General features: G+C 40.8%; 53 protein-coding genes and 1 other RNA gene (1 of these 54 running past the window's edge). 21 read left to right on the top strand and 33 right to left on the bottom strand.

All coding sequences use genetic code 11. The annotated features are described in order from the left end of the window. The 5 genes from FTV37_RS11495 to FTV37_RS11475 form a co-directional block, all read right to left on the bottom strand. A protein-coding gene (locus FTV37_RS11495; protein WP_180063898.1) for a YqaJ viral recombinase family protein crosses the window boundary here: on the bottom strand, positions 1-787 show its 5' portion. Its footprint begins 257 nt before the window's first position; only the first 787 of its 1,044 coding nucleotides appear in the window; the start codon lies at positions 785-787; the stop codon falls past the left edge of the window. 152 nt (positions 788-939) lie between these two features. Beyond that, positions 940-1,986 (bottom strand): DUF932 domain-containing protein, encoded by a 1,047-nt coding sequence (locus FTV37_RS11490; protein ID WP_180063897.1) that lies wholly within the window; start codon positions 1,984-1,986, stop codon positions 940-942. Positions 1,987-2,065: 79 nt separating this feature from the next. Continuing rightward, positions 2,066-2,413: a hypothetical protein gene (locus tag FTV37_RS11485; RefSeq protein ID WP_180063896.1), complete on the bottom strand. Its 348-nt coding sequence runs from the start codon at positions 2,411-2,413 to the stop codon at positions 2,066-2,068. Between the two features lie 97 nt (positions 2,414-2,510). Continuing rightward, positions 2,511-2,879 carry a hypothetical protein gene (locus FTV37_RS11480; RefSeq protein ID WP_180063895.1) on the bottom strand — a complete coding sequence of 123 codons (369 nt, stop codon included), beginning with the start codon at positions 2,877-2,879 and terminating at the stop codon, positions 2,511-2,513. 148 nt (positions 2,880-3,027) lie between these two features. Further along, positions 3,028-4,179: a hypothetical protein gene (locus FTV37_RS11475; RefSeq protein ID WP_180063894.1), complete on the bottom strand. Its 1,152-nt coding sequence runs from the start codon at positions 4,177-4,179 to the stop codon at positions 3,028-3,030. A gap of 742 nt (positions 4,180-4,921) precedes the next feature. On the opposite strand from FTV37_RS11475, the gene FTV37_RS11470 reads away from it, so the two are divergent. After that, positions 4,922-5,146 (top strand): hypothetical protein, encoded by a 225-nt coding sequence (locus tag FTV37_RS11470; protein ID WP_180063893.1) that lies wholly within the window; start codon positions 4,922-4,924, stop codon positions 5,144-5,146. A 255-nt stretch (positions 5,147-5,401) separates the two neighbouring features. Here FTV37_RS11470 and FTV37_RS11465 read toward each other — a convergent pair whose 3' ends face one another. The 3 genes from FTV37_RS11465 to FTV37_RS11455 all read right to left on the bottom strand — a co-directional run bounded on the left by FTV37_RS11465 (position 5,402) and on the right by FTV37_RS11455 (position 9,302). Next, positions 5,402-6,361 (bottom strand): hypothetical protein, encoded by a 960-nt coding sequence (locus FTV37_RS11465; RefSeq protein ID WP_180063892.1) that lies wholly within the window; start codon positions 6,359-6,361, stop codon positions 5,402-5,404. 58 nt (positions 6,362-6,419) lie between these two features. Further along, entirely contained in the window at positions 6,420-7,415 is a 996-nt protein-coding gene (locus FTV37_RS11460) for an inovirus Gp2 family protein (RefSeq protein ID WP_257224309.1), read from the bottom strand. A 264-nt stretch (positions 7,416-7,679) separates the two neighbouring features. Continuing rightward, on the bottom strand, positions 7,680-9,302 hold the full coding sequence (locus FTV37_RS11455) for a hypothetical protein (RefSeq protein WP_180063891.1): 1,623 nt from the start codon (positions 9,300-9,302) through the stop codon (positions 7,680-7,682). A gap of 210 nt (positions 9,303-9,512) precedes the next feature. Here FTV37_RS11455 and FTV37_RS11450 point away from each other — a divergent pair, with 210 nt between their 5' ends. Continuing rightward, positions 9,513-10,217 (top strand): hypothetical protein, encoded by a 705-nt coding sequence (locus FTV37_RS11450; RefSeq protein ID WP_180063890.1) that lies wholly within the window; start codon positions 9,513-9,515, stop codon positions 10,215-10,217. 165 nt (positions 10,218-10,382) lie between these two features. Here the strand turns inward: FTV37_RS11450 and FTV37_RS11445 are convergent, their stop codons facing one another. Further along, entirely contained in the window at positions 10,383-11,519 is a 1,137-nt protein-coding gene (locus FTV37_RS11445; protein WP_180063889.1) for a tyrosine-type recombinase/integrase, read from the bottom strand. 184 nt (positions 11,520-11,703) lie between these two features. Further along, positions 11,704-12,063, bottom strand: a transfer-messenger RNA (tmRNA) gene (ssrA, locus tag FTV37_RS11440). Positions 12,064-12,191: 128 nt separating this feature from the next. On the opposite strand from ssrA, the gene glpK reads away from it, so the two are divergent. Then, positions 12,192-13,676 carry a glycerol kinase GlpK gene (gene glpK / locus FTV37_RS11435; RefSeq protein WP_180063888.1) on the top strand — a complete coding sequence of 495 codons (1,485 nt, stop codon included), beginning with the start codon at positions 12,192-12,194 and terminating at the stop codon, positions 13,674-13,676. A 70-nt stretch (positions 13,677-13,746) separates the two neighbouring features. Here the strand turns inward: glpK and FTV37_RS11430 are convergent, their stop codons facing one another. From FTV37_RS11430 to FTV37_RS11420, 3 genes are all read right to left on the bottom strand, one after another. Beyond that, complete coding sequence (locus tag FTV37_RS11430) at positions 13,747-15,273, bottom strand: DHA2 family efflux MFS transporter permease subunit (RefSeq protein WP_180063887.1); 1,527 nt, start codon at positions 15,271-15,273, stop codon at positions 13,747-13,749. Between the two features lie 6 nt (positions 15,274-15,279). Next, complete coding sequence (locus FTV37_RS11425; RefSeq protein WP_180063886.1) at positions 15,280-16,431, bottom strand: efflux RND transporter periplasmic adaptor subunit; 1,152 nt, start codon at positions 16,429-16,431, stop codon at positions 15,280-15,282. Positions 16,432-16,693: 262 nt separating this feature from the next. Further along, on the bottom strand, positions 16,694-17,191 hold the full coding sequence (locus FTV37_RS11420) for a thioesterase family protein (protein ID WP_180026566.1): 498 nt from the start codon (positions 17,189-17,191) through the stop codon (positions 16,694-16,696). 107 nt (positions 17,192-17,298) lie between these two features. Here FTV37_RS11420 and hemB point away from each other — a divergent pair, with 107 nt between their 5' ends. Next, positions 17,299-18,312: a porphobilinogen synthase gene (hemB, locus tag FTV37_RS11415; RefSeq protein WP_180063885.1), complete on the top strand. Its 1,014-nt coding sequence runs from the start codon at positions 17,299-17,301 to the stop codon at positions 18,310-18,312. Positions 18,313-18,448: 136 nt separating this feature from the next. Continuing rightward, on the top strand, positions 18,449-19,573 hold the full coding sequence (thiO, locus tag FTV37_RS11410; protein ID WP_180063884.1) for a glycine oxidase ThiO: 1,125 nt from the start codon (positions 18,449-18,451) through the stop codon (positions 19,571-19,573). A gap of 21 nt (positions 19,574-19,594) precedes the next feature. Here thiO and FTV37_RS11405 read toward each other — a convergent pair whose 3' ends face one another. The 3 genes from FTV37_RS11405 to FTV37_RS11395 form a co-directional block, all read right to left on the bottom strand. Further along, positions 19,595-20,530 carry a TIGR01777 family oxidoreductase gene (locus FTV37_RS11405; protein WP_180063883.1) on the bottom strand — a complete coding sequence of 312 codons (936 nt, stop codon included), beginning with the start codon at positions 20,528-20,530 and terminating at the stop codon, positions 19,595-19,597. Between the two features lie 66 nt (positions 20,531-20,596). Next, positions 20,597-21,046, bottom strand: a complete 450-nt coding sequence (locus FTV37_RS11400) for an ABZJ_00895 family protein (protein ID WP_168379056.1) — start codon at positions 21,044-21,046, stop codon at positions 20,597-20,599. A gap of 394 nt (positions 21,047-21,440) precedes the next feature. Then, positions 21,441-22,385: a GGDEF domain-containing protein gene (locus FTV37_RS11395; protein ID WP_180004261.1), complete on the bottom strand. Its 945-nt coding sequence runs from the start codon at positions 22,383-22,385 to the stop codon at positions 21,441-21,443. Positions 22,386-22,554: 169 nt separating this feature from the next. On the opposite strand from FTV37_RS11395, the gene FTV37_RS11390 reads away from it, so the two are divergent. The 3 genes from FTV37_RS11390 to FTV37_RS11380 all read left to right on the top strand — a co-directional run bounded on the left by FTV37_RS11390 (position 22,555) and on the right by FTV37_RS11380 (position 27,922). Then, complete coding sequence (locus FTV37_RS11390; protein WP_180008234.1) at positions 22,555-22,932, top strand: VOC family protein; 378 nt, start codon at positions 22,555-22,557, stop codon at positions 22,930-22,932. 133 nt (positions 22,933-23,065) lie between these two features. Continuing rightward, positions 23,066-24,319, top strand: coding sequence for an exonuclease SbcCD subunit D C-terminal domain-containing protein (locus FTV37_RS11385; RefSeq protein ID WP_373683580.1), 1,254 nt, complete (start codon positions 23,066-23,068; stop codon positions 24,317-24,319). 9 nt (positions 24,320-24,328) lie between these two features. Further along, on the top strand, positions 24,329-27,922 hold the full coding sequence (locus FTV37_RS11380) for an AAA family ATPase (RefSeq protein ID WP_180063882.1): 3,594 nt from the start codon (positions 24,329-24,331) through the stop codon (positions 27,920-27,922). A gap of 48 nt (positions 27,923-27,970) precedes the next feature. On the opposite strand, the gene FTV37_RS11375 is transcribed toward FTV37_RS11380, so the two are convergent. Next, the gene (locus tag FTV37_RS11375; protein WP_078193098.1) at positions 27,971-28,771 is read right to left on the bottom strand and encodes a thioesterase family protein; all 801 of its coding nucleotides are present in this window, start codon (positions 28,769-28,771) and stop codon (positions 27,971-27,973) included. A gap of 193 nt (positions 28,772-28,964) precedes the next feature. Further along, positions 28,965-29,651, bottom strand: a complete 687-nt coding sequence (locus FTV37_RS11370) for a YggS family pyridoxal phosphate-dependent enzyme (RefSeq protein WP_180063881.1) — start codon at positions 29,649-29,651, stop codon at positions 28,965-28,967. Positions 29,652-29,776: 125 nt separating this feature from the next. Between FTV37_RS11370 and FTV37_RS11365 the strand changes: the two genes are divergently transcribed. Beyond that, positions 29,777-30,814, top strand: coding sequence for a type IV pilus twitching motility protein PilT (locus FTV37_RS11365; protein WP_078190026.1), 1,038 nt, complete (start codon positions 29,777-29,779; stop codon positions 30,812-30,814). Between the two features lie 27 nt (positions 30,815-30,841). Beyond that, positions 30,842-31,963 (top strand): PilT/PilU family type 4a pilus ATPase, encoded by a 1,122-nt coding sequence (locus tag FTV37_RS11360; RefSeq protein WP_168379063.1) that lies wholly within the window; start codon positions 30,842-30,844, stop codon positions 31,961-31,963. 78 nt (positions 31,964-32,041) lie between these two features. Here the strand turns inward: FTV37_RS11360 and fur are convergent, their stop codons facing one another. Continuing rightward, positions 32,042-32,479, bottom strand: coding sequence for a ferric iron uptake transcriptional regulator (gene fur / locus FTV37_RS11355; RefSeq protein WP_078193101.1), 438 nt, complete (start codon positions 32,477-32,479; stop codon positions 32,042-32,044). Between the two features lie 112 nt (positions 32,480-32,591). On the opposite strand from fur, the gene FTV37_RS11350 reads away from it, so the two are divergent. Beyond that, positions 32,592-32,990, top strand: a complete 399-nt coding sequence (locus FTV37_RS11350) for an outer membrane protein assembly factor BamE (RefSeq protein WP_078193102.1) — start codon at positions 32,592-32,594, stop codon at positions 32,988-32,990. 43 nt (positions 32,991-33,033) lie between these two features. Here the strand turns inward: FTV37_RS11350 and FTV37_RS11345 are convergent, their stop codons facing one another. The 9 genes from FTV37_RS11345 to FTV37_RS11305 all read right to left on the bottom strand — a co-directional run bounded on the left by FTV37_RS11345 (position 33,034) and on the right by FTV37_RS11305 (position 42,622). After that, a complete protein-coding gene (locus FTV37_RS11345) occupies positions 33,034-33,360 on the bottom strand; it encodes an RnfH family protein (protein WP_180063880.1) in 327 nt (108 codons plus the stop codon). Continuing rightward, a complete protein-coding gene (locus tag FTV37_RS11340) occupies positions 33,360-34,442 on the bottom strand; it encodes a hypothetical protein (RefSeq protein WP_180063879.1) in 1,083 nt (360 codons plus the stop codon). Before FTV37_RS11340 ends, FTV37_RS11345 begins: the two co-directional genes overlap by 1 nt. A gap of 142 nt (positions 34,443-34,584) precedes the next feature. Next, positions 34,585-35,040 carry a bacteriohemerythrin gene (locus FTV37_RS11335; protein WP_078190032.1) on the bottom strand — a complete coding sequence of 152 codons (456 nt, stop codon included), beginning with the start codon at positions 35,038-35,040 and terminating at the stop codon, positions 34,585-34,587. 263 nt (positions 35,041-35,303) lie between these two features. Beyond that, positions 35,304-36,152: a class II glutamine amidotransferase gene (locus FTV37_RS11330; protein ID WP_180063917.1), complete on the bottom strand. Its 849-nt coding sequence runs from the start codon at positions 36,150-36,152 to the stop codon at positions 35,304-35,306. A 209-nt stretch (positions 36,153-36,361) separates the two neighbouring features. Continuing rightward, complete coding sequence (gene argB, locus FTV37_RS11325) at positions 36,362-37,270, bottom strand: acetylglutamate kinase (protein ID WP_078190033.1); 909 nt, start codon at positions 37,268-37,270, stop codon at positions 36,362-36,364. A gap of 10 nt (positions 37,271-37,280) precedes the next feature. Then, on the bottom strand, positions 37,281-38,705 hold the full coding sequence (locus tag FTV37_RS11320; protein ID WP_180063878.1) for a phosphomannomutase/phosphoglucomutase: 1,425 nt from the start codon (positions 38,703-38,705) through the stop codon (positions 37,281-37,283). Between the two features lie 590 nt (positions 38,706-39,295). Beyond that, positions 39,296-39,748, bottom strand: a complete 453-nt coding sequence (gene dut / locus FTV37_RS11315) for a dUTP diphosphatase (protein ID WP_111885270.1) — start codon at positions 39,746-39,748, stop codon at positions 39,296-39,298. Between the two features lie 64 nt (positions 39,749-39,812). Continuing rightward, positions 39,813-41,852: a UvrD-helicase domain-containing protein gene (locus FTV37_RS11310; RefSeq protein ID WP_078193107.1), complete on the bottom strand. Its 2,040-nt coding sequence runs from the start codon at positions 41,850-41,852 to the stop codon at positions 39,813-39,815. A 137-nt stretch (positions 41,853-41,989) separates the two neighbouring features. Then, the gene (locus FTV37_RS11305; protein WP_078193108.1) at positions 41,990-42,622 is read right to left on the bottom strand and encodes an OmpA family protein; all 633 of its coding nucleotides are present in this window, start codon (positions 42,620-42,622) and stop codon (positions 41,990-41,992) included. Between the two features lie 247 nt (positions 42,623-42,869). On the opposite strand from FTV37_RS11305, the gene FTV37_RS11300 reads away from it, so the two are divergent. The 6 genes from FTV37_RS11300 (at position 42,870) to FTV37_RS11275 (ending at position 47,446) form a co-directional block, all read left to right on the top strand. Continuing rightward, positions 42,870-43,793: an acyltransferase gene (locus tag FTV37_RS11300; protein WP_180063877.1), complete on the top strand. Its 924-nt coding sequence runs from the start codon at positions 42,870-42,872 to the stop codon at positions 43,791-43,793. A gap of 15 nt (positions 43,794-43,808) precedes the next feature. Then, positions 43,809-44,873 carry a preprotein translocase subunit SecA gene (locus tag FTV37_RS11295; RefSeq protein WP_373683579.1) on the top strand — a complete coding sequence of 355 codons (1,065 nt, stop codon included), beginning with the start codon at positions 43,809-43,811 and terminating at the stop codon, positions 44,871-44,873. 125 nt (positions 44,874-44,998) lie between these two features. Further along, complete coding sequence (gene minC / locus FTV37_RS11290; RefSeq protein WP_180063876.1) at positions 44,999-45,718, top strand: septum site-determining protein MinC; 720 nt, start codon at positions 44,999-45,001, stop codon at positions 45,716-45,718. Positions 45,719-45,783: 65 nt separating this feature from the next. After that, a complete protein-coding gene (minD, locus tag FTV37_RS11285; protein WP_067670152.1) occupies positions 45,784-46,596 on the top strand; it encodes a septum site-determining protein MinD in 813 nt (270 codons plus the stop codon). A gap of 2 nt (positions 46,597-46,598) precedes the next feature. Further along, the gene (gene minE / locus FTV37_RS11280) at positions 46,599-46,871 is read left to right on the top strand and encodes a cell division topological specificity factor MinE (protein ID WP_078190039.1); all 273 of its coding nucleotides are present in this window, start codon (positions 46,599-46,601) and stop codon (positions 46,869-46,871) included. Positions 46,872-47,158: 287 nt separating this feature from the next. After that, entirely contained in the window at positions 47,159-47,446 is a 288-nt protein-coding gene (locus tag FTV37_RS11275) for a PA4642 family protein (protein ID WP_067766167.1), read from the top strand. 81 nt (positions 47,447-47,527) lie between these two features. Here the strand turns inward: FTV37_RS11275 and FTV37_RS11270 are convergent, their stop codons facing one another. Next, positions 47,528-48,430 (bottom strand): AEC family transporter, encoded by a 903-nt coding sequence (locus tag FTV37_RS11270; protein ID WP_180063875.1) that lies wholly within the window; start codon positions 48,428-48,430, stop codon positions 47,528-47,530. Between the two features lie 104 nt (positions 48,431-48,534). Between FTV37_RS11270 and FTV37_RS11265 the strand changes: the two genes are divergently transcribed. Then, positions 48,535-49,431, top strand: a complete 897-nt coding sequence (locus tag FTV37_RS11265) for a LysR family transcriptional regulator (RefSeq protein WP_180063915.1) — start codon at positions 48,535-48,537, stop codon at positions 49,429-49,431. A 43-nt stretch (positions 49,432-49,474) separates the two neighbouring features. Here FTV37_RS11265 and FTV37_RS11260 read toward each other — a convergent pair whose 3' ends face one another. Continuing rightward, positions 49,475-52,588 (bottom strand): DNA translocase FtsK, encoded by a 3,114-nt coding sequence (locus FTV37_RS11260; protein WP_180063874.1) that lies wholly within the window; start codon positions 52,586-52,588, stop codon positions 49,475-49,477. Positions 52,589-52,841: 253 nt separating this feature from the next. Between FTV37_RS11260 and trxB the strand changes: the two genes are divergently transcribed. From trxB to FTV37_RS11245, 3 genes are all read left to right on the top strand, one after another. Continuing rightward, positions 52,842-53,795 carry a thioredoxin-disulfide reductase gene (gene trxB, locus FTV37_RS11255; RefSeq protein ID WP_180026552.1) on the top strand — a complete coding sequence of 318 codons (954 nt, stop codon included), beginning with the start codon at positions 52,842-52,844 and terminating at the stop codon, positions 53,793-53,795. 110 nt (positions 53,796-53,905) lie between these two features. Continuing rightward, entirely contained in the window at positions 53,906-54,637 is a 732-nt protein-coding gene (gene aat, locus FTV37_RS11250) for a leucyl/phenylalanyl-tRNA--protein transferase (RefSeq protein WP_180063873.1), read from the top strand. A 21-nt stretch (positions 54,638-54,658) separates the two neighbouring features. After that, on the top strand, positions 54,659-55,474 hold the full coding sequence (locus tag FTV37_RS11245) for an arginyltransferase (RefSeq protein ID WP_168379088.1): 816 nt from the start codon (positions 54,659-54,661) through the stop codon (positions 55,472-55,474). 85 nt (positions 55,475-55,559) lie between these two features. Here FTV37_RS11245 and rimI read toward each other — a convergent pair whose 3' ends face one another. The 3 genes from rimI to FTV37_RS11230 all read right to left on the bottom strand — a co-directional run. Next, positions 55,560-56,018 carry a ribosomal protein S18-alanine N-acetyltransferase gene (rimI, locus tag FTV37_RS11240; protein ID WP_180063872.1) on the bottom strand — a complete coding sequence of 153 codons (459 nt, stop codon included), beginning with the start codon at positions 56,016-56,018 and terminating at the stop codon, positions 55,560-55,562. A gap of 117 nt (positions 56,019-56,135) precedes the next feature. Then, on the bottom strand, positions 56,136-57,017 hold the full coding sequence (locus FTV37_RS11235; protein WP_180063871.1) for a metal-dependent hydrolase: 882 nt from the start codon (positions 57,015-57,017) through the stop codon (positions 56,136-56,138). Between the two features lie 218 nt (positions 57,018-57,235). Continuing rightward, positions 57,236-57,671: EF-Tu/IF-2/RF-3 family GTPase (locus FTV37_RS11230; protein ID WP_257224283.1), on the bottom strand; the 436-nt coding region annotated here is incomplete at its 5' end.

Below are 57,671 nucleotides of genomic sequence, written 5' to 3'. Positions count from 1 at the left end.
CAAACTGTTGGTTGGCTTGATCGTCTAACGAGAGATCGGTCGTACTTAGCGGTACATGCTCTGGATACAGTAATTGCAAAGCTTTAGCGGCCGATTCACTATCATCTGCATCAGGCGGTGTATCCTTTTCCACGCACTCCCAGAAGTAACGCTCTGCATTCACGATATGCTGAATCACCGATTCTGAACGGGTCACTTTAAATATGCGGGTTTCATGTCCGCAGATCAGCACGCAGATATGGGCTGCCTTCTTTCCGGTCACAGCCAATTGATGCTGGACCTGACACAGTACATATAGAGGCACACCATCCCGCCAAAGCTTAGCGCCATATTCCCCTGCGGTTTTACATTCTAGAATCTGTACATCTGCGTCACCCACTACAGAATAATCTAAGTTGGCTAACATAAAGGACTTGTCTGGGTCAGGATGCTGCAGTACAGCATTGACGCGGCGGACTTTATAGTTGGTATGCATGCTGTAATACTCAGCCACCAAGGGCTCTAAACGCTTGCCCCAATACAGCGGAGCATGGCCTTCGCTTTCATCTTCAATCGATTGCTTGATTCGTCCAGTCTTGATCATCCACAGTTCCAGCATCGACATATAAGGGTTGAGCCCACAGGCTGCAGCACAGTCACTACTGCCTATGCCCTGCCTGCGCACTTCCAGCCATTCAGCCTGACTGAGTTTCTTAGTCTCCACAAAACGTTTCGCATTGAAAAGTTTAGGGGGACTGAATACTTTAGGCTGTACAGATGTTGCAGGTAGATTTGATAAATGATTCATTATGAATTCCTCTAATTTAAATTTTGGGTATAAAAAAGCCGTGCCCGAAGACACAGCTTTAATAGGTAGGTCTTTGATTCATAAGTGGTGAAAAATATTTGGCCTTGTGCTGTAATACTTAGGCTAATTTATAAAAAAGAGAATTATTGAGCTTAAGCAAGCATACGCAGCGCTTGTTCGAGTCCACGTTGCTTCAACCCAGCACCTGCGCCAAACCATGCTGAATCGAGTCGGTGATCTTGACTCATAGCCCGGCGTTCATGATCGGCAAACTCGGTGATACTGCAAAGTAAGCCATAAGCGGTATCTTTAGCTGAACTCAGTTCTGCCCCACGTCCATGCCCATTAAACATAGTCATGACTTTAGACATGGCACGGCCATTCGGCTCAGTCTTGTTTTCAGCTTTAGGGGCTGAATTAGCTTGGGTAGCGACATTGCGGTAGAACTGAATAATGCCTTCATCCTGTTCCATTGGACTCAAGCTGGTATTGTTAAACACAGCATCAAAATAAGCTGCTGCCTCACTTTGAGTGACTTTACGCTGGCTGAGCTGTTTCATTTCATACATATGTTCATCCCATGCTCGGACAGAAATTCCCAACTGCTGTTTAATCTTTTGGACATCAAAGCGAGTGCTGTGCGGGACTTTGACCACACCTGCACTGCTGTTCTGTCCTTTGAGAGCAATCGCTAAGGTGTTATTGCACACCACACGGATTGAAGTGAACTGTGCAGTTGTCGCTAATGTTCCATCACAGCCCGTAGCCAATAAGATATAGCCATTACTGACATCTTTACCTTTGAGTGCTGCTGTCTGCCCGGTTTTAGCCAAAGCCCAGAATTTTTTTCCGCCTTTGAGTACCCCAGCTGTTTCTAGCTCAAAACCTGATTGTTCAGTTAAATCACGGTAGAACTCTAATACCTCAGCAGGCTGGACTTCCTGATAGCGCTGACTGACCACAGAGAGAGGAGCATGGGTATCTGAACGGTAAAGTACACGCTGTTCTTCATATGGCATGATGATGCGTTGCCCACGTTCATTTTGTGCCATGTAGCTGACGTTTGATGATTCGATACGCCAATTCATGCCTGCCTGTTTCGCCCAGACTTCAATCGGCTGATTTTGCGCGAGCTGATTGCCAAGACCATGCCATGGGGTTTCACCGACATAAGCCATTTTTTCAATTAAATGTGCCATATACTTATTTCCTTTTAATTTTTGCTGACTATTCAAATTAGGGGGATTAAAAACAACTACTGTCTAAACTCCATCAAATCTAGTTAAAGTAGTGTCCGCACTCCAAACAATGGTGATGTACTTGCGGCTGAGATTCTTCTTTCATAAAAGGTGTGGACTGCTGCTCATGGATGTGTTTTAAGATGCAGGCTGCACAGCCAACTGCCCCACCGATTAAAGCCCCAAATACATAAATCATCGTACGCTGCCCCTTAATCAGTCGAGCGCTAGATGCGCCCATCGCTGCATAATTCACAACGTTCTGAATCAGATTTTGAAGAGGCGGTTTTAAAGACCTTGGCTGCTGTAATTCAATGGATGTAGAAAGTTGAGGGCCGACCATTTCAGTTTCGTCACCGCCACATGCAGGACAAATAATTAAATTCATCTTTATTTCCTTAAAGTTTAGACATAAAAAAAGCCGAGTCCATGAAGGACTCGGCTTTTTGATTCGTTGATTTTGCTGTCTTAACCAATGAGATCGGCTAGTTAAAGCTATAACTTACAGTTCCTTCAGTGGTTTCAATATCTACCTGTACCACATTGGCAAAACTGCATTTAGTGATTCTTAATCTAGCAAGTTGCCCCATCTGAAAATGCAATGGAAAGTTAATTCTTCGATCATGACCGATAAAGCTGCACTGTCCGTTATTGACTATGACATTCGTCACCTCTATCGGTTCAGCTGTATTAGAACGAATGGAAATCACTGGAGTACTCCACGAGTACAAACCTGCTTCATTTAACTCTACTGAAAACGTATCAGGATCAAGACTTGAACTGCAGCCTTGTAAAGTCAGTACAGATATAAATGCCAATACAGCAAAGCTCAGATTTTTAAATAAGTTATTCATTATAAATTTTTCCTAAATCGTGTATTCAAATGTAGATATATACTTTCCCAGTCAATTGGCATTGAGAAGAGAAAGCCATTACATCTGGGTAATATGTATTTGAAATTTCTTTATTTTTAAAAAGCACTAAAATACAAATTTTTCATTTTCACCCATGACCCAAATACTGAAGCTCATCAGGTTCTTTAGGAATTTCTGGCTTAACGTATTTTTGTAATAATGATTCTGGAGATAAATAGTTTTCTAGGCCAAACTTAAATTTCCATATCGGTGATGTCAGCACGTTTTTAAAAGGTATTGTGTCAATTTCCTCAACAGCATCATTGTTTTTCCAGAATACATTGACCGCACTTTTTTGCTTAAATGTATTCGGCTTAATGATTGGTGAGAGATACAATCTAGAGGTATAGTTCTGCTGATCAGGATTGCCATAGCGTACTAAATAAAAAAATATCCCATCCAAATTCAAGGTGTTATTTTTGGGTGTAAATACATAGCCGATGTTAAGTTGTCCAAAGTTTTCTGCGAGAGAATTTGCTAAATCAGGCGGAACCTTGATGATTAGTTCTGATTTAACCACAGAGGAAACATATCGGCTTTTCTGTTTAAAGTTAATTGTCATTAACTCTTTATCAGCATCATATTGGTAAGCGCTTTCGCTTCCGATTGAAGTAATATCAGGAGCAATATAATTCAACACTCTTTCCAATAATTCAACATCATAGTCGATTACATTATTTAGGGAGTTTTGCTGAGCTTGCTTAACTCGTTCCTCATAATGCTGTGTTTTTTCAAATTCCTGTTTGGGTTTAACCTTTGGTACTTGTAAGGCACGTATATAGTTTATGGCGAGATTGTTAGCATATTTGAAATATTCATCATTACTCAAATCGACTAACATATTGTTGTCTAAGTTATGCCCCGGCATTCCAATAACAATAAGCTGACTCTTATCTAAATGTAATTGTTTCTTGACAACTTCATGATTGTCGGGGAAGAATAAATCATTCTCAAGCTTGCTCGGTTCTTTGTAATGGAGCACATTCATTTTTTCAGGGTAAAAGTAAATCAAATTACTTCGCAGTACATCACTGTCTATTTTCTCCCAACTTTGATCAGGACTGATTTTAGCTTTCGGTACAATCACGACTGATGTTTCAGTAACACTCTGCAAAGCTTCTTTACTTTCTGTTGTTTGCTCTTCTACAGCAGGATCACTTTCAGGCTGATCTTTACTAGAGCAGGCGCCCAGTCCCATCAATAAAATACATAAAGACAGATACTTTAATTTTGTTGTCATCTTGCATCATTCTCTTTTATTGTCCATAAGTGCCTCTCAGAAATCGCAAAGCTGGACTTATGGCGGTTTGATGTTCTTCTTGGAGTTCTGCCTTTTCTTCTGATGTGACTGTTCCGTAGAATGAGTTGATCTACAAATCAGCGATAAAATGATTCAGATGTGCAGGCCAATAAAGGAACAAGCGCCTTTACTGAGCGTCCCCCAATTGCTAAATTTTTAAAATGCGGTTCTATCTTGCGAAGACAACGCCATCGAAAGTGCTGGGGTAAAAAAGAGAATGAATATTTAAGAATGTCGTACGCATGGCGGACTCCTTTGGGTATAAAGAAGTTTCACCACATTACTGCTAAATAATGGTGGCGAAACGAAAAGGGGTTAGCAGACTGATACCCAAAAAGATCAGCACATCCGAAGATGTCCCCCTCCCGTTCCGCCGCAGAGGGGGGCACGTAGGGATGCCCACAAAAAAGAAAGAGACTTTTTCGTGTGCTTTGGGTAAAGCGGTCTGCTAAAACCGACTGACCATGAGGGCCAGCAGGTTAAGGATAATTGGCAGGATTTAAAGTGTCAACGTTGTATTTTTACTAGAATAATCAATTGAGTGTTTTCGCTATACTTCTGATTCAGAATGACTATTGAATAATCAATATCATCTAAACTTCAACTGAGGCTTCAATATCAACATGAATGAGACAACATACTCAATTATAATGGTGTTTAGCTTTATTAAAGGAATCTGTATATGCAGAGTTTGACGTGTATTGGAGGTCCACTGTATGGGCTCGAATATTCACACTCGCAGGATTCATTTAGATACATTGATAAGCAAACAGGCAAAGAAACCCTTTACTGTAAGCTAATCTTAGACTTTACCCCACCTCAAGCATTCTTCATTGCAGAATCAATGTATCCTGATTTTGCTTATGCGCTGGCATTACAACTGATGGGGCAAAAATCTCATTCATAGCTTTGTGTTTTATCTCAATTTGTGATCATGCTACGTTCACTGATCTTGTGACTAATCCTACATACTTCCCACCCGATCACCGGTTAACTTAATCAGCTAAGGAAAACTGGCATTCCATTACGTTAAATTAGGAATTATGGGAATAAATAGTGGTAAATAAGCCTAAGTTCAATACTGTACGTATCGAAAGTCCCATCTATCCACTAGATTGAATACAGGGATCTATCTATTTTCATTGACTTGGATGAGCCCCAATCACCGTTTCTTGCCATTGAAGATTTTAAAACCACGTGTTGTGATACATATCTTATTCATCTGCTCATTTACGCTCGTCAGCGTATCAGGTAAGTCACTAAGATCATCCAATGGATTTTTAGGCTCAGGAAAGTTCAAAAGCCCATCTGGGTTATATCCAAAGGGATTACCCTGTGGTTTCTGTACTTCTTCATCTGGAATGTCAAATAAAATACCCATACCGTACGTAACATCTTGCCACAGTCTTAGAAGATCAATTGAATAGTCAATATCATCAGAATAAAAGACTGTTTGAAAGGTGAGGTAGAATCTAATCACGTAACAGTTTCGAGTTGTGTCGCGAATTAAGTGATAATAACTAAATATCACTTGTGAGCGAAACCATGGCAGGAATGTTAACTTCTTTTCAAATTCTCTAAATGATTGAATTACCTGATCGACTGATAGCAACAGTTCAGTACCTGCTGGATAACTCAGATAAAATTTTAAATCAGGCGCATCTACGCTCAATTTGCTGACTTCACAATAAAGGTCACGTAAATGATTAACTCTCTTCTCGTATTGCTCATTAGTTTGATTTAAAGTCTCATGGAAACCAGTAGTTACAAATAACAGTTTCAATTTACTTAAAATATGCTCAGCTAGCCATTTCGCAGTATGTTTGGCTGTTGGATTAAAATAATGCTGACGCGAATCGATTTGCTGTAAGACGGTAAAATAGGCGTTTCTGAATTGTGTCACCCAGAAACTGCAATCTGAATCTCGATGATGAAACATCAGCTCATTCCACTCTCGAAAGTACTCTAGTAATACTTGAGCCGTTTGTTCAATGATTTTCTGAATATGTTCATCATGAGTCATGGGCGGGATGGGTGAACCAAATCGCACTTGAGTAAAGAAGTTGTGTATATCTTGCTCTAAACGTGGTGCAGTCTGGTGTTCAATGTAGGTAATGTCCATGGAGAGTCCTATAAAGTGATATTTTTCATAGAACTGTCCACTCCATATTTTTTTACAGTTAAATGACGATTGGCTCATCCAATAAATCATCTACATCTTGTTCAGACCAAATTCCTACTTCTGCTGATATTGGATGATTGATCTTGTACTTACGACCATGCTCGCGGTAAATTCCTTTAAAGAAAGTTCTTTTATTCGATGGCTTAATCAACATCCTCTGCATGAACTTTTCAGGCTGAGTGAGATAACGGGCAACATTCAAAGCATTCCGCTCTTCTAAAGACTGATAGCGATGAATCATGCCTATCCCTAATAAGCCTCGATCAGCGTATTGTTTTTTCTTTTCAGGGGTATTGTTATTGAGTCCGTAACCTAAACCTTGAGTGATCTTTTGCCACTTTTGAATCACTTCATCAGCCAAGTACCAATCCTTACAACGCTCAGAACCGTTGTAGATCAGCATTAAATGTGCATGGTAGCCTTTTGTAACACCCTGCTCTAATGCCAGCCCATAACCCAAAAGATACTTAAAACAGCCATTCTTATCTTTCAATAAATTACGCACTGACTCAATATGGTTATAGAAATCCTGCACCGTAATATTTGACATAGATACTTTTAAATATCCCAAATCAACACGCACAATCAAGACTTTATAATGATCTTTAAGAATCCTCTGCACGTAAGCTAGAAAACTCTTTTGGTTATCAGTTTCCTGCCCTTCGAACATTCGAATTTCATCTAGGTATAGAGACCTATGACGTCTCAACTGATTTCGAAGATTAGATACTTCTCTATATCGTAACTGTGTCAGATATTCTTCAACCCCTAAATCACCTTGACCAGCTTCAACTAAGCGCACCATTTCTTTAAACGCGCTAACCAAAGTACAGTATTCAACACCCTCTTGATCAAAGACCTTAAATGCAGGAATCAATTTGCAAAGGTGATAAATGAACGATGTATCACATAGCTCAATATTCAATAAGTAATCAACAAAGTTAGTCACTGCATTCATTACAGCAGCTTGATGAGAGAGATCGTATTGCAACATCTGAAGATTCCTTAGTTATGTTTGATGCATAACTAAGGAGTTACAGTTATTTATTATGTATGTGTGATCTACACTGTTGATATCTATGATCTGTATAAGTAAATAGATTTATAATTAGTTCATAAATTAATAATATTATTTACCGACTTAGTCTACAAACCAACTGGAACAAAACTAATCTGTATATAAGGTAGTGTACTTTTCGCTCTCACAACATTCTTGCAATTTTACTCAAATATCTATTTACGAGAGTTAAGGCAGAAATTAGCTTTTATTTTTTTTAGGATTGAACAGTCCATACAGCTTCTGATCCGCTAAGCTTAGGTCCAACTCTTTGCTTTTAAGTGCATACTCAACAGGATCAACTGAAATTCGCTCTAACTCAAGCATAAGAAAAGCATCTTGTTCAGTATTTTGCTTTAACTCTTCATCACCATATCGACAAAAATAAACTCGGTCACAAAGGCTTGCTTTTTGTAATGGTAATCCCACAAGATCAAAATATACTTTTGAACTTACTAACTTGCGCACATCTTTGATGATAAGCATCATTTCGCTACGTAATAGGGTTTGGCTTATGGCGTATAAGATTTTTGCTCTTGATTCTTCAACTAGCTGCTTCAGTGGAATTTGTATAACCTGAGTGTTTTCTTCACAGGAAGTTAGCTGAGATTTAACTTCAGGTAATGTAATTTTAGTTAAATTCCTATCAAACCAATCTAGTAATGATCTTGGCATTGGTGAATTCCCCCACACTTGTGCTTGATCTAAATTTGAAATTTTTATCTGAAGTAAATAGTTAAGTAAGAAATCAATTCTAGTAACATTCGATTGATCAGTGTTCAATGATGATTTCCCCATGCGGAAGCTGGGTAACATAAGTTGTATATACTGACCAAAATTCTTTTCGAATTTACTCACAAAATTAAATTCTTCTCGAATCTCATAGCTCAGTTTGCTTTGAATAATTTGATAATTAGTTTCATCGGATACTTTGGCAAGCTCATTTACAACACTATCGCAAGGGTGTGATGCTTTGTTTGCTTGATCAAATGCAGCCAGATACTGTATAAAATTAAAAGCTTGCTCTACGACAGATGTATATTCATTGGGTAATTTCAAAAAGTAATAATGTCCAAATATCCTCTTTTTACTCCAAATGGAGGCTGAGAGATTTAAGCAATACACCGGAGCAACAGAATTAAGTAAATTATTATTCAATGTTCCATCTAGTTTGGAGCGAAGAATCCCCATGTCAAATAAATCAGCAATTGCTCTTTGCAATGCATTACGGCTCATTCCAGTCCATTTAGATAATTCATAAGTTCCGACATCAAAAATGATCCCATTAGAATCACTAGACAGCACCATGTTCACTAAAACAAGCCACTGCTTATAATTGAGTTCCAACAACTCATTAGCATTTTTTTGCTTATGGCTAATTTTGACATCAAACATTAAACCAAATAAAACTTCCAAAAAATCATGTCGTGGATGACTAGCTACAAGCTCAGAAGCAGTTTTTTTTAACCTCATTTTTTTTATACTTTGTTTACCCAATTTTTTCTCTTTTAACTCTAATGCAGATTGATCACTATCTTTTGCTTTATCTAAAGCAACAATCAACTGGTCAGATGGTTTTCCCCCCCATTGATAACCTACTTGTCTCGGTAGAAGTACTTTATTCAGTTTTATAACTTTTTCTTCTGCCCGTTCGCATAACCCTTTTTCAACCAATACATCCAATGTTTTTTTTAATGTTAACCAATTCACTTTCACGTCTTCAGCCAAAGCCTTCAGATCCGATATTAATATTTTACGACCTCCATAACAGACCAATAATCTTAGATAAATTATCCGATCTATTGGAGATAAAGTAGTTTCCATCTGCCTTAGCATAAGTATTGAAATTGATCTTAGTTCCCCCTGTCTATTTAGCTTATTCTTGGATTTTTTCATAAAAACAACTATTAAAAATTAAATAACAATTAGTTTAATTTAATATATAATGTTTATTAACATAATTAATTCAATATCGTTTTAATCATTTACTTAATGATTAAAAATCGATTTATCGGATATAAAAATGGAGCCAATATGGGTCGTCCTCAAATTTATTTAAAAGATTGGTGTTTAGAAGATGGTCTACTTAAAGCAGAATTCTTGAAAAACGAATCGGAAAATCCGATAGGTCTAGTTATCAAAGATCCCCAGCAAGGCTACTTTCCAAATTTCAATAACTACCCTCAATTTAAGACAGGAATTTTTAATCTTGGGATGCTGAGGAATGGCACACAAGTTCAAATCACGCAAAGCTGCTATGAAAAATTAAAAGCTAAATTCCGCACTTTTAAGAAAAAAGACAAAGACAAAGACAAAGTTAAGAAGCAATATTATCTAGACCGTAAAACTGCGAATTTTTTATCTAAATTTAAAGAAAAAAACCACTTTGATCGTGAAGAGATTGTCATTGAATATCTAGTCAGCAATAAACAGAACCAAGAACTACAAAATGAACACTTTAAAAAAATAGACCAATCAACTATTCGTGTTCAAAACTTAAAAAATGAATTGGAAAATAATAAAAACTTATGTGCACAAGCCCTAAAAGATACACAAAATTTACGTATTCGCATTGATGCATTAGACGACCTCTTAGCCAGAGCATATATTTTAAATGACTTCTTTAAAGAGACTTTACAAAAGAACGGAGTTAATTTTAACCGACCTATAATTGATGATGAGACTGTTGAAAAGTATAAATTTGAAATAAGAAATAATTTAAGAACCTACTTAGATTGAAAAGTAGTAGAAACTAGCGCTTTTATATATTCTTGTTAGTTACATTCTTATTTTAATGGGCACTAAATTACACTTAGCTGTATTAGCTCAAACCTAATCTGACAGTTACCCGTTTTTTATTGTGTCTGTCAGATTAAATTTGATCTAGATTTTTCTCCTTGTGATTTATTTTAACCAAGCACTCACTTTTGTCCCATACCACTCCATAATCTTTACACGCTCATCCCAATACTGTGCTCGGTTATATGCAGAACGAATACGGTTCTGTGGCACATGCGCAAGCTGACGCTCAATTGCATCTGAATTAAACAAATTTGACTCATTCAGTACTGTACTAAATAGCGATCTAAAACCATGGGTTGTCATTCTACCTGAATAGCCAGAACGCTTAATTACAGCTAAAATTGTTTCACTACGCATAGGTTCTTTATTGTTTAAACGATGTGGGAATAATAGATCTTGGTTGTGAGTCAAACGTAGTGCCTGAAGCTCATCAATCATCATATTTGTTAAGGGTACACGATGGGGTAAACCATTCTTCATACGCTCAGCAGGGATATCCCACTTACGTTCTTCAAGATCAAATTCTTCCCAACGTGCTTGCAACAACTCACTTACTCGAACGCCAGTCAACATAACCAGAATGATTGCATGGTGAGTCTGAGCATCTGCTGGATAGGCTTTAATCCTTCTAAGAAATTCAGGCATTTCACTTTCAGATAATGAAGCCAAATTTTTCACTTTCTTATTCTTAAGCGCATAAACCAAATCACTAGCTGGATTGTCATATCGATAGCCGTGGGCTATGGCATATTTCATCACCATACCGCATCGAGATAGCGTACGTTTAGCTACTTCAGTCGAACCTCTAGCTTCAATTTTTTTAATAACCTGCAAAATCTCAGGTGCCTGAATCTGATTGATTCGTTTATTTGCGAGAGCAATGTAAAGCTCATCTAAAGATGCGCGTACATTACTGATATGCTTTGCTGACCAAGTTTCTCTTTGATTCTCAAACCAATCTTCTGCCACCTCTTTAAAAAATGGCTTGATGTCTTCGTATAAGACTGATTTGGAATGCTTGTATTTCAGCTCAAGGGCAAGCTCTCTCGCTTTCTTTAAACTCATGTCTGGATATAGACCAAGTGATTCTGACTTACGCTCACCATGAACGGTATAGCGCACATTCCAATATTTTTGCCCTGCAGGTGTCACCAATAATGACAAACCATTTTCATCTGAAAGACGATAACGCTTATCTTGGGGCTGTGCTTTTCTGCATTCAGTATCCGTGAGTTTCATCTGTATATACCCTTTATCTAGACTAAAAATAATTGGGTAAATTTTCCCAATAATTACCCGAAGAAGGCAAAAATTGGGTCACACAGCTTAGGACAGGATCGGACAATATAGCCAATAAAAAAGCCCTTAAACATTGAATTTAAGGGCTTTTTCACATTCAGTCGAACATCTCTGAATTGAATTTTGGTGGAGATGGCGGGAGTTGAACCCGCGTCCGCCAGCACTACGCTCGAGAATACTACATGCTTAGATATCGTCTATTGATTTAGCTCTTTGTGACCCGACGAACAGGGTACAAATCGCGATCCTTTAAGATTTAGTATAAGACCCCAAGGCTTGATCTTATACGGACTTGTGTGCGTTCGCTTCAGTCGGGACCCCTAACCACAAGTATTCAGGGATGCGGACAAGCTGCCCTTAGGCAGCTAGAGCGTAAGTTTCGTCGTTTGCGACTAAAATATGCAAATTTGATTTACGAGAGAAAATGCGCTCTCGACATGCATCTATGAGTTTCATCACCAGCGTCGAAGCCAGAAACATCCCCAAAGTAGCGTCATCATAGCATAACTGCAAAAAATTGCGATGCAATTTCGAAACAATTACACATTGATCTGCGCTTAATTACATAATTGCGTTAATATTTTATTTTTCAAGACCGCAAAAGAAAAATATATGAGCTATTTATTGGCACTCGATCAAGGAACGACTTCAAGTCGTGCGATCATTTTTAACGAACATGGACAAGTTCAAGCTACAGCTCAACGGGAAACCCATATTCAAACCCCACATTCGGGTTGGGTGGAGCAAGATGCTCAGGAAATTTGGAGTACCCAAATTGCCGTCGTACAGCAAGCGCTCGCTTCTGCCCGTATCCTCGCCAAAGACATTAAAGCCATTGGCCTGACCAATCAGCGTGAAACCACTGTGGTTTGGGATAAACGCACAGGTCAACCGCTCGCTCCTGCAATTGTCTGGCAAGACCGCCGTGCAACCGAGTGGTGTGGGCAACTAACTCAACAAAACCTCAATGACCTCATTCACAAAAAGACCGGTTTACGTATCGACCCCTATTTTAGTGCTGGGAAATTGGTCTGGTTATTAGAACACACCCAAGGTCTACGTGAACTCGCAGAGCAAGGTCATGTGGCTTTCGGCACGATTGACAGTTGGTTGGTGTGGAACCTGACACAAGGTGCAGAGCATGTGATTGAAGCAAGCAATGCCTCACGAACCATGCTAATGAACTTGCAGCAACAAGCTTGGGATGAAGAACTCTTAGAATTATTCGATATTCCCCTGTCAGTGCTTCCTAAAATCATTAGTTCAGATGATTATATTGCAGATACCGCTACAGGTTTACTTGGCGCAAACATTCCCATTACCGGCATTTTAGGTGATCAGCAATCTGCGTTATTTGGACAGTCATGCTTTGACGCAGGAACAGCAAAAAACACCTATGGTACAGGCTGTTTCATGCTTTTTAACACTGGCACCGAAGTTCAATATAGCCACAATAAATTACTCTCGACCCTTGCATGGCAAGCTCAAGGTCAAACCCATTATGCACTTGAAGGCAGTGTATTTATGGCTGGCGCTATCGTGCAATGGCTGCGAGACGGTTTAGGGATTATTCAAAAAAGCAGTGATGTTGAAAAACTCGCGTGCCAAGTTGAACACACCGATGGCGTGGTTCTGGTTCCTGCCTTTACTGGGCTAGGCGCTCCGCATTGGGACAGTGATGCCCGTGCCCTCCTCTGTGGGATGTCACGAGGTACCAATAAATTCCACATAGCTCGTGCTGCCTTAGAGGCCATTGCCTTTCAAGTGTCGGATGTATTGACCGCCATGCAGTCAGATCTGTCTAGTCCACTTAAAGAACTCCGAGTCGATGGCGGTGCCAGTAGCAATGATATGCTGATGCAATTTCAGGCCGATATCTTAAATGTGCCTGTACTGCGTCCTAAACTTTTAGAATCAACTGCATGGGGCGCTGCCGCAATGGCCGGACTCAAAGCGGGTGTGTTTTCAAATCTTGATGAAATTGCCGCTTCATGGCAATTAGAACGTGCTTTTGAACCAAAAATGAATGCAGATCAACGTGAATTTCATTTGGCTCAGTGGCAATCTGCACTTAAACGGGCGCGCTCGGACCTTTAATTTTTTTCAATCTACACCGTGCGCAATAAAAAACCGCTCATTCGAGCGGTTTTTTTATACTTGATAATATTTAATGTGCATGAGCACCACCCACACCTGCTTTAGGTCGTGGACAGAGCCAAATGATGAGTGCAGCGAATATAAAGACACCCGCCAGTACTAAAAACACATGATTGGCTGAAAGCGTTAAGGCTTCTTTATCCACCAAACTGGAGATATATCCCAAAGCAGCTTCTGAACTCATTCCATGATTCACCAAGGTGTTTTGTACCTCAGTAACATGTAAATTACTGACCATTTCACTGCGTGCGACTTTGGTGTGATCATCCCAAATGGTTACTGCAATCGACGCTCCAATTGCCCCTGCCATGGTTCTTAAGAAGTTCATCAAACCTGCCGCAGATGCCATGTCTTGTGGCAATACAGATGCCAAGGCCATATTTGACAAGGGAATAAAGAAAAATGGCACGGCAAAACCTTGTAATATTTGCGGTAAAGCCAAAGCCATAAAGTCTGCATCCGTAGTCCAAAAGGCGCGCATAAGGGTTACACCACCCAAGATACTTAAACCAAAACTCGCCAAAGCACGTTGATCGTATTTGGTTGCAAGCTTCGCAACAATTGGCGACATGGTCAAACTACCGACGCCCATCGTTGCCGTGAGATAACCTGCCCACGTTGCGGTATAGCCCAAGTTGATTTGTAACCACTGCGGAATCAGGACAATACTGCCAAAGAAGGCACCAAAACCAAAGGCCAAAGCCAAGACCGAAATGGTAAAACTTCGGTACTTAAACAGCAGTATATTCACCACAGGATGCCGCTCAGTCAGCTCCCAAATCGTGAAAATAATCAACCCAACAAATGCCGTCAGTGCCAGCACCACGATAAATGGATGATTAAACCAATCTCGCTCATGACCCAAGTCCAACATCAATTGCAAGGCACCGATCCACAACACCAACAGCAGTAAGCCACCGCGGTCTATTTTCAATTTCTGCGTTGGAGTTTCAGCCGTTTTCAGTAAGCGCATCGCTGCGATAGCACAACCGATCCCGACAGGAATATTGATAAAGAAAATCCAATGCCAAGATAAATTATCACTGATCGTACCACCCAAAATTGGACCTAAAATGGGACTAACGACGGTAGTCATTGCCCACATCCCCATGGCTTGGGATTGCTTTTCAGGAGGGAAAATGCGCATTAACAACGTTTGGCTCAGTGGCATAATCGGGCCACCAAACAAGCCTTGCCCAATTCGGCAAAACACCAACATTTCCAAACTGGTCGATAAACCACACAGTATCGAAAATACTGTAAAGCCAAACAGGCTGATCACAAAAACCCGTACAGAACCAAAGCGTCCAGCGAGCCAACCGGTTAATGGCACGCAAATCGCCTCGGCCACAGCATAAGAGGTAATGACCCATGTCCCTTGGGATGCCGATACTGCAAGGCTACCGGTAATATGCGGCACAGATACATTGGCAATGGTCATGTCGAGCACAACCATAAAGTTTGCCAAAGCCAAGACTAAGGCAGCGAGAATCAGACGACCACCTTTCAGGTCAGTCATTTGCATTTGCTGATTCATAGGCAATTACTTCGATTTCAGGTCAATCGTCGCTTCCATAGACAGCCCCACACGAAGTGGGTGTTCTGCCAACTCTTTTGGTTCTAAACGAATCCTCACAGGTAAACGCTGAACCACTTTAATCCAGTTTCCTGTGGCATTTTGTGCCGGAATCAAGGCAAATGCTGAGCCTGTGCCACCAGAAAAACCAGTGACTATGCCATTAAATTTAACTTTGTCACCATACAGATCAGATGTCAGTTCAACTTTTTGACCCGCTTGCACCCCTGCCAATTGGCTTTCTTTAAAGTTGGCATCGACATATAACTGAGAGACAGGCACCACCATCATTAATGACGTTCCCGGTGCAATGCGTTGCCCAACTTGAATATTGCGACGTGTCACTACACCATCAAAGGGTGCTTTAATTTGTGTACGCTCTAAGTCCAACTGAGCTTGTTGTAGACGTGCTTGCGCAACTAAAACATCTGGGGTTGAATTTTCATTGCTGTCTTGAATTAATGCATCATTCGCCGCTTTATTACTTTGTGCCGCTTTTTGACTAGATTTGGCTTGAGCAAGTCCTGCTTGAGCCACATCAAAACTGGCTTTAGCCGTATTCACAGCACTCTGCGCTGTGCTTAATTCTTCTTTAGAAATCGCACCTGAAGCTACCAATTGTTGACGACGTTGTAATTCATCTTGTGCTTTATTCAGATCGGCTTGTGCCTTCGCCACTTGTGCGCTTGCACTATGAATTGCATCATCACTGACAAAAATTTGTGAGTTTAAAGAACTACTATTCGCCGCAGTTTGTTTGTATTGGCGTTTTGCTTTAAGTAATTCAGCCTGTGCCTGAGCTAAGGCAATTTCAGCATCGCGCGCATCAATGCGAACAAGCACATCGCCTTTTTTCACTTGCTGAGTATCACTCACCAAAACATCTGCCACTTGCCCCGTGACCATCGAGGTAATCGACGCTGTTTCTGCACCGACATAGGCATTATCGGTACTGACGGAATGATTTAGAAATATTGACCAAATCAAATACATCACCAAAGCAATCACGATCAATACAGCCACTATACCAAGGCCTTTTTTTCTGCGTGCTTTTAATTCCTGATCGGTGGGCTGCTCTGTAGATGGGGTTTCTGGCAGGTTACTAACGGTATCTGTCATAGATTTGTCCTAAATCTAGCAGACTTGGTCATGGCATCATGAGCTTTGCAAAGCATGTCAACTTTGCTGTCAGATAATGGTGTCGTGAGAAAGTCTATCTTCTTCAATTTTCCGGCATTTTAAAGCTAAAAAATCATATCCTGAGAATAGAAAATGTAACTCGTCAGTCTTTTTTTCGTCGGCAACAGGATAAAATCATGCCCTGCTGCCAATACTGGACTTTATTTTTTCATTATTTTGAATGTGTTAACTTAAGAATGGCTTAATAGGCATACGATGCAATCGCTGTTGCAATCGCTTTACCTTCATCATTGACCATGGTCATACGCATGGTGCAGCCCTTACGACCTAAACGTAAGGTTTCAGCTCGTGCAACGAAATACTGTCCACGTCCTGGCGCCAAATAATCCACACGCATATCGACGGTCGCTAAGCGAGATACCTTTTTACTAGTTTCTACTAGATCTTCAGCTGTGGCCTTTTTATACAATTCTGCCATTGCAGAGATACCACCGATACTGTCGAGTAAGGTTGCCGCTACACCACCATGTAAAATTTGGAATGCGACATTTCCAATTAAATTACTGGCCATGTCGACACGTGCTTCGATCTGACCATCAATCACCGTCATTTTCATGGCATTGTGTACAAAAAATGGGGAGCTGTTAAATGCTTGAGCAATGTTATTTAATAAAGTATCGATTTCAATCTTCGAGTTTAGGTCAATATTACCGGTCCAACTCTTATTTACATCTGTCATAGCCTACTCGAATCGCTGTCATTGAATAAAAAAATAATACGGGGTGCGCCAAACCCTCATTATGCGTCTACAATAGTCAAAGTTTAATACTGATCAATGAGATTGTTATGACCTATACGTTCAATCGTCCAGCTTTTCCTGCTACCCGCATGCGTCGCATTCGTAAAAATGACCAGCTTCGTGCCATGGTGCGTGAAACTCAACTGACGACTGATCATCTCATTTATCCAGTATTTGTGTTGCCAGGCCAGCAACAAACTCAAGACATTCCAAGCATGCCAAACGTACAGCGTCTATCTGCTGACTTGTTACTAAGAAAGGCAGAACGTTTACTCGAATTGGGTGTTTCAAAATTAGCTTTGTTCCCAGTTACACCACAGGAAGATAAAAGCTTAACGGCTGAAGCAGCTTGGCATGAAGATGGCTTAGTCCAAAGCACCATCCGCTTATTAAAAAAAGAACTACCAGAAATGGTCTTAATCAGTGATGGTGCGCTCGACCCATATACCACACATGGTCAGGATGGCATTATCGATGACACAGGCTATGTGTTAAATGATGAAACTGTTGAATGCTTAATTAAACAAGCACTCAGCCATGCAGAAGCAGGTGTAGATGTGGTTGCACCAAGTGACATGATGGATGGTCGTATCGGCGCAATCCGCCAAGCGCTTGAAGCCAATGGCCATATCTATACCAATATCATGGCCTATTCTGCAAAATATGCGTCTAGCTTTTATGGGCCATTCCGTGATGCGGTAGGTTCTTCAAGCAACCTCAAAGGTGGCAATAAATATAACTATCAAATGGACATCGGTAACCGTGCAGAAGCTTTACATGAAATCGCACTGGATATCCAAGAAGGCGCCGACATGGTGATTGTAAAACCGGGTATGCCGTATTTAGATATCGTCCGTGAAGTCAAAGATAATTTCGGTGTTCCAACATTTGTCTATCAAGTGAGTGGCGAATACGCCATGTTGGCAGGTGCCATTCAAAATGGTTGGTTGTCTGATAGCGTGATTATCGAATCGCTTATGAGTTGCCGCCGCGCAGGTGCAGATGGGATCTGGACTTACTTTGCTGAAGATGCAGCACTCATGCTGAAAGACATGAAATAATTCGCAAAGCCTTCCTGTAATGGTGACATCCAGGAAGGCTTTTTTATATCTGTAATAGTCAAAAACAGTCATGGACGAAAAACTTCGGCGTTGCTGAAGTTTAGATCAAACTTATACATTCATCGGTTAAAAGAACATGAATATTGCCATTATTGGGGCGGGTGTTAGTGGTTTACTCACCGCATTGGAACTCGTTGAACGCGGTTGTACGGTGACGATTTTCGACCAACAACGCACAGGTTCTGCTGCATCATGGGCTGGTGGTGGCATCCTCTCCCCGATGTATCCTTGGCGATATCCCAATGAAGTCAATGCGCTCGCACGTTATGGCAAGCAGAGCTACCAAAAATGGAATGAAAAATTAAAACCGATCACCGGGATTGATTTTGAAATTCATGAAACTGGCATGTTGATTTTTGACGAAAATGATTTTGAAATCGGCTTAGATTATGCCCGTTTGCATCAAGACCCGATGCAACAGGCGGAATATTTACAATCCGAGCAAATTGAGCAGATTAATCCTCACATTTCAGCACGCTTTGCACATGGCATTTATTTTTCGCAATTAGCCAACATCCGTAATCCGCGACTTTTGCAGTCATTAACGGCTTATTTACAGCAGCATCCTAAAGTTCAGATTTATGAACATTGCCCGATCAGCCAATTAAACCGTTCGGACAATCGTATCCAGTCCATCACTACAGCAGATGGTAAACAACATACAGCAGATCAATTCGTTATTGCCACGGGCGCTTGGTCAGCCGAGTGGAGTGAACAACTAGACATTGAGATACCCGTACAACCCGTACAAGGACAAATGCTTCTCTTTAAAACTCCGCAGAGCTGGTTGCCGACCATGTGCATGAATAAAGTCATGTACTTGATTCCACGCCAAGACGGTCATGTGGTTTGCGGCTCAAGTATGCGCCAATGTGGCTTTGATACTCAGACAACGAATACAACCTTGCAGCATATTCAAAAATCCTGCTTTGACATGGTACCAGAGCTTGCCAACTTTCCGATTGTGAAATCTTGGGCTGGCCTGCGCCCATCTTCGCCTGAAGGGATTCCGTATATTGGGCAGATGCCAAATTACGACAATCTATGGGCAAATTTTGGGCATTTTAGAAATGGTTTATGCATGGGACCAGCTTCAGCTCAGTTATTGGCTGAACTGATGACTGGGGAAACGCCTTCATTCAATGCAGACCACTATAGTCCAACTCGCCTGTTTCAAGATGCGTTATTAAGCGTCGACTAATGGTCAATAAGCCAATTTCAACTAAGCCAATAAATCCTGCAAGGCTTCTTTTAACGTCGGAAATTTAAACTCAAAGCCTTGCTGTAATAATGCGGCTGGCTGAACCAATTGACCATTTAAAATTAATTGCGATTGCTCACCCAATAAAATTTTAAAGATAGTTGCAGGCACATTGAGCCACGGCTTTTTGGCTAATTGACGTGCTGCAATCTGCGCAAACTGAGCCTGCGTCGTTTTTTCCGGCGCAACCAAATTGAAAATATGCGAATCGATTGGCGTGGGTTCAAGCAATGCATGTTTTTTCTCTGCTTGTTTCATTAAAAACAGCATACTTCGGATCACATCTTGTATATGTATCCACACAAAAGGCTGCCGACCGGAACCTATTTTGTTGACCAAATTGAGCTGAATCGGTCGCAGCATTTGCGGTAAGATCCCGCCACCTTCAGCCAAGACCACACCTAGTCGTGTGATAATGGTATTTTGTTCAGGAAATTGGCGTGTGACTTGCTCCCAACGTTGGCATAGCTCTGACATAAAAATGGCTTGTGGTGCAGCATTTTCATCGCACACTTTTGTCCATTGTTCTTCAATATCAATACCATAATAACCAACAGCCGAACCTGAAATAATGCATTTCGGAAAAATTTTACGTTTACGTAAATATTGATACAGCGCTTCTGTGGTTTTAACCCGACTTTCTAATAATTGCTGTTTACGCGTCTCTGTCCAGCGACCTTTGCCGATACTTTCACCTGCAAGATTAATCACATAATCAATTCTGTCATGAGGAATTTGATCGAGCTGCTGTACCCAAGTTAAATGTGGTGATTTAGAAATACGCCCAGCCTTACGACTGAGCCCAATCACTTTATAATCCGCAGCTAAAAGTGCCTTGATGAGATGTGTGCCAATAAAACCGCTGCCACCCGTCATCAGTACTGTGGGCTGATGCATAATTTGTTCTTATCTATATGAAATAATACTATTATCTATAAAACAAGATCACCAGATGATCAAGCTTTATGCGCCAAACTTTTGAGAAGCCATCCGCTGTGCTTGCGGACCATAAAACCAATAGGTGATTAAATACAAAGGGATAGCCATCAGTAATAACATGATCACCATTAAACTCATAAACTGAGGATGTTGAACATAGAGCATTAAATTTTGCCAAATTTCAGGATCTTTTCTTGAAAAAATTGCGATACCCAAAAGTACAAAACCAAAATTATATAACCAAAAAATCAGGCTAAAACCTAGGGTAAATTTTTTACGTTCTGCCTGTGTCGGTGCTCTCTGATTTTTATTTAAAAACCGAAATAACACCACGATCATGGCAATCAGATAGGGTACGACCGTTAAAATACCACCCACACCCTGTGGCAATAATGCTGCGATCACACCGCAAATACAGGTCATGATTAAACAAATGAAAAAAAACAAGAAAAAATAACGTGTTAAAGACACCATGACCCTAACCCAAGAAGAAGTTGACACCTAGTATAAAAAAAAATGCATTTTTTTTCATTTTCATGTCAACCAATCTGTAATCAGCTACGTTATATAGGGTACAAGGTCTGTAGCAACCGATGATTTGGACGGCATCCACAATGTTTCGGTGACCTTTTTAAAAGCAATAAGTTTCATTTTGAATTTAAGTATGAACAGCAGCCATCACTTAAATTTGAAATCGATTTTTTGACCGACGATTTCATCATCACTCGAATCGTCGGTCTTTTATTTTGTGCCTTATGTATTCAGCATTTAATTTTTATATTCTACACCCAAAAAAATCAGCCGATAAAATATCGACTGACTAAAAACTTGCTGCAACTTTAAAATAAGTCACAACAGCAAAGCCATGTTATGCAGCACAATAGCGATTACGCCCCTGTCTTTTCGCTACATAGAGGTTTTTATCGACCTGATCCAAAAATTGCATTCGATTATCTAGATCTGATGGAATAATGGTTTTTACCCCCATGCTGAGTGTGACGAGTTCAGACACCGCTGAAGCTTTATGCGGTAATCGTGCAGCACGCACGGCCTCCATAATTCTATCGGCCATCACTGCTGCTGCTGCCTCATTGGTTTCTGGTAAAATCCAAGCAAATTCCTCACCACCAAAACGCGCGACTAAATCACGAGGTCGTGTACAACAAGATTCCAAACTTTTCGCAATTTGACGCAGACATGTATCCCCAATCACATGACCATTCAAGTCGTTGTATTGTTTAAAATAATCCAAATCGATCAGAATTAAACTCAGTGGCTTTTGTGTGCGTATCGCGTTCAACCATTCGCGTTGATAAAAGTCATCAAACAAACGTCGATTGGCAATACCGGTTAAGCCATCTTTATATGAATATTCTTCGAGCTGACGTTGCAATTTTTGTAACTGTTCTTCTTGTTTTTTACGTTCGGAAATATCAAACATAAATCCTACGAGGCAATCTACATCACCATTTGGTTTACGCACGACATGCACAACATCACGTATCCAAAGATATGAACCATCCTCTTTAAGTGCGCGATAATCTGCCTCATGATCTATACCAGCCATCGACTGCGAAACACAATAATTCAGCACAAAATCACGGTCTTCCTCATGCATACGTGATGCCCAGTCCTGAACGGTGCGCCAAGTATTTTGCTTCCAACCGAGCAACTTTTCAATTTGCGGTCCAATATAGCTGAATGTTTTACTGTCCCAATCAATACACCAAGGAATGGCTAATGTAGACTCTAATAAAGTCTTATACACCATACTATTTGCAAGTTTTTCTTCATCAAAAGGATTATTTGGCATGTTGCATCTCCTGCTACCCCAAATGCAGGTAATACACCTGCTGTACAACAATTGATCTATATACAGGATTAGAACAACATTTTATATTCCTAGTTCTTGGTATTTTTTAGCCTAATTTCAAATCTCTGCTATTTGAAATGTGCAATCCATCAAACAAAGAGTAATAACAATGAACCAGCTCTGCTATTTTGAAATTCAAAGCTCCGATCCAAAGCGTGAAGTGGCCTTTTATTCTGCGGTTTTCGGTTGGTCATTTATCCCAGTTGAAGGGCTACCGATTCAATACTTCCGTATTGAAACTCAAGGCATTCATGGTGGCCTCTTAGAGCGCCCTGCTCAGACTCCACCAACGCACTGCGGCACCAATGCATTTACCTGTAGTTTTGAAGTTGAAGATTTCGACCATATCGCTGAGAAAATTTTGGCGCAGGGTGGTCAAATTGCCATGGAAAAATTTGCGATTCCTGGTCAATGTTGGCAAGGCTATTTCTTAGACCCAGACCACAATACCTTTGGCCTCGTACAAGTCGATCCAAATGCACAGTAACAGCTTAGATTGATGACCTTGTAACTGTCGAGAACGACTTAGTTTGACGTATGAATGATTAATCACCCTCGAAAATGTGAACATCTGTGATACTTTAGACCCCAATCAATTTTTTTGATTTTTGGGGGCTTGCATGACTGTTCGTTTTTTTCATACTTCTGATTGGCATTTAGGACAATTCTTCTATAACCACTCACGTGACTACGAACACGAACAGTTTCTTCATTGGTTACTCGAACAAATAGAACAAAAGCAGCCGCATGCCCTGCTGATAGCTGGCGATATTTTTGATGTCATCAACCCAGCTTCCAAAGCGCAAAAACAGCTCTATCAATTTTTAGCCGATGCGCATGTGCGTGCCCCGCACATGCAAACCCTGATGATCGCAGGCAATCATGACTCAGGTTACCGTATTGAACAAGTTGAGCCATTATTAGAAAAATACCATGCCAAAGCTGTTGGCGTGGTCCATAAAAATACTGAAGGTCAGCTCGATTTAGACCGATTACTCGTGCCTATTTATGATGAACACAAAAATATTGTGGCATGGTGTCTAACCTTACCTTTTTTACGGGCTGCCGAGATCACCGGATTCAATGATCAAACCACCAATAGCCAAAACGCTATTACCTATGTGCATCAGCAATTAATTGCGGAAGCCAAAGCACGTAAAACTTCAGATCAAGCCTTAATTTTAATGTCACATGCCCACATGCAAGGCGGTGAAACGTCGGACTCAGAGCGCCCGATTATTATTGGCAATGAAGAAGCGCTTTCGACTGCCCTATTTGATGATGTAATTGACTATGTCGCACTTGGGCATTTGCATAAACCGCAAAAAGTTGGACAAGCCCATATCCGTTATAGCGGCTCACCGATTCCCCTGTCATTTAGTGAAATTAATTATAAGCACCAAGTGCTTGAGATCAGTATTGATCCAACTCAAACAGATGAATCACGCTTTCAAATGGGGTCCTTAGCAATTCCGCGCAGTGTGCAATTGCATCGCATCAAAGGCACAATTCCAGAAGTTTTGGCACAATTATCTGCTTTGGCGAGCGGTGAAATTGAAGATATTGATCAGCGTGAATATGTCGAAATTGAATACCATACCGACACCCCGCCTGCACCTAATTTAAGACAGCAGTTTGAAGAGGCTTTAGCGCCGAACCGTTATCGGTTGGTGCGCATCAGCCGCCGTTATTTAAACTCAGATCAAAATAATCAGCAACAAGCCGCAATCAACCTTGATCCACCTACGCCTGAAAAATTATTCCAAAACCTTTGGGAAAAACAAGGCTATGGTGCTGATGACACCGTAATGAAAGATTTTTTAAGTTTGGTCGATGAAGCACAAAAATCACTTGAAGATGATGTGAACGCTTAAGGAATTGCCATGAAAATTTTATCTATACGTATTAAAAACTTGGCATCTTTAGCGGGTGAACATTTTATTGATTTTGAATCTGAGCCTTTAGCCAGTGCAGGCTTAGTAGCAATTATTGGCAAAACTGGTGCAGGTAAATCAACCATTTTAGATGCCATGTGTTTGGCGCTGTTTAATCGTGTGCCACGTTTAAAAGACAGCGATGGTAAACTGATCGATATCGATGGTTCAGAGTTGCCAACCAACTCACCGCAAACCGTATTACGCCGTGGCACAGGTCAAGGCTTTGCCGAGCTCAGCTTTGTTGCCCAAGACCAAAAAGTCTATTCAGCGCGTTGGGAAATTAAACGTGCCCGTGAAAACCCAAATGGCAAATTGCAAAGCGTACAGCGTTCACTGAAATGCTTAACGGATGGCAGTGTCGTTGCAGATAAAACTAAAGCGGTTGAGAGCCAAATTTTACGCATTACTCAACTCAGTTTTGAGCAATTTACTCGTGCTGTTTTACTGGCTCAGTCAGAAGTGACCGCTTTTTTAAAAGCGCGTGATAATGAACGTGGCGAGCTATTGGAATATCTGACCAATTCCAGTATTTTCGGAAAAATTGGTCAATTGGCCTTTGAAAAAACTAAACAAATTGCCAATCAGCGTAAAGAGCTGGAAAATGTTTTAGGACATATTGAAATATTGTCTGATGAAGATCTAATAACAACCACGAATCAATTCAATACGGTTTCTACAGAATATAAAAAGCTGGAAATAGAAAAATCAGCGTTCGAAAAAAATCAACAGTGGTATGAACAAAAGCAAAAATACGAAACTGATGTGCAAGCACGTCAGCAACAACTACAAAATCAGCAACAACAACTTGATGCACTTGCGCCTGAAAAGCTACAACTGCAACAACTTGAACGCTTTTCATCTATACGCCCAAGTGTAATTCAACAAAAAAATATCAAGCTTGAAATTGCACAATTACAGCCGCAATTGACACATGCACAACAGCATTTTTCAGAGATTGAACAACAATTCAATGCTGAAAAAACCATCTTTGAAAAAATAGATACAGAACAAAAACAACAGCATCAATTTGAGATTCAACATCAAGACAAAATTAAACTGGTGCGTGACCGGATTGCTGAACGTCTTGTATTGGTAGATCAATTACGCAAAGCGCAAGGTGATTTTAAAGAGATTGAAAACCAACTTGTTCCGCATATCAACAATGAAAAACAGATGAAGGAACAGCTTGAGCAACTGCAAACCAATATTGCTCAACACACGGCACAGCTAGAAAGTTCAAATCACTTTGCCTCACTCGATGATGCACTTTCAGCGCATATCACACAGACTCAACGATTTATTCAAAGTTATGCACAATTTGAAAAAAATTATGGCAATGTGCAACAAGCCAATACACAATTACAGACACAACAAAAACAACTTGAAAAATTAACGCAAACATTTGGGCAAGAAGATGCGCTCAATCAGAAAATTTCATCACTACGTTACGAACGTGACCAGCTTTTACAAAAATTAAATCAGCTCAATGTTGTTCAGCAACAATGGCAAAGCTTCCAAAATATTGATGCTGAAAACACCAATCTCATGACGGTGAAACGTACACTAGCTCAGCAAATTAAACAAAGTCATACGCAGCTAAAAACGGCCGAACTTACCTATCAAACGCAGAAAAATGAGCGTGAAAAACTGCAACACATGTTGCAACAACAGCGCTTACTGAATACGGAAAATATTGAAAAATTGCGTGCAGATTTGGTCGATGGCGAAGCGTGTTTAGTCTGTGGAAGTACCCATCATCCTTATTCAGAAAAAGAAGCTTTTTCTGATGAATTACTGAAACTACAAACGCAACAAGAACAACAAGCACTTGCATTGGAAAAAGTGGCTTTCGAAGCTTGGCAAAAATTACAAACCACCTCCACTCAGCAAACCGCGTTAATGGATGCCAATGCGCAACAGCTAGCGACCTTAAAAATACAACTTGATCAGGCAAAAAATGCGCTTCAACAACAATTAAATATTCTAAATATTTCTTTTGATTTTTCACATCAGCATGAAGCCTTGGCGCAACTGATTCAGACAAGAATCAATGAATCACAACAAGCGCAAAAACAAACTGAAGATGCCTTAATTTCACATGAAAATGCTCAAAAACAAAGTCATGCACTCATAACTTCAATTCAACAAACCACACAGCACTTATCCAGTGTGCAACAAGCTGAAATCAATATTCAGCATATTCTCATTGTGTTGAATGACGTAGAAAAAAAATTATGGGAACAGTCGACTTTAAGCGCGGCTAAACAGATTTATCACACACTACAACAACGTCAAAATTACTTAAAGCAACGCCACGAGTTAAATACTCAATATAATCAAACTTCACAACAGCTTGAGCACTATCAGCAACAAATTAAATTTAGTCAGGAAAAAATTCAAACGGCTCAAAATCTAATTGAAAATTTAACAATTGAGGGCAAAAAAAATAGTGATATTGCGATTCAAACTATTTTTGAGATGACCCAAACACAAGTTGAAAAACCACATGATTGGTTAAATGATTTTGACCAAAACAGACAACTGTTACAGACGAGATTCAATCAGGCTCGTCAAACATTCGATCAAGTACGTCAAGCCTTTGAAACCAGTCAAAGTCGCTTAAAAGAATACCTCACCCAGCAAACACAATTAGTCACTCAAATGAGGCATGTTGAAAATACGCTTCAACAATGGATGAGCCAAAATTCAGAATTTAGTGAAACGCTGTTAGCGCAACTTAGTGCAATTTCATATGAACAAGAACAGCAGCTTAAACAGCGTGTTTTAAATGCAGAACGTGCCTATTCAGATGCTCAAGCAGGTATTCAGGCTATTCAAGAAACGTTGAAACAGCATTTAAAAACACAGCCTGAAATACAAATTTTACAAATCGAGCGTGTCATTGCACTAAATCTTAAAGCCCTTGCAGAACAGCAAGAACTTAGAGATCAACTTAAAAGTAAGTTAGATGTTCATTTTTCTAACCTCAGCAAACAAAAACAATTTGCCGATCAGATTCAACAGATCCAATCTGAAGAACATCGTTGGAATAAAATTTCGAGCTTAATGGGCGATGCAACGGGCAAGAAGTTCCGTGATTTGGCGCAGCAATATAACCTTGATATTTTAATCGAGTATGCTAACCAGCAATTGGCGATACTTTCACAGCGCTATACCTTAAAGCGCCTTGAAAATTCCTTAAGTCTAGCCATTATCGATCATGACATGGATGGCGAAACTCGCTCTGTCTCTTCGCTTTCAGGTGGTGAGTCGTTCTTAACAGCACTCGCTTTATCCTTAGCCATTGCAAGCATGGCATCAGGAACAACGAAAATCGAAAGCCTATTTATTGACGAAGGATTTGGCACGCTAGATGCCTCAAGTCTACACATGGTCATGAATGCTCTAGATCAGTTGCAAAACCAAGGCCGTAAAGTAGTATTGATCTCGCATATTCAAGAAATGCACGAACGAATCCCTGTGCAAATTCAAGTCAATCCTGTCGGAGCAGGTGCAAGCACCATCCAAATCGTATCTTAAAAAAAGCCTGCTTAAAGCAGGCTTTATAATTTTTGATTCTCTAGATCATTACGTCCCGAGTGGACGTAGCGTTAAAATCTGTTCACTACGCCCAAATGGGCCATGGACATCATGCAATACAGAACTACTCAAACCAACACCATCCGCTCCATACTGCTGCACGGTTTCCAGACCTAACCACTGTCCCTGTGGTAAACGGTGCAAATGGATTTGTAGATCCAGATTTGGAAAGCCCCAGCCAAATGGCCAATCCTGACGCGGAACAATACCATTGGCGGTATCAACCATGCCCATTAAACGGACAAAATCAGCAGTCGGCTCACCTTCAACCATGTCATGCTGTGTTCTCAGCCACACAATGCCTTGACCTGCACGGCGCCCATGGCTTCTTGCTTCAATCGACTGAATATATCCCCCCGGCCACTGACGGATACCGTCCCAAATCGGCGCAGTTTCTGGCCCAGTCACATCAGCATCCTCCAAACCTTTCACGGACTGGCTATTTTGCGTCATCATGCGCCAAGTGCGTGCCACAATGCAGGTTTTGCCCTGAGCCCGCATTTCAGATTCAATCAGTTCAATGGTTTTTCCCGGACGAATCACTTGCGTGATTATTTCAAACTCGCCAGCAGGAATTAAGCCCAAAATATCGAGGCTAATGCGCCCGATACGCATATCATGACGTGGTGAAAAACGGTCTAATTCAGCACAAATAATGCCTGTAGCTGGTGCCATGTGTTGCTCATGTGCATTCCATGCACCTTGTGCTAAATTGGTCGAATGGTAATGTGCCGTGACACAGCCTTGCGCATCTACGTCGCGTTGAATCAACTGATAATATGCCGTCATGAACTTCCCTATTTGTCCAAGTGTGAATTACTTCAATATCAAAAACATCCTGATTATTTTGTACTCAACTTTAATGGAAAGTTCAAATTAAAAGGCTCACTTTGAACCCATAGGTTTCATCTATTGTGAAAATTTATCTGCTGTGCTTACACTTTATAAGCCTAGTTTTTGAAAGCAGGCTGAATCTTCTGTCCTATTTTGAATAATCACGTGCGCCAAACAATGCTGTCCCCACGCGAACCATCGTTGAACCCGCAGCAATCGCATCAGTCATATCGCCTGACATCCCCATACTTAATGTATCCCAATCTTCAGGTTTCGCATGCTGTGCTTTGACGTGTTCAAAGAGCATTTTGGCATCAGCAAACGCTTGCGGATTGTTGGGTGCAGGAATCACCATCAGTCCACGTAAGCGTAAATTCGGTAGTGCAGAAATCTGAGCGACCAAATCTGCAACTTCATTCGGCTGACAGCCATCCTTCGTATCTTGCGCATCAATATTGACTTGTAGGCAAATATTCAAAGGTGCTTGGCTTGCGTCTCGCTGACTCGATAAACGCTCCGCAATAATTAAACGGTCTACCCCATGCACCCAAGCAAAGTTTGAAGCCAAATGTTTGGTTTTATTGCGCTGCACATGGCCTATAAAATGCCACTCAATTTCTAAATCCGCCAAAGCCTCAATTTTTTCAAGTGCTTCTTGCAGATAATTTTCACCAAATGAGCGTTGCCCCGTTGCATACATTTCTCTTAGCATTTCAGCAGGATGCGTCTTAGATACAGCCAACAATTCAACCGATTGCTGTGGTCGACCCGCAAGTTGGCAAGCCTGCTCAATTTGCTGCAAGACTTGATTTCGTGCTTCTTGAAGTTTATTCATTGACGGGGTTCTCATTTCATTCATCTTTTTTTGCATTGCCCTGCAACTAAGTGTTGGTTAAGCTGTGGGAAAGCCTTATTATTCTATCAAAATAATTAAGATTTAATTTTTATCTCGGGGATTTTATGGACATTACAGAACTATTGGCCTTTGCTGCCAAAAATAACGCTTCGGATTTACATTTATCTTCTGGTATGCCACCAATGATTCGTGTGGATGGTGAAGTTCGTCGTATCAACCTTCCTGCTCTTGAACATAAAGAAGTGCACAAATTGGTTTACGACATCATGAACGATAAACAGCGTCGTGATTACGAAGAAAAATTAGAAACTGACTTTTCATTTGAAGTACCTGGTGTGGCTCGTTTCCGTGTGAACGCATTTAACCAAAACCGTGGTGCTGGTGCCGTATTCCGTACCATTCCTTCAAAAGTACTAACCATTGAAGATCTTGGCATGGGCCAAATCTTCAAAGATATTTGTGAATATCCACGTGGCATCGTATTGGTGACCGGTCCAACAGGTTCGGGTAAATCAACCACGCTTGCTGCGATGGTTGATTACATCAACGACAACCGTTATGACCATATTTTAACGGTCGAAGACCCGATCGAATTTGTACACGAATCAAAAAAATGCTTGGTCAACCAACGTGAAGTACACCGTGATACGCACGGCTTTAACGAAGCACTTCGTTCCGCACTGCGTGAAGACCCGGATATTATCTTAGTCGGTGAGATGCGTGACCTTGAAACCATTCGTTTGGCGCTGACAGCTGCTGAAACCGGTCACTTGGTCTTCGGTACACTCCATACAACCTCTGCCGCAAAAACCATTGACCGTGTGATTGACGTATTCCCTGCTGAAGAAAAAGACATGGTTCGTGCCATGTTATCTGAATCACTTCAAGCCGTAATTTCACAAACCCTACTCAAGAAAAATGGTGGCGGTCGTGTGGCTGCGCATGAAATCATGATCGGTATTCCTGCGATCCGTAACTTGATTCGTGAAAACAAAGTCGCGCAAATGTATTCTGCGATTCAAACGGGTGCCAACTACGGTATGACCACACTCGATCAAAGCTTAAAAAACCTTGTCGCAAAAGGCATTATTAGTACGCAAACTGCACGGACTGCAGCGAAACAACCCGAATCTTTCTTGTAATTTTTTTATTTTTCTGGGGCGATCGTTATGGATTTTAACGGCTTACTTGATTATATGGTGGAGAAAAAAGCATCGGATTTGTTTATTACAGCCGATGTTGAACCCTCGATTAAGATCAATGGGCAAATTTTGCCAATTGGCTCGACTAAGTTACCGGGCCCGACTGTCGGTCAAATCTTACATTCGATTATGTCTGACAAACAGCGTAAGGAATTTGCCGATACGCGCGAATGTAACTTTGCCATTAGTAATACCAGTAAATCTGCTCGTTTTCGTGTCAGCGCCTTTCAACAACGTGACCAGCCAGGTATGGTGCTGCGTCGTATCGAAACCGTTATTCCAACGATGGATGAGTTGAAATTACCGCCGATTTTAAAAGAATTAGCGATGACCAAGCGTGGCATTATCATTTTCGTAGGTGCAACGGGTACAGGTAAATCAACCTCTTTGGCATCTTTGATTGGCTATCGTAATGAAAATAGCAAAGGTCATATCATTACAATTGAAGACCCGATTGAATTTGTACACCAACACCGAGGCTGTATCATTACCCAACGTGAAGTGGGTATTGATACCGACTCTTTCGAAGTTGCCTTAAAAAATACGCTACGTCAGGCACCTGACGTGATTCTGATTGGTGAGATTCGTTCACGAGAAACTATGGACTATGCGATTGCCTTTGCTGAAACCGGTCACTTGGTTTTTGCAACACTGCATGCCAACAACGCCAACCAGGCCATCGATCGTATCATTCACTTCTTTGAAGCAGATCGTCATAGTCAGCTATTCATGGACTTGTCTTTGAACTTAAAAGCAATGGTTGCGCAGCAGTTGATTCCAACCATTGATGGTAATTCACGTCGTGCTGCCATTGAGATTTTGATCAACTCACCTTTAATTTCAGACTTAATCCGTAAGGGTGAAGTGCATGAAATTAAAGACCTGATGAAGCGTTCTCGTGAACTAGGTATGCAAACCTTTGACCAAGCCTTATATGACCTTTATAAAGCCAAGCAAATTAGCTACAAAGATGCGCTCAAACATGCCGACTCACCGAACGACCTGCGTCTACAAATTAAATTGTCTGAAGAAGGCGGTGAGCATTTACTGCGTGCAAATTCAAATATTACCTTTGATGGTCAACATTAATTTTGCTTAAACGCTTTCGGAAATAAAAAACAGACTTCACATGAAGTCTGTTTTTTATTCATTCTCATCCGCATCGGATTATTTTTTACGATATGCTTCTTGGCATTCAGGCGCATCACAATAGCCATAAAGATTTAATGAGTGACCTGTAAGTTGGAAACCAAATTTTTCTGCCACTTGATGTTGCTCATGCTCAATCACATCATTAGTAAATTCCACCACTTTATTGCAGTTTTGACACACAATATGGTCATGGTGATCTTCTTGCATAATCTCAAAAACAGAATGATTGTTTTCAAAATGATGGCGTTGAATAATACCTGCAGCTTCAAACTGTGTTAACACGCGATACACAGTTGCTAAACCCACATCTTCACCCTGTTCAAGTAAAGTCTTATAAATATCTTCTGCGCTTAAGTGATGTTGTCTTGAATTTTCAAGCAATTCCAATATTTTAATTCGTGGAAGTGTAACTTTAAGTCCAGCTTTACGTAAATCTTGATTTGAAATAGGCATGAAAAAAGGTCTCTCAACAAAATTAAAGTTGGAATATGCAACAAAGTTTAGATGCAGTATGATCTATCCTTGGATCAAATGCATCATAATTAATTTGGGATAGTTTAGCAAAATGCAAAAAATCATGCTGACGTTATTTGTCACTTCATTGCTCGTAGGCTGTTCAACCTTGGGCGTTTATAAAGTTGATATTCCACAAGGTACACCTTTAACTCAAGCACAAGCGGCTAAAATTCAAGTGGGAATGAGCCACCAACAAGTTCGCTTTTTGCTAGGTAGTCCAACTGTTGCCGATCCAATGAATCCGTTACGTTGGGACTACATTTATAAGTATACCCCAGGAACATATGCTAAAAAAGCCAAGATTCCTGCTGCACATGGTCAACACTTAAAAATCTTCTTTGACCAAAACGGTATCGTTCAAAAAATTGAAGGCTTAGAAACCATTCCAGAGTCTCAACCGGGCTTACCAGGTTCTAAAGAAGCGATTTTAACTGCGCCACCACTATAGTCGCTTTAAGATAAAAATAAACCCCTAAATTTAGGGGTTTTTTTTATAAGTACAATTGCTTGAAACGATTGCCTCGACAATAACGGCCGACGGGATTTTTCTTGGCGCGATTACGACGAATATCTTTCGGATTAATGGTTAATGCACGATAGATTTCGACGCGATCACCTGCTTCAAGTAACTGAGATGAATCGCTTACACGCGCCCCGAAGATTCCTAGTGTTAACACTTCTGGTAAATCCACTTGTTTTCGAATGCCACTTTGCACAATAGCATCTTCAACCGTCATACCGGGATTAAAGCTCAGCGGAATTAATATCTGCTGTTCCATGCTCGCATAAGCGACCCATACTTGTAACTGAGCTGTCATTAGAATAACTGCCCAATCACAGCCACCAATGCCAATATTATTGACAAGGGCACTACGATACGTACGGCAATACGCCAAATATTATAAAAGGTTTCATGACTGAAGTTCATTGACTTACGTAGATGACTAATCTTCATAATCCAACCTGCGAAAATCGCATAAATCAGACAAATAATTAAGCCCCAAATCAACAAGGCAATATTAAATACTGGAACAACAGTGCTCAGTGCCCATACAAAAACCGCAACCAATAAAATCGCCCATTGCACCACTATGGCCAATTGGCGTTGTTGTAATTGTTCACGTGACATTTGAATCAGCAATGCTGAAGCAGCAACCAAACCCACAACCAGTGCTAAAGCAGGTACTTGTGCTTTTGCTGCGAAAAAGGCAAAAGCAACCACTGCCAAAAGTTGAGCGATCCAAATCGGAAATACCGTTTTGCTTGCAATCTCTTGTTGCTTCACAGCTGGCAAACTTGACTGCCAGTACAAGCCCATCCCCAAACCACTTGCTACGAGCGCCAAGACGGTTGCATTGCCCCACTCACTAAATTCGAGCGCAGTCATTTTCCACTCTGGTAAGGCAGTTCCCATAACATTCGCTAAGACTACTGCAGCAATCACACCAATAGCGGTCAAAATCACTAAAAATTGGCGTGGTACAAACGACAATGCAAATGCAATGACCGCAAGGACAGCCAAAATCATGCTATAGGCAAAGCCATTAGCTGTAAAAATTGCCACATATTGCGATGCGGCTGAAAGCATGGCACCTGCTAAAAATGGAATAAATACTACGGCAAGCCAACCGACTACACGCCATTTGGGTGAAGCATCCGCATCACGTGTTAGCGAAGACAGTGCTTGAACTGCTGTGGTTTTTGAACGTTTTGCTAAAGCAATTTCCAAATAACATAGCGGTAAAGCTAAAATAAGCATTGTACCTAGCCACAACAGCCAGAAATCTAGCTGACGTTCAATTTGAATACCTGTTACCGGTGCTAAAGTTGCAATAATGATAAAAGATAAACAGAACGCCATCAGTGGCGATAACCATTTCGACATCGCATTGTCCTGCATGACAAATTCCTTTGAAAATTCTAGCGCTATTTTGCCTTGCTGTGCCTTGAAAATCAAAAACAAAAAGCAAATCACCTTAAAGGTGATTTGCTGCGCAAATAATATTATTAGATTTTAATTGTTTTTATTTCATTTTTTGAGGTTATGAAAAGAAACGTGCAAACCAATTTTTGCCTTTTTTCTTTTCTTTTTCTTTGATGATACCCATCATATTTTCTTTAACCGCACCGACATAATCAGCATCATCGTGCTGAATATGGTTAATCAGCCATTTTGAAAGCACTTCATGTAATTCATTTTCAATCGCATGCCCCATTTCAAAACGGTCACGGTAAGATTCAATTTTTTTAATAAATAAATCATGTACGCGTTTATGTGGCACACGATATTTATAACCCGCTTCTTCTTGTAAAGATTCTTCGAAGGTAAAATGTGATTGCGTGTAATCAATAATGTTTTCCAGAATTTGTTTTACACGATCACGATCTGTATTTGCGTCAATGCCATCAATTTCATTGATGTAGTCAAGAATCCGTTTGTGTTGATCGTCAATCACATCGATACCAGTATTGTATTCTGGAACCCATTTCATTTTCATTACGACCACCTATAAATATGAAGGACTTATCACGTAAATTTCATCATATAATTAAAGAACTTAAATAAAAATGAAGTAAAAAGGTTGGTTTTAATTGAAATACTGCCATTTATATTGTAATCAATTGTTTTTATTATGTTAATTTATTTAATCCCGAGTATAAAGCTAAGATATTTTTTAATCAATTCAATATCTTAGAAAACACCCTTAATTCAATAAAGTGTAAGATATTCATTTTTATAATGAATATCTTTCATTCAAAATTAATACTGATCTGCACGTGTGACACGTTTTAAAGATGGGTCCAGCCGCTCACGTTCTAAACGTTCAACAACCGTCTTTGCAGCACGAATTGGACGACCATGTTGAAATAAAATCATTTCACCCGGCTCAAATGCTGTCCAAACTTCGTTTTGCGTTAGGGGTTCAGTGGTAATCACGGCAACACGGTCTTCAGGCGTAGTGACTTCACTAAAATCGACTTCAACATCAATATCAATCAACTGTGCAGGCTGAAATGGAAACTCTCGAACCAGCCAATGCAGCTTGGTAATCGCATAACTAAATAGCGCCTGCCCATTCGACAAACAAAAATTAAAGGTGCCATGTTCTGCAATTTTAGGAGAAATTTCTAATAACAGATCAAACACCTGATCGAGTGTAGGTTCGGTATAACCAAAACGTTTCACCATTTGCTCGAGCAAATAGCAAAAGGCCAATTCACTGTCGGTATTGCCGACGGGGCTGAAGCGCCCTGTGAGCTTAGGCTGAAAGCCATGTAGGTCGCCATTATGTGCAAAAATCCACTGTCTGCCCCACAATTCACGACTAAATGGATGTGAGTTTTCAAGATTAATTTTGCCTTGTGTCGCTTTACGAATGTGTGCAATCACATTGCGAGATTTAATCGGGTAGTTTCGGATCAGCTCAGCAATCGGAGACTCTACAGCAGATTGATTGTCGACAAATAAACGACATGCTTTATCTTCAAAAAAAGCGATACCAAAGCCATCACAATGATCTGAGGTAATTCCTGCTCGCTGCGAAAATCCCCGAAACGAAAAAGTTATATCGGTAGGAGTCGCACAATTCATTCCGAGCAGCTGGCACATATCGATCATTTCAGCAGTAAATCTATGATTTCTCTATTGTGCATGACAGTTTTAGTTGTTGTAAATCTAAAATCGGCGCCATTGTAAGAGTTTTTATAATCCAACAGGGCAAATACATTATTTGATCTTTTCAAAAGTTACTTAGCCAACTGATAAATAATAAAAAAGCCTCAAAAGAGGCTTTTTTATATCAAAAAATGCTAAGTATCTTAAGCTTTTTTCACATTGGTTCGATTGGTGATTAATGTACCCACACCATGATCCGTAAAGATTTCAAGTAATGTTGCATGAGGTACACGACCATCAACAATATGTGCGCTGATTACGCCGCCTTTGACTGCATCTAATGCACAGCCAACTTTCGGAATCATGCCGCCATAGATCACGCCAGTTTCAATCAAACGATCGACTTCTTGGGTGGTTAACCCAGTCAGCAGATTTTTATTTTCGTCTAAAACACCCGTGATATTGGTCAATAAAATTAGCTTTTCCGCACCCAATGCTTCAGCCACTTTACCTGCAACCAAGTCAGCATTGATGTTATAGGTGTTGCCGTCTTCGTCTACACCTAATGGTGCAATCACAGGAATAAAATCGCTTTGGGTAAACATTTCAAGTACGTCAGTTTTCACACCAACCACTTCGCCAACTAGACCTAAATCAATCTGTTTTACTGAACCATCTTCGGCTGTTTTTTCCATCAATAATTTTTGCGCACGGATCAAATTACCATCTTTACCCGTTAAACCAATTGCACGGCCACCGTGTTTATTGATTAAGTTCACAATCGATTTGTTCACGCTGCCGCCCAAGACCATCTCGACAACTTCCATCGTTGCAGGATCAGTCACGCGCATACCGTCGATACGATCAGACTCACGGCCTAATTGTTTGAGGAATGAATCCACTTGTGGACCACCGCCATGAACCACAATCGGATTTAAACCAACCGTTTTCAGCAGCACGATATCACGTGCAAATGAGCTCTCAAGCTCAGGATCGGTCATGGCATTACCACCATACTTCACTACCAGCGTCTTACCCGCAAAACGTTGAATATACGGCAAAGCTTCCGTCAGGATTTGTGCTTTGTCGATGCCAGTATGTTGATGTGGCATTTGCCTCTCCTTATTGAGCATCTGGAATGTCATGAGCAATGTCTGGATAGTGCTCAACTAACATGGAAACAAACAGATCTCGTATTTCTTTTAAGCGTGCTGATGAGTTGGCATCAAAGCGTAAAGTGAAATACTCACCTGTATTCGATGCTCGAATGATGCCAAATCCATCATCAAAATCAAGGCGTATTCCATCAATTTTACTGATTTGTGCCGGAATTCGCGCAGAATTGGCTTCAACCAGCTTTAAAACTTCCGCTGGATCATGCTGATGCGTACTGACATATAAATCTTCGGTACTAAAGCGCTCTGGATATTTCGCCAAAGCTTCTGACAATGTCAGCCCCTGAGTTTGAATATATTCTAATACCCTTAAGGCAGCATATAGACCGTCGTCATAGCCACCACCACGACCGTCATTAAAAACATAATGCCCTGCGTATTCACCACCAAAAACCGCTTTGCCTTTAGATTGGGAAATATACTTTCGCAAAAAACTACTGCCCGTTCGAATCATGACAGGCTGTGCTTCTAGATCACACACAGTATCGCGAATCATTGTTGAACATTTCACATCAAATACCACCTCTGCATGTGGTTTTTGAGTCAAACAAATTTCAGCAAATAAACATAATAATCGATCTGCAGAAACGACTTTGCAAGTTTCATCAATCAGCACTAAACGATCACCATCACCATCTAAAGCAATGCCAATATCGGCTTTTTGTAGCTGTATGGCTTGGCGGAGATGGGTTAAATGTTTGAGCTGTGATGGATCTGGAGCATGATCAGGGAAATGTCCATCAGCTTGGCAACGTAATGCCAAAACTTCACAGCCTAATTTATTTAATAATAAGGCTGCACAATGCCCAGCTGAACCATGCATGCCATCGATCACAACTTTAAGTGGTTGCTGTAAATGAATGTCATCTAAAATAAATTTCTGATAGGCCAAACAATATTCAGGCTTGATTTCGTGTGGCTCAAGTTTAGTCATCAAATGCACACGTTCCGAAGAAAAACAATTTCGTGCTTCGACTGCAACGTGTTGAATCATCTCCGGACAAGGTGGCTCACCTTTGATAATCCACTTGATACCATTATCTGATTTAGGATTATGGCTCGCCGTCACCATAATGCCATTGCCTTGAAATTGTCCCGCAATAAAATACAACATCGGGCTTGAGCAGCAGCCAATAATTTCCGCTTCAAGGCCAGCCTCATGGCAGACTTTTTGAATTATTTTTGCATAGGTTGGACTGGTTAAACGCGCATCATAGCCAATGGCAAGGCTCTTTTGCCCTGCATCTAAATATTGTTTGACTAAGCCACAAGCAATTGACTGAACTAAATCAGCATTTAAGAGCGATATTTTCCCGCGAATGTCATATGCACGAAAAATATGTTGCGGAAAGTGATTAAACAGTGAACCCATACTATGTTCTTCTAATTACATCTTTATTAATTAAAAAATCTAAAACTCTAATGAGAATTTAAGCTTTTAATTAAAGGATAAAATCCTGAAAAAAGTGTAGCTTTTTTATAACAATTTTAGTTAATAATCAATTAATAATATTTAAATACTGATCAAAAACTTAAAAATTAATCCCAAAACTTCTATTTTCCACAAATTATTTTTATATATAAATCATTAATTTACAATTTAAAAAATATCAAACCACCCGTTCATCTATATTTATTTTACTTTTCAAATATTTTTAAATCCCTATTCCACTCTGTACAAATATAGTAAATTGATTAAATTTAAATCAACAAAGAAGGTGCAATTTATTCTTCTCTATTAAAATATAATCCGAGTAATTTCATCAGAATTAAATTTTTCGAGATAAGCCTATAAACGATATTGATAAAAGCCTAAACACCCTAAATATAGATTTGATTTTGAATAAATTAAAAATTTAAATAAAATCATATAAATAAAAACCATCACGAGGATGGTTTTTATTAGCTACTTGATTGTAGGCATTTACTTGTCAACACACTGGATCAAAAGTCTCGCGCTGATTAGTTTTTACCTGTATGACCAAAACCGCCTGCACCACGTTCAGTGGCTTCAAACTCATCTACAATATCAAACTGAGCTTGTACAACTGGCACTAAAACATATTGTGCTAAACGCTCACCCGGCTCTAGGCTAAATGCCGTTTGGCTACGGTTCCAAACAGATACCATCAATTCACCTTGATAGTCTGAGTCAATCAAACCGACCAAGTTACCCAACACGATTCCGTGTTTATGACCTAAGCCTGAACGTGGCAGAATTAAACCTGCAAAATTTGTGTCTTCGATATAAATCGATAGGCCTGTTTTTACCAGAACAGTTTGACCCGGTTCAATTACGGTGGTTTCTTCTACACATGCACGGAGATCAAGACCTGCCGAACCTGCTGTGGCATAAGTTGGCATTGGCCATTCCGTACCTAAACGTGTGTCGAGAACTTTAACTTGAACTTTCATGGTTCATTCCTGTTTCAATAAAACGAATTTCAAAAAATAAATAAAATATTCTACGCATTAAGCTTTAACGCTTAATCAGCGCGCGTAAATTTTCTAAATAATGCTGTGCTTGCTGTTTAGGATCGATATCCCCTGCCAGCTTTTTCTTGCGCCCTAACCACTCCAATTCATCTTGTGGCAGTTCGTCCAAGAAACGGCTTGGTGTCATTTGTCGCATTTGACCACCGGCTTTACGCTGCTCTGCAAGAGTCATGGTTAAACCTTGACGTGCACGAGTAATCCCCACATACATCAGTCGACGTTCTTCCTCAACCGTGTCGGCAGCAATGGAGTTTTTATGCGGTAGAATTTCTTCTTCCAGACCAATCAAATAAACGAATGGAAATTCCAGACCTTTCGACGCATGAAGTGTTAACAAATTGACTTTATCGGTGTCTTCTTCTTCTTGTTGCTGTTCTAACATATCGAGCAGCACCATTTTACGAATCACACTTTCAATGTTCTTTTCATCTACATCTTCAGCGCGGTTTATCAAACTTTGAATACTGCTATATAGCACTTCAATATTATCCAGTTTGGTTTTTTCCTGCGCAGGTGTAGCTGCAGATTCTTTAACATAGTCGATATAACCTGCTTCAATCATCATGCGACGAATGATCGGAACAGGTTCATCATCTTCTAATAATTCACGAGTAAAGGTCGAAATAAAGTCCGCAAATTCGGCCAATTGGGTTGTGGCTTTTTTCGGAATCGCCATGCTTAAGCGCTGGTCACCTGCTGCACTGAGTAAGGATAAATTACTTTCCTGCGCAAATAAGCCAAGCTTTTCCAAAGTCACAGGACCAATCGCACGTTTTGGCGTATTGATAATTCGTAAAAATGCACTGTCATCTTCAGGGTTGATGATCAAACGTAAGTAGCTCATCAAGTCCTTAATTTCAGCACGAGCGAAGAAAGACTGACCACCCGATAATTTATACGGGATCTGCATTTGGCGTAGCTGTGTCTCTAGAGCACGCGCTTGGAAATTACCACGGTATAAAATGGCGTAGTCTTTCCAATTTTTACCATTCATCAGCTTGTGCGTAATCAAGTCTTTTACAACGCGTTCTGATTCATCATCGTCATTACGACAAGTAATCACGCGGATCACTTCACCATGGCCTTTATCTGACCAAAGCTTTTTATCGAAAATATGTGGGTTATTGCCAATAACTGTATTGGCAGCTTTTAAAATACGACTGGTCGAGCGATAGTTTTGCTCAAGCTTAATCACTTTCAGATTACGGAAATCTTCCTTCAATAAAGCCATATTCTCAGGCTTAGCACCACGCCATGCATAAATCGATTGGTCATCATCACCTACCGCGGTGAACTGTCCCATGACACCCACGAGTAATTTCACCAAAATATATTGCGCGGTGTTGGTATCTTGATATTCGTCGACCAATAAATAGCGGATTCGATTCTGCCAACGATCACGCACTTCTGCATTTTCTTGTAATAAGCGCGTCGGCATGACAATCAAATCATCAAAATCCACAGCATTGTAGGCACGTAAATTACGCTCATACAGTTGATACAGATGTGCAAACTGAACGTCTTCTGCTGTTTCACAGGTGGTATGCGCTTGCTCAGGTGGAATCAGATCGTTTTTCCAATCTGAAATCATTTTCATGGCTTTGGCAATCAGCTCTTTACTTTCTGCACCGGATAAATTGTCGCGATGCATTAAATCCATCAAAATGCGTTTGCAGTCATCTGCATCTAAAATAGAAAAGTTATTTTTCAGTGGTGTATTTTTTAATTCCAAACGAAGCATGTTTAGCCCGAAGTTATGGAATGTAGAAACTGACAGCCCTTTTGCCTCTTCACGGCTCATCAGCTTCGTCACACGCTCTTTCATTTCACGCGCAGCTTTGTTGGTAAAGGTCATCGCGGTGATACGGTGCGCAGGAATACCACAATGCTTCACCAAATAGGCAATTTTACGGGTAATCACCGATGTTTTGCCTGAACCTGCCCCTGCAAGTACTAACAAGGGTCCTTGAGTGTATTTCATTGCTTCAAGTTGCTTGTCGTTCAACTGACTTGCCAGTGACATAGTCTTTCCTCTTATTAATTCGAGGATGATTATAGTCATCTGAAACGATCTTGCCTAATGCAAAATGTATTTTATCGGTCATTAAAAATGCCATAAAAAAAGCCACCCGAGGGTGGCCTTTCGTTTCGAACTAAAACTTATTTAGTTTCGTAAACTGAGATTTCTACGCGACGGTTTTGTTCACGACCTGCAGCAGTTGAGTTATCCGCTACTGGAGAAGTTGAACCGTAACCACGTGCAGTAATACGAGTTGAAGAAATACCTTGAGACGCTAGGTAGTTTTTCACTGAGTTTGCACGGTTTTGAGAAAGTGGGTTGTTGATCGCATCAGTACCAGTGTTATCTGTGTGACCGTGTACAACGATTGCAAGTTTGTTTGCAGTACCGTCTTCACGCAATACTTTAGCAACATCATTCAACGCAGATTGGAACTGAGATTGAATAGTTGAAGAGTTAGTTGCGAAAGTTACTGATGGCATAACAAGGTTGATCGAACCATCTGGATTACGACCTACGTCAACACCAGTACCAGCCAATTCTTGTTTAAGACGTTTTTCTTTCTTATCAAGAAGAAGACCTGCACCACCACCAACTACAGCACCAATTGCAGCTGCTTGACCCATTTTGTCTTTATCAGCATTAGAATAAGCAATACCAGCGCCTAAAAGAGCACCTAGACCAGTACCGATTGCTGCTTTGTCATATTCCATGTTTTGACAACCAGTAAGTGCCATTGCCCCAACTACTGCCGAAATTACTAGTGCACGCATTGCATGCCTCCTTCTTTGTGTTTTGTTGTATGGTTGAAATGATGAAGTAAAACAAATGGCTGAACCATTGATTTTTTGTTAATAATAAAACGTTTAGTTACAATTTGTAATATGAATACGAGATTTATTTGTTAATTCCATCACAATTTCTTCACAGTTCTGCAGATGCCCTTTTTTATTTAATCAACTCGAACTATATTTATTAGAATCAATCATTATTTGGACAATTTCCGCTAGGACTTTTTATATGTCATCTCAAACAAATAAGCAACCGACACTAAAAAAAATTAGCAAAGGACTTACCGTCGGTTCAGTTATGACAGGCAGTACTTTTTTCCATGGTCCTCCTGTACTAGCCCTTGGTCTAACCAAACTCTTTAAAAAATCAAAAAAGGTTGATGAAACCAACATAAAAATTACCAACAGTTGGCTCACGGTCAATAACTGGTTAATTGATCACGTTTTACCCAACACAAAATGGGATATCACCATCGATGAAGGCCTCGACTTAAATTTGCATGGTCGCTATCTCATGACCTGTAACCATCAGAGTTGGGTCGATACAACAGTTAACCAATATTTTGGTTTAACCCGTATGCCACTGACGCGTTTCTTTACCAAATGGGAACTCATTTTCATTCCATTTGTTGGACAAGCTTTTAAAATTTTAGGCTTCCCAATGATGAAACGTCATAGCAAAGAACAAATCGCGAAAAATCCTGAACTTAAATATCGAGATATGGAAGAAGCGCGTAAATCTTGTGAACAGTTATTGAGCCAGCCTTTTACCCTGCTGAACTATTTGGAAGGCACTCGCTTTACCCCTGAAAAGCATGCGCAGCAGCAGTCACCGTATCAAAACCTTCTTAAACCCAAAGCGGGTGGTTTAGCACTGGCACTCAATATTTTAGGGGATCAAGTTGATGCTCTCGTAGATATGACCATCGTCTATCCAAATGGTGCACCGGGTTATGGTGAATTTTGGCTCGGTGAAGTTCCACGTATCGCCGTGGATTTACGTAAAATTGAAATTCCTACTTGGGTGCATGGCGGCAACTATGAAGATGACGCAGAGTTCCGTGAAAAATTTCAGCATTGGGTGGATGAGCTGTGGACGGAGAAAGACCAACTCATTACTCGTATGAAAGCTAAATACTCAGTTACTGAATAATTAAGAAGAAGTTTTATGTCGCAGAACAGCATGCCGCAAAACAAGAAATCTAAATATCATCATGTCAATCCAAACAGTTGGTCATTCAAACTGTTTTTGATTTATGACATATTCATGGTGTTTATTATTGTTTTTAACTTGTTCTGCCTGTGCATGAACTTTTTCCTCATGAGCAATCTTGGCAGTTGGTTCTTTAACAGTATCCACCTGCCCGATGTGCTGAGTTTTTACCGTGAACATTTGCATCCGTGGGTGATTACCACCGAAGCGTGGTTCATTATCTTTTTGATTGTAGAACTGTTGGTGCGTTGGGCGATTGCCATCATCAACAAGCACCATCAGCGCTGGTTCTTCTTCCCGTTTATACATTGGTACGAAATTTTAGCCATTGTGCCGCATTTACGTTTCCTGCGTTTATTTCGCGCGGGCGTGATTGCCTATCGACTTTATGAAATGGGTTATCAGATTGTGCCATCGGCATGGCAAAAGAAAGCTTTGTTTTATTATCGTGTGGTGATGGAAGAACTGTCTGATCGAGTAGTACTGACGGTGCTCGATGGGGTTAGACATGAGTTAAACACCAGTACCACACATAAAGATTTGATTAGCAATGTCGTTCAGCATCACCGAGAGTTATTTACCCAAGTCTTGGCCGAAATTTTGCAAGAAAATTTAAGCAAAGAGCTACGTGCTGAACGTGAATTGATCGCCAAAAATGTCGGAAAAATCGTCAGTCAGGCCATCGAAGACACCCCAGAACTCACGCAGCTATTGCGCTTAGTGCCAATCGTTGGCAGCCGCATTGAACAGCAGATTCAAAGTATCGGGCAACGTTTGGGTGAAAATATTACCCAAGGTTTAATTTCCCCGTTGGCTTATCCCAATACATCGACGGCTCAGAAACCCAATCTATATTTAGACATTTCACAGCGTGTTAGCCGTATTGAAATCGAAAATAATGCCCAGCTGGATGAGTTGGTTCGCTCTGCGGTTTTTGAAAGTCTAGAAGCTATTCGTAAGCAAGTGAAAGTAAAACAGTGGCAGCAGATTATGCAGGAGCAGGACCAAGCTACAGAATAAACACTTAGTCAAAAATAATTGCGAACTCCGCTAGAGTATTCATGCAAATTGTTCTAGGATTTGCTCTATTTACAACATAACTACTTCGGCACAAAAGTAATAGTTAGAAGTCTCAAGGATTCAATATGGCTGATATACGGATAAAAGGCAAAATGGTCAATGCGATTCGCATTCACCTCGATACCAATGATCATGATGCGATCCGCCAGCAACTTACTCCAATGTTCCAAAAGGCTTTTCCACCCGGAACATTAGCCGTGATTGAAAGTACGGTTGATCAAGAACTAATTGCACTGATTCAACTACTTATTAGTATTGAAATTCAACCGATTGGTGTCACTGAAGGTCCGCTATCGGACCAAGCACGTGCTATCCAATTTCCCGTGGTTCCTGCAGATCGTAAACTACAACAAGTTAAACCGACACGCGAACAAGTGGTTGAAGAACCCGCGCCTGCAGAAGAAAAAACCGAAGATAAAATTGCTGCAGTCGAAGTACCGAATATTCGTCATGCCACGTCTTATCACAATGAAATCTTGCGTACAGGTCAATGTTTAGTCCAAGACCATGGCGATATCATTATTAATGCTGGTATTAATAGCGGTTCAGAAGTAATTGCTTCAGGAAATATACATATTTATGGTAGTGCTCGTGGTAGAGTCATTGCCGGAGCTGGTGGGAACACGGCTGCACGTATTTTCTGTCATTCATTAGAAGCTGAATTGGTTTCAATTGCAGGGACTTACTGTGTCGCTGATGACATTCCACCTCATGTGGTCAAACAGCCAGTACACATTTATTTGAATGACCAGCAAGAGCTAGTATTTGAAGCTTTGCAATTTTAATGTATAAATAATCACCAAACCCCTAATTAAAAAAGGGGATTTAAACCATAACAGGAGTGGATTCGGTGGCGAAAATTGTTGTCGTAACATCAGGTAAAGGTGGCGTAGGTAAAACAACTACAAGCGCATCTTTTGCAACAGGTTTAGCCCTTCGCGGCCACAAAACTGTTGTGATCGACTTTGATGTGGGTTTACGTAACCTTGACTTGATCATGGGCTGTGAACGCCGCGTTGTATATGACTTTGTAAACGTATTGAATAACGAAGCTCGATTACAACAAGCGCTTATTCGCGATAAAGATATTGAAAATCTCTACATTTTGCCAGCATCTCAAACACGTGATAAAGACGCGTTAACAGATGAAGGTGTAGCTCGTGTAATGGACGAACTTTCTCAAGAGTTCGATTACATCATTTGTGACTCACCTGCGGGTATCGAACGTGGTGCAATTTTAGCAATGTATCATGCTGATGAAGCGATCATTGTGACGAACCCAGAAATTTCTTCGGTACGTGACTCTGACCGTATTATTGGGATGCTCGACAGCAAAACCAAAAAAGTAGAACAAAACGAAGGTCGTATCCGTAAGCATCTCTGTATTACACGTTTCAATCCAGAACGTGCGGATAAGCAAGAGATGTTGACGATTGATGACATTTCAAAAGATATTTTACGCGTACCGACTTTAGGTGTTATTCCTGAATGTAAAAGCGTTCTACAAGCATCAAACGAAGGTAAACCAGTGATTTTGTTTACAGAAGAAGCGGCTGGCCAAGCGTATGATGACCTTGTTGCACGTTTCCTTGGTGAAGAGCGCCCTTACCGTCATATTACGGTAAAACCTAAGGGTTGGTTAGCACGTCTATTTGGAGCGTAATCATGGCAGGATTCTGGAGCAAACTTTTTAGCAGTGACGAGAAACCGTCAAGCGCACAAACGGCAAAAGACCGTTTAAAAGTCATCGTGGCATCTGAAAATGGTTTAGGTAAACGCCTCAGCCAAGATAAGATTGACATGATGAAAAAAGAAATCATGCAAGTAGTAAACCGCTATGTTCGTGGTGTAGATGAGCAACATATTCAAATGTCTGTTCGTTCTGAAGCGAATATTGAAATGCTTGAAATGAATATCAATTTGCCTGAAGAACGTTAATCTGAATTCTGATTAGCCAAGTAAATTGAATCAAGGCAAAATGTGAGGCTGGATCAGTAAAGCGCTGCTTTACCCAGCCGCAAGATGAGAAGCTTTGCTTCGAGTGGGCTGGATTAGTTTTATTCCTTTGTTAGATCAAAAGCTTTGCTTCGAGTAAACGGGATAAAAAAATAACTTTTGATCCAACCAAAAAATGAGTCACTTAACTTAGAGATGGCGAATAAAACCATTTTACTTGCGTACTCATTTTTGCCTTTATGTATTTTTAAACCAGCAAGGAGATTGCGATGGCATTATCTCAGCCAGCAACGTTCAACGAAGAATGGTCAGATGAGCGTGTATTTGCCTACCTTACTCAGCTTCCTCCTGAAGGAGTGAATGGCGACTTTCACGTGCTTTACCATGCTTTCAAACATATGCGTCCAAATGACTATGAGCGTCTTTTGACTCAATTCGTTGCCGATGGCCGTGATGTGAACGCAACTAATCCTGAAGGTCAGCGTATTCATGACGTGATTGCTCAATACCCACGTCAAAGCGCAGGTTTCCTCGAAGTATTGGCAAAATTTGCTTAATTTCGAGTAACAAAAAAAAGCCCGCATGATGCGGGCTTTTTTTATCTTATTTAATATCGGCGTAATTGAATATAATCATGATCAATGCACGATCAACATGAGCAATGGAAACATCAAACCAAAACCAATGGTTTGTACACTAATAATGGCCGCCATCAGTTGTGAATCGCCCTGATAATAGCGTGTCAAAATATAAGACGATGATGCAGTCGGCAAAGCAAAAAAGACCACTAAAATCATCCGTTCAAAATCAGTCAAACCCATCCATGTACTCAATAGATAAGCCATACATGGCATTAACATGAGGCGCCCTATCGTATTTAAACTTAAACGACGTAGATCGGCGCGCATTTGCTGAAACTGTAATGCCGCTCCCACAGACAATAAACCCAAAGGTAAACTCATTGCCGCCAATATTTTTAGCAGCTCGGGTAAACCATTAAATAAGGTGAGACCTGATAAATTAAATAGAACACCGACTACACAACCTAGAATGAGCGGATTTTTCGCGATAGAAATACAGGTTTGTCCAAGCTGTTTAACGCTGATATTGGAAAAAGACAGGACAGAAATGATATTCACCAAAGGAACAGCCACAGCAATCAACATCGCAAACATTTGCATGCCTTCTGAGCCAAACAGCGCCCCCATTAATGACAAGCCAATATAGGTATTAAAACGAATATGACTTTGGATATACACGCCAAAACGCTGCACGGGGATATGCATAAACTGCTTGATCCCCCACAACACGATGCTGATCAAACAGGTGCCCGCAACCAGTACTGTCAACATTCGTGAAACAGTGTTCATATCCAATTGCACGGCTGATACATTCAAAAATAGCAGCACAGGAAATAAAACGTAGTAATTAAGTTTTTCTGAATTTGCCCAAAATTCATCCTGAACAAACTGTGTGTATTTAAGCACATAGCCCATCGCGATTAATGCAACGAGGGGAAACAATGCGACGACGATATTCATGCTGTACGCCTTGAAATAAAGTAGCTATTTCATCTTTAACCATTTATGTAGCACAATATAATCCTCATCTAGACTCATAACAAAATGAGTAATTACTCATGGCAATGACATTTTCTCAGCTTGAAATTTTTATTAAAGTCGCAGAACAACAAAGCTTTACTCTCGCTGCTCGACAGCTGGGAATTACTCAGTCAGCTGTCTCTCATACCCTAAAGTGTTTAGAGCAACATTGGAATGTCAGCTTATTTAGCCGTGAACAAGGCGAAATTAGCCTGACTCATATTGGTCAGCAGTTATTACTGCATGCCAAAGAAATCATCAATACGGCACAAATCATGCAACAAGAAGTGCATGCCGCACATGGTATTCAACAAGGAACGTTGAGAATTGGCTCTTTTGGTTCTTCTAGTTCGATTCATCTGCTTCCAGAGCTATTAAAGGCATATAGAGAGCGCTATCCGCACATTGAGATCTATGTCGAAGAAGGTACCGATGCAGAAGTGTCTCGTTGGATTTCTGAACGTCAGATTGATGTGGGTTTTGCCGTACTCCCTAAGCCGCAGCTGTTCACCTTCCCGTTAATTCAAGACATTTTCATTGCCTTGATTCCAGATAGTTATTCAGTTTCCAAACACAGTCATTTAAATATCCAAGACCTGCAAAATTACCCCTTTATTATGACCCGTGCGGGCAGCCAGTCCCATGTCGAAAAACTGCTTAAACAACACCACATACAACCTAAAATCACCTATCAAATGTCGCAACTGTTAACCATTTTAAATATGGTGAATTTACAGGAAGGGATTGCTATCGTTGCAGATATGGCGATGCCTGCTGAGCTGTTGGCATTGCATCCACATGTGGTCAAACGTCCACTCTTTCCAAATACCCAACGGCAAATTGGACTCGCCGTAAAAAATCAAAAACTCATGAGCCCTGCCTGCAAAGCCTTTATCGAATTGGCCCAGTCCATGTTCTACCAAGATGAGTTCTCAATCTAAAAATAAAAAAAAACCTGCCGAAGCAGGTTTTTTGTTTTAGGACTTAGACCAAGATATCTCGTTTGCCATTTGGCCCCATCCCACTGACGATGCCATTTTCTTCCATCTGATCAATAATCCGTGCTGCACGGTTATAGCCGAGACTGAATTTACGCTGTAAAGATGAGGTCGATGCTTTACGTGTTTCCAAAACGAAACTAACACATTGATCATACAGCGCATCACGGTCTGATCCACCATCACCATCTTCAAAACCGCGAGATGTCGGCTCTTCATCATAAGGCGTGAGGATTTCATCGACATAATTCGGTTCACCGCGCTCACGCCATGCATCACAAATACGGTTCACTTCATCGTCTGAAATAAACGCGCCATGTACCCGTTCAGGTTCAATTTTCCCCGGTCCGAGGAATAACATATCACCATGGCCCAGTAAGTCTTCCGCACCACCAGCGTCTAAGATAGTACGTGAATCCAGTTTACTGTTCACACGTAGCGCAGCACGCGTTGGAATATTGGCTTTGATCAAACCTGTCACTACATCTACGGTTGGACGCTGAGTCGCCAACAGCAAATGAATCCCTGCTGCACGTGATTTTTGTGCAAGACGGGTAATCATTTCTTCAGCTTTTTTACCCACTTGCATGATCATGTCGGCAAATTCGTCGGCAACAATTACGATCAACGGCATAGGCTGTAAACGTGGCGCACGACTTTGCGTTGCTGAGTCATCTGGCTTCCAAGTTGGATCAATGAGATCTTCACCATTAGCCATTGCTTCTTCAATTTTGCGGTTAAAGTCAGTCAGCTTACGTACTTTCATCAAAGACATCAGCTTATAACGACGCTCCATTTCATTCACACACCAGTTCAATGCACTCACCGCATCTTTCATGTCAGTTACAACAGGCGTTAACAAATGTGGAATATCGTTATAGTTGGCAAGTTCCAACTGTTTCGGGTCAATCATAATGAGACGCAGTTGCTCAGGTGTGTATTTCAACAACATCGACAACAACATGGCATTGACTGCGACTGACTTACCAGAACCCGTAGTACCTGCCACCAACATATGCGGCGCTTTCGCCAAATCGGCCAAGACAGGATTACCTGAAATATCTTTACCCATCGCCATACTAAGTAAGGCATTTGGATCACGGTAAGCAGGAGTTTCTAACAGCTCAATAAGACGAACCATTTCACGTGAACTATTTGGGACTTCAATCCCGATATACGGTTTACCCGGAATGACTTCCACCACACGTACAGAGGCCATAGACATCGAACGTGCCAAGTCACGTGAAATATTGGTGACTTTCGACGCTTTCACACCAGGTGCTAAATCAAGTTCAAAACGTGTTACGACTGGTCCCGGCTGTGCCTCTACAACTTTGGCTTTGACATTAAACTCTTGCAGTTTAATTTCTAAAAGTTCAGACAAGCGAGACAATTGCTCTGCAGTGAAATTGACTTTCTTGTTCGGATCAACCGGATCTAAGATTTCCAAGCCCGGCAAAGTCGGTAAATCCAAGCGTTTTTGTGCCACTTGCATCGCACGTGACATTGGACGACCAGAGGCATCGGTTAAAGGCGCATCAAAGTCAAAATCATCTTCGAGATCTAAATCGATGTCTTCAGGTTTACCCGCCGTTTCTTGCCACACTTCACGGAATGCATCTTTATTCGAGCTGATTAAGGCTTTTTCATCATCAGATACAAAAGTCTGCGGCTGTGTATTGATTTCAGCACGAACCAAAGGCGTAGATTGCGCATAACTACTGGTTGTACGAACTGGCTGTGCCTGTTCTATCGCTCGCTCTGCTTCTTCAACCAGCAAATCATCGAGATCATTAAATTCAGCTTCAGCACTGATATTTTTCGGTGTGGTGAGCGTTGTCGTTTGTGCAGCTGCCACACCTAATCCTACAACAGTTGCAGCAGTACCTGTTGCAAAATCATTTGAATGCGTTGCTAGACTTTCATTTTGCGATGTATTAAATGGGCTATGCACATCCGTCGCTGTTTTACCATTCGGGACAGCCGCTAACAGCTCGTCGAAGATTTCATCATCATCCCAATCCACTGATTTTTTAGCAGGTTGCACCGCTTCTGTCGGAGATGTCGAATGCACATCCGCTGTTTTGTTGAAATATTCAGTTTGATTGGCAGGCTGCTCTTCTTCTGCAGCTTTCAGTAAAGCATCAATATCTTGTTTATGCCGTTGGTCATCATTTGAATGCAAGGCACGCCAAACCTCTCCTGTCGCAACAACACGTTGTTGATCTTGCTCAAACTGACGCACTTTCGCCAAAGTATGTTCAAAATCTTCATCGGATGGTGTAGCAGTCTCCATCGAATCTACCGTAGATAAATGCTGTACATTGCCTTCTTTTTCTGCCCATTCTTTATCAGCAATATCATCAAATAAACGCTCAGCAACACGATCGCGTACTACAGGGTCAACCTCTACAGCATGATGCTCATGGGCGGGTGTAACTGGTGCAACCACTTTTGATGCATGCGCAGCAGCACTCTCTTTTTTAGTCGTTGGTACTGTACGGTCAAATGCGGTGTCGCCTTCAGGCACATTGCGATAGAACAAATCTTGCAGATAAGCTGGTGTCGATTTCATGGTTGCCCATGTCTTATTCCACTTGATGCCAAAGGCCAAAGTGAACAACATGATCCAAAATGCAATAAGAAATATTGCTGCACCATAGACCGTTAAAATTTGTTCAAGACTTTGACCCAGTTCATAACCAATAATCCCGCCCGATGCATTTTCTAAAGTATCTTCAGGGACATTCCAAAACAGGAAAAGTAAACTTGAAGTTGCCAGTAAAATAAAGAACTGAGCGGCATAACGAAATGGACGGTTTAAAAAACTACGTGGCCACCACACTTGAATTGCTTCGAGAAATAAATAGACAGGTATCAGCAGACTTGCCCAACCTAAAAATCCATAGAGTAAATCAGCGATCCATGCACCTGCGACGCCGCTGGCATTTGAAACTTGCTGAGTATCACTGGATAAATGCATCCATCCCGGATCAAATGGCGTATATGTGACTGTTGCAAGGAACAGATATATCCCAAATGAAACAAGGAATAAAGTCATTATTAAGCGCTGTGCATATGCACCCGACACCGCTGTCATATACGTTCCTGTAACCAATTCTTCATGAATGTTTTTGTCATTACCCACAACAAAAATGGGCTGAATCTAAACCTGTTATTATGCACCTGTTCAATAAAAAAGATGCAAGATAATTTAAGTATAGTTGTTAACTTTATTCTATATAGCTCAAAACGATTTCGATGATCAATAATATCGACTTTAATCTCACACAATCGTTTCAAACTTTGACGTATAATTCCACAAATTATCATATAAAAAAAGGATTCTACGGATGAGCGCTCGTCACTCACGTCTAATTATTTTAGGTTCTGGTCCTGCAGGTTATAGCGCTGCGGTATACGCTGCCCGTGCGAACCTGAAACCGACACTCATCGCAGGTATTCAATTAGGCGGTCAATTGACTACAACGACAGAAGTAGACAACTGGCCAGGTGGTGCAGAAGGTTTAACAGGCCCTGCCCTAATGGAACAAATGCAAGCTCATGCTGAACGTTTTGGTACAGAAATTGTGTATGACCATATCAACGAAGTGGACCTCAATGTTCGTCCGTTCGTGCTTAAAGGCGATATGGAAGAGTTTACTTGTGATGCATTGATTATTTGTACAGGTGCAACTGCACAATATTTAGGTCTTGAATCAGAAGCTGCTTTCATGGGTCAAGGCGTAAGCGCATGTGCAACATGTGATGGCTTCTTTTATAAAAATCAAAAAGTCATGGTTGTCGGCGGCGGTAATACTGCTGTGGAAGAAGCGCTGTATCTTTCAAACATTGCTTCTCATGTCACTCTTGTACACCGTCGTGACACTTTACGTTCAGAGAAAATTCTGCAAGATCATCTTTTTGCAAAAGAAAAAGAAGGTAAAATCAGTATTATTTGGAATCACCAAGTGGATGAAGTCATTGGCGATAACACCGGTGTGACTTCTGTACGTATTAAATCTACGCTAGATGATTCAACTCAAAATGTTGATGTCACTGGTATGTTTGTGGCGATTGGTCACAAACCAAACAGCGGTATTTTTGATGGTCAATTGAACCTACGTGATGGCTACATCCAAGTTCAAAGCGGAACTGCGGGTAATGCAACACAAACGTCTATTCCGGGTGTATTTGCTGCGGGTGATATTGCCGACAGCATTTACCGTCAAGCCATTACTTCTGCAGGTTCAGGCTGTATGGCTGCACTCGATGCTGAAAAATACCTTGATGCACTCGGTGAATAATCTTTTGCTTAAGTCATTTGCTTAGCTAAACAGTTTTAAAAATTAGCCGACCTGATGGTCGGCTTTTTTATGTATGATAAAAATCCGTATACCTCAATAAGAAGCTTGGCATGCCGATACTCCCTCCTTCTGAATTTACTTTCCCCGAACCTGTTGAATGCGATCCCGAAGGTGAAGGTTTAATTTGCATCGGTGCTGACCTCTCCCCTTCCACACTGTTTGAAGCCTATAGTCACGGTCTTTTCCCGTGGTTCAGTGAAGGTGATCCGATTTGTTGGTGGTGTCCTGAACCTCGCTGCATTATTCGACCGCAGGACTATCATCCAAGCAAATCCTTATTACGCAGCATGAAAAAAATGGACTATAAGATCACCATTAATCATGCGTTTGAAACTGTGATTCGCTCATGTTCTTTGCCGCGTAGTTATGCCAATGAAACATGGATTTCAGAAGATATTATTCAGGGATATTCTGCGCTGTTTGACGCAGGCTATGCTTATAGCATTGAAGTTTGGGAAAACGAGACTGTTGTAGGTGGCCTCTATGGGGTCAATATTGGTCATGGCTGCTTTGGCGAGTCTATGTTTAGTACACGAACAGATGTCTCTAAAATGGCGTTTTACACCTTAATGCTCATCGGGCAAGAGAATCAGTTGCCATGGATTGATTGCCAATTGGTCAACGATCACCTCTTAAGCTTAGGTGCGAGTACACTTTCTCGCCAACTATACCTTAATTCGTTACAAGATGTTGTTAAACAACCATCAATCGATTGGAAAAAGTATCAGGACAGTGTATTTTCAAGTAAAACAATAGCGCAATGGGCAAGTCTCAGCGCATGACAATAAAAGAGGGATATTACGATGAATTCCTATCAACCGAAGTCCCTGTTGAACGAATTACAGTACTACATCACGCCTCCGCATGATTGTAGCTACTTAGAAAATAAATCTGCTCGGATGGTCTTTCTTGATCCTGTCCATCGTATTGATGTGGTCACGTTATCCGAACTTTCCCGCATGGGTTTTCGTCGTAGTGGTGATTTTGTCTACCGCCCTGAATGTCATCTTTGTCGTCAATGTCTATCCTCACGCGTGCCTGTTCTTGAATTTCAAATGAACAGCGTGCAAAAAAAAGCGTGGAAACGGAATCAAGATTTAACGGTGAAAATTAGCCGCCCTCAAGATGCCGATGCAAAGCATTATGCCCTGTACGAACGCTATATCAATGAACGGCATGCTGATGGTGATATGTACCCACCTAGCCAAGATCAATTTGAAAAATTTTTAATTAATAGCTGCACTGACAGTTTCTTTTTAGAGCTGTGGTTAGATGAGCAACTGATCAGTGTATCTACCTGTGATCCACTTGATGATGGTATTTCAGCGGTATATACCTTTTTTGATCCTGATGAAAGCCGTCGCTCCCTAGGGACTTTTGCCATTCTGAAACAAATCGAGCACGCACAAAAGCTTGGACTGCAATATGTCTACTTGGGCTATTGGGTACCCGATTCGCAAAAAATGAATTATAAATCTCAGTATATTCCACTGGAACTTCTGCTTGATGGACAATGGCGTCGACTCAACCGACCACTGACCCAAGAAGAAATTAGCCAACTGGGGGATTCCCTGATGACCACCTTACCTTCCGGCTGGAACAATCCTATTATTAAATAAAAGGGATTAAACAAAAGATATTCAATAAAATAGCATCCGTTTATTCACGAATGCTTGCTTTAAATCTGATTACGCTTCACCGCTTTTATTTAAATAAAGCTGCAAAATCATCACTACAAGCCTTCACCATAATAATGGCATGCTCACGCGTTCCATCGGCATTTGGATAATAATTCTTTCGCAAATCGATTTGATGAAAATCCGCTTTTTCATATAAACGGATCGCAGGTTTATTACCTTCTCGCACTTCTAAGAAGATTTGAATGGGGTTATTTTTGAGTAAAGCAATAGATTCATCGAGCAATTGAAAACCTAAGCCTTTGCCTTGCTGGCTCGGATCGATCGCCATCAACAGCAAATTTGCTTCATCTAAAACGGGTTGTAAAATGCAAAAACCTACAACTTTTCCTTGTCGCTCAATCACCGTACTTTGATAGGCAGCAATCGATTCTTGAAATTGTTTTATAGTCCAAGGATGGCTTTGTACACGGCGCTCGATATCGTAAACCTGCTGTACATCAGCGTCTTGCATCAAACGAATCATCTTCGTTTATCTTTCTATGGCTAGGGTATGCGCATTATAAAAAGTTTGTCTCTAAAGTTGAATAAAAAAAAGAGCGATTTACATCGCCCTTCTCAAAAAGTCACCACAGCGCTGTGATTAGAGACCCAAATAAGCTTTCCACGTTTTTAACAAACCTGAAGTATCTAAATCATTCGGGTGAAAACCAGGTTTAAAATACATCAGCATTTCTTTACCCATACCAGTGATGATGCCTTTTGAAGGGCTATAACCATAGGTATAAATATCTTTTAATGCTTCAAAATTAAGCTTGTTATCTTCTTTTAATAAACGAGCGACAAAATAACTTTGTACGAAGAATAAAGTCACCATTGCGCCAATCAATGAACCTGTACGGAGTGCGTAGGCCTTTATTCCCTGACCAAAGACACCTTCAAATACATCATAAGCTACGGCTTTATGCTCATTTTCTTCAATCGCATGCCATAACCACATATTTTTCATGGTTTCATCAGTCATTAAGGCTTGAATATGTGGGTTAACCAATAACTGTGAAGCGATGGTTGCAGTGAAATGCTCAAGTGCCGTAGTTGCGGTTAGATCCACCATTTCTTGAGTAATACCAACAGGTTTACCAATACGTGCAAAGACTTTGCGCACGCCTTGGATAACTCGACCCGTTGCCTTATCAAGCGTTTCGACATCATGACCGTATTTTTGTGCAGAAGCATTGAAGCCTTCATGCTCTTGCGTATGCATGGCTTCCTGACCAATGAAAGCACTAATTTCTTTTTGTAAGGCTTCATTGTTTGCGATCGCTGGGTGTTTACGTACGGCACGCACACTATCAATAAAGAACATTTCACCCGCTGGAAATAAAGCAGATAATGCGGTCATAAAATGTGTCAAACCAGCTGAGCCGTTCATCCAATACTCTGGTACTGCATCAAATTCAAAATTCATGCGACGTACAGGGAAACTTGCACCTGCTCGATTAGTAATCTTTACTTTAGCGTTCATGCCTAACTCCTTTTTGAGTTATTAAATACTCAAACTTTTTATTGGTTTTCTTGAGTTCATATTACGGTTTTATTGAAGCGTAATTATTTCAGTTAAGGACAGTGAATTATCACTAAAGGACAGCTTTAAAAAATATTGTCAGACAATTTCCCCTATCACATTGAATAAGCATAAAAAAAAGCGCCTCAAAGAGGCGCTTTTTTACACACATTTAGTGATTATGCAGTTACTTTAGAAACTACACCAGCACCAACTGTACGGCCACCTTCACGGATCGCAAAGCGTAAGCCAGCGTCCATTGCGATTGGGTGGATTAATTCTACTGACATTTCTACGTTGTCACCAGGCATAACCATTTCAACGCCTTCTTTAAGCGCGATCGCACCAGTTACGTCAGTTGTACGGAAGTAGAACTGTGGACGGTAACCGTTAAGGAATGGAGTATGACGGCCACCTTCGTCTTTAGAAAGTACGTATACTTCTGCGTCGAATTTAGTATGCGGTTTGATTGTACCTGGTTTAGCAAGTACTTGACCACGTTGAACGTCTTCACGTTTAGTACCACGTAGAAGAACACCACAGTTCTCGCCCGCACGACCTTCGTCAAGAAGTTTACGGAACATTTCTACGCCAGTTACAGTTGTTTTAACTGTA

Origin of the sequence: Acinetobacter sp. YH16042 (genome assembly GCF_013417245.1) — a bacterium.
Classification (GTDB): Bacteria; Pseudomonadota; Gammaproteobacteria; order Pseudomonadales; family Moraxellaceae; genus Acinetobacter; species Acinetobacter amyesii.
The sequence above is the reverse complement of the archived record's forward strand: the minus strand, read 5'-3'. Positions and strand labels throughout refer to the sequence as shown.

Bases quoted from the DNA above. Each gene is read 5' to 3' on its own strand.
- FTV37_RS11490 (WP_180063897.1), bottom strand. From the start codon at position 1,986: ATGGCACATTTAATTGAAAAAATGGCTTATGTCGGTGAAACCCCATGG.
- FTV37_RS11485 (WP_180063896.1), bottom strand. From the start codon at position 2,413: ATGAATTTAATTATTTGTCCTGCATGTGGCGGTGACGAAACTGAAATG.
- FTV37_RS11480 (WP_180063895.1), bottom strand. From the start codon at position 2,879: ATGAATAACTTATTTAAAAATCTGAGCTTTGCTGTATTGGCATTTATA.
- FTV37_RS11475 (WP_180063894.1), bottom strand. From the start codon at position 4,179: ATGACAACAAAATTAAAGTATCTGTCTTTATGTATTTTATTGATGGGA.
- FTV37_RS11470 (WP_180063893.1), top strand. From the start codon at position 4,922: ATGCAGAGTTTGACGTGTATTGGAGGTCCACTGTATGGGCTCGAATAT.
- FTV37_RS11465 (WP_180063892.1), bottom strand. From the start codon at position 6,361: ATGGACATTACCTACATTGAACACCAGACTGCACCACGTTTAGAGCAA.
- FTV37_RS11460 (WP_257224309.1), bottom strand. From the start codon at position 7,415: ATGTTGCAATACGATCTCTCTCATCAAGCTGCTGTAATGAATGCAGTG.
- FTV37_RS11455 (WP_180063891.1), bottom strand. From the start codon at position 9,302: ATGGAAACTACTTTATCTCCAATAGATCGGATAATTTATCTAAGATTA.
- FTV37_RS11450 (WP_180063890.1), top strand. From the start codon at position 9,513: ATGGGTCGTCCTCAAATTTATTTAAAAGATTGGTGTTTAGAAGATGGT.
- FTV37_RS11445 (WP_180063889.1), bottom strand. From the start codon at position 11,519: ATGAAACTCACGGATACTGAATGCAGAAAAGCACAGCCCCAAGATAAG.
- glpK (WP_180063888.1), top strand. From the start codon at position 12,192: ATGAGCTATTTATTGGCACTCGATCAAGGAACGACTTCAAGTCGTGCG.
- FTV37_RS11430 (WP_180063887.1), bottom strand. From the start codon at position 15,273: ATGAATCAGCAAATGCAAATGACTGACCTGAAAGGTGGTCGTCTGATT.
- FTV37_RS11425 (WP_180063886.1), bottom strand. From the start codon at position 16,431: ATGACAGATACCGTTAGTAACCTGCCAGAAACCCCATCTACAGAGCAG.
- FTV37_RS11420 (WP_180026566.1), bottom strand. From the start codon at position 17,191: ATGACAGATGTAAATAAGAGTTGGACCGGTAATATTGACCTAAACTCG.
- hemB (WP_180063885.1), top strand. From the start codon at position 17,299: ATGACCTATACGTTCAATCGTCCAGCTTTTCCTGCTACCCGCATGCGT.
- thiO (WP_180063884.1), top strand. From the start codon at position 18,449: ATGAATATTGCCATTATTGGGGCGGGTGTTAGTGGTTTACTCACCGCA.
- FTV37_RS11405 (WP_180063883.1), bottom strand. From the start codon at position 20,530: ATGCATCAGCCCACAGTACTGATGACGGGTGGCAGCGGTTTTATTGGC.
- FTV37_RS11400 (WP_168379056.1), bottom strand. From the start codon at position 21,046: ATGGTGTCTTTAACACGTTATTTTTTCTTGTTTTTTTTCATTTGTTTA.
- FTV37_RS11395 (WP_180004261.1), bottom strand. From the start codon at position 22,385: ATGCCAAATAATCCTTTTGATGAAGAAAAACTTGCAAATAGTATGGTG.
- FTV37_RS11390 (WP_180008234.1), top strand. From the start codon at position 22,555: ATGAACCAGCTCTGCTATTTTGAAATTCAAAGCTCCGATCCAAAGCGT.
- FTV37_RS11385 (WP_373683580.1), top strand. From the start codon at position 23,066: ATGACTGTTCGTTTTTTTCATACTTCTGATTGGCATTTAGGACAATTC.
- FTV37_RS11380 (WP_180063882.1), top strand. From the start codon at position 24,329: ATGAAAATTTTATCTATACGTATTAAAAACTTGGCATCTTTAGCGGGT.
- FTV37_RS11375 (WP_078193098.1), bottom strand. From the start codon at position 28,771: ATGACGGCATATTATCAGTTGATTCAACGCGACGTAGATGCGCAAGGC.
- FTV37_RS11370 (WP_180063881.1), bottom strand. From the start codon at position 29,651: ATGAATAAACTTCAAGAAGCACGAAATCAAGTCTTGCAGCAAATTGAG.
- FTV37_RS11365 (WP_078190026.1), top strand. From the start codon at position 29,777: ATGGACATTACAGAACTATTGGCCTTTGCTGCCAAAAATAACGCTTCG.
- FTV37_RS11360 (WP_168379063.1), top strand. From the start codon at position 30,842: ATGGATTTTAACGGCTTACTTGATTATATGGTGGAGAAAAAAGCATCG.
- fur (WP_078193101.1), bottom strand. From the start codon at position 32,479: ATGCCTATTTCAAATCAAGATTTACGTAAAGCTGGACTTAAAGTTACA.
- FTV37_RS11350 (WP_078193102.1), top strand. From the start codon at position 32,592: ATGCAAAAAATCATGCTGACGTTATTTGTCACTTCATTGCTCGTAGGC.
- FTV37_RS11345 (WP_180063880.1), bottom strand. From the start codon at position 33,360: ATGACAGCTCAGTTACAAGTATGGGTCGCTTATGCGAGCATGGAACAG.
- FTV37_RS11340 (WP_180063879.1), bottom strand. From the start codon at position 34,442: ATGCAGGACAATGCGATGTCGAAATGGTTATCGCCACTGATGGCGTTC.
- FTV37_RS11335 (WP_078190032.1), bottom strand. From the start codon at position 35,040: ATGAAAATGAAATGGGTTCCAGAATACAATACTGGTATCGATGTGATT.
- FTV37_RS11330 (WP_180063917.1), bottom strand. From the start codon at position 36,152: ATGTGCCAGCTGCTCGGAATGAATTGTGCGACTCCTACCGATATAACT.
- argB (WP_078190033.1), bottom strand. From the start codon at position 37,270: ATGCCACATCAACATACTGGCATCGACAAAGCACAAATCCTGACGGAA.
- FTV37_RS11320 (WP_180063878.1), bottom strand. From the start codon at position 38,705: ATGGGTTCACTGTTTAATCACTTTCCGCAACATATTTTTCGTGCATAT.
- dut (WP_111885270.1), bottom strand. From the start codon at position 39,748: ATGAAAGTTCAAGTTAAAGTTCTCGACACACGTTTAGGTACGGAATGG.
- FTV37_RS11310 (WP_078193107.1), bottom strand. From the start codon at position 41,852: ATGTCACTGGCAAGTCAGTTGAACGACAAGCAACTTGAAGCAATGAAA.
- FTV37_RS11305 (WP_078193108.1), bottom strand. From the start codon at position 42,622: ATGCGTGCACTAGTAATTTCGGCAGTAGTTGGGGCAATGGCACTTACT.
- FTV37_RS11300 (WP_180063877.1), top strand. From the start codon at position 42,870: ATGTCATCTCAAACAAATAAGCAACCGACACTAAAAAAAATTAGCAAA.
- FTV37_RS11295 (WP_373683579.1), top strand. From the start codon at position 43,809: ATGTCGCAGAACAGCATGCCGCAAAACAAGAAATCTAAATATCATCAT.
- minC (WP_180063876.1), top strand. From the start codon at position 44,999: ATGGCTGATATACGGATAAAAGGCAAAATGGTCAATGCGATTCGCATT.
- minE (WP_078190039.1), top strand. From the start codon at position 46,599: ATGGCAGGATTCTGGAGCAAACTTTTTAGCAGTGACGAGAAACCGTCA.
- FTV37_RS11275 (WP_067766167.1), top strand. From the start codon at position 47,159: ATGGCATTATCTCAGCCAGCAACGTTCAACGAAGAATGGTCAGATGAG.
- FTV37_RS11270 (WP_180063875.1), bottom strand. From the start codon at position 48,430: ATGAATATCGTCGTCGCATTGTTTCCCCTCGTTGCATTAATCGCGATG.
- FTV37_RS11265 (WP_180063915.1), top strand. From the start codon at position 48,535: ATGACATTTTCTCAGCTTGAAATTTTTATTAAAGTCGCAGAACAACAA.
- FTV37_RS11260 (WP_180063874.1), bottom strand. From the start codon at position 52,588: ATGACAGCGGTGTCGGGTGCATATGCACAGCGCTTAATAATGACTTTA.
- trxB (WP_180026552.1), top strand. From the start codon at position 52,842: ATGAGCGCTCGTCACTCACGTCTAATTATTTTAGGTTCTGGTCCTGCA.
- aat (WP_180063873.1), top strand. From the start codon at position 53,906: ATGCCGATACTCCCTCCTTCTGAATTTACTTTCCCCGAACCTGTTGAA.
- FTV37_RS11245 (WP_168379088.1), top strand. From the start codon at position 54,659: ATGAATTCCTATCAACCGAAGTCCCTGTTGAACGAATTACAGTACTAC.
- rimI (WP_180063872.1), bottom strand. From the start codon at position 56,018: ATGATTCGTTTGATGCAAGACGCTGATGTACAGCAGGTTTACGATATC.
- FTV37_RS11235 (WP_180063871.1), bottom strand. From the start codon at position 57,017: ATGAACGCTAAAGTAAAGATTACTAATCGAGCAGGTGCAAGTTTCCCT.